At 59.9% G+C, this 57,278-nt stretch carries 53 protein-coding genes and 2 pseudogenes (1 of these 55 running past the window's edge); 48 read left to right on the top strand and 7 right to left on the bottom strand.

The window, feature by feature from the left end:
* Nucleotides 1-53, bottom strand: partial view of a glycoside hydrolase family 57 protein gene (locus tag KBY65_RS08150; protein ID WP_255001206.1) — the 5' portion only. It extends 1,519 nt beyond the left edge of the window; the window shows 53 of its 1,572 coding nt (coding positions 1-53); the start codon lies at nt 51-53; the stop codon falls past the left edge of the window.
* 107 nt (nt 54-160) lie between these two features.
* Here KBY65_RS08150 and KBY65_RS08145 point away from each other — a divergent pair, with 107 nt between their 5' ends.
* Nucleotides 161-1,804 carry a 2-isopropylmalate synthase gene (locus tag KBY65_RS08145; RefSeq protein WP_255001205.1) on the top strand — a complete coding sequence of 548 codons (1,644 nt, stop codon included), beginning with the start codon at nt 161-163 and terminating at the stop codon, nt 1,802-1,804.
* A 163-nt stretch (nt 1,805-1,967) separates the two neighbouring features.
* Nucleotides 1,968-2,816 (top strand): carbohydrate ABC transporter permease, encoded by an 849-nt coding sequence (locus KBY65_RS08140; protein ID WP_255001204.1) that lies wholly within the window; start codon nt 1,968-1,970, stop codon nt 2,814-2,816.
* Between the two features lie 8 nt (nt 2,817-2,824).
* Here KBY65_RS08140 and KBY65_RS08135 read toward each other — a convergent pair whose 3' ends face one another.
* Complete coding sequence (locus KBY65_RS08135) at nt 2,825-3,265, bottom strand: hypothetical protein (protein WP_255001202.1); 441 nt, start codon at nt 3,263-3,265, stop codon at nt 2,825-2,827.
* A 157-nt stretch (nt 3,266-3,422) separates the two neighbouring features.
* Here KBY65_RS08135 and KBY65_RS08130 point away from each other — a divergent pair, with 157 nt between their 5' ends.
* The 4 genes from KBY65_RS08130 (at nt 3,423) to KBY65_RS08115 (ending at nt 14,475) form a co-directional block, all read left to right on the top strand.
* A complete protein-coding gene (locus KBY65_RS08130; protein ID WP_255001200.1) occupies nt 3,423-4,682 on the top strand; it encodes an MFS transporter in 1,260 nt (419 codons plus the stop codon).
* A gap of 2 nt (nt 4,683-4,684) precedes the next feature.
* A complete protein-coding gene (locus KBY65_RS08125) occupies nt 4,685-5,809 on the top strand; it encodes an MGDG synthase family glycosyltransferase (RefSeq protein ID WP_255001199.1) in 1,125 nt (374 codons plus the stop codon).
* A 72-nt stretch (nt 5,810-5,881) separates the two neighbouring features.
* Nucleotides 5,882-13,249, top strand: coding sequence for a type I polyketide synthase (locus KBY65_RS08120; RefSeq protein ID WP_255001198.1), 7,368 nt, complete (start codon nt 5,882-5,884; stop codon nt 13,247-13,249).
* Entirely contained in the window at nt 13,246-14,475 is a 1,230-nt protein-coding gene (locus KBY65_RS08115) for a glycosyltransferase (protein WP_255001196.1), read from the top strand. Before KBY65_RS08120 ends, KBY65_RS08115 begins: the two co-directional genes overlap by 4 nt.
* Here the strand turns inward: KBY65_RS08115 and KBY65_RS08110 are convergent.
* A complete protein-coding gene (locus KBY65_RS08110) occupies nt 14,465-15,076 on the bottom strand; it encodes an SRPBCC family protein (protein WP_158217031.1) in 612 nt (203 codons plus the stop codon). The two genes, KBY65_RS08115 and KBY65_RS08110, sit on opposite strands and share 11 nt — an antisense overlap.
* Here KBY65_RS08110 and KBY65_RS08105 point away from each other — a divergent pair.
* Both KBY65_RS08105 and KBY65_RS08100 read left to right on the top strand, forming a co-directional pair.
* The gene (locus KBY65_RS08105) at nt 15,053-16,234 is read left to right on the top strand and encodes a hypothetical protein (RefSeq protein ID WP_255001195.1); all 1,182 of its coding nucleotides are present in this window, start codon (nt 15,053-15,055) and stop codon (nt 16,232-16,234) included. The two genes, KBY65_RS08110 and KBY65_RS08105, sit on opposite strands and share 24 nt — an antisense overlap.
* Entirely contained in the window at nt 16,231-17,664 is a 1,434-nt protein-coding gene (locus KBY65_RS08100) for a cytochrome P450 (protein WP_255001193.1), read from the top strand. Before KBY65_RS08105 ends, KBY65_RS08100 begins: the two co-directional genes overlap by 4 nt.
* Before the next feature lie 6 nt (nt 17,665-17,670).
* Here KBY65_RS08100 and KBY65_RS08095 read toward each other — a convergent pair whose 3' ends face one another.
* Genes KBY65_RS08095 through KBY65_RS08085 form a run of 3 tightly spaced genes read right to left on the bottom strand, consistent with a single transcriptional unit; the run spans nt 17,671 to nt 22,440 of the window.
* A complete protein-coding gene (locus tag KBY65_RS08095) occupies nt 17,671-19,617 on the bottom strand; it encodes a hypothetical protein (protein WP_255001191.1) in 1,947 nt (648 codons plus the stop codon).
* Nucleotides 19,607-21,334: a GumC family protein gene (locus KBY65_RS08090; protein WP_255001190.1), complete on the bottom strand. Its 1,728-nt coding sequence runs from the start codon at nt 21,332-21,334 to the stop codon at nt 19,607-19,609. The genes KBY65_RS08095 and KBY65_RS08090 overlap by 11 nt, the downstream gene beginning before the upstream one ends.
* Complete coding sequence (locus KBY65_RS08085) at nt 21,334-22,440, bottom strand: polysaccharide biosynthesis/export family protein (RefSeq protein WP_255001189.1); 1,107 nt, start codon at nt 22,438-22,440, stop codon at nt 21,334-21,336. Before KBY65_RS08085 ends, KBY65_RS08090 begins: the two co-directional genes overlap by 1 nt.
* Nucleotides 22,441-22,824: 384 nt before the next feature.
* Here KBY65_RS08085 and KBY65_RS14065 point away from each other — a divergent pair, with 384 nt between their 5' ends.
* From KBY65_RS14065 to KBY65_RS07990, 19 genes and pseudogenes are all read left to right on the top strand, one after another.
* Nucleotides 22,825-23,271 carry a plasmid mobilization protein gene (locus tag KBY65_RS14065; protein WP_409996638.1) on the top strand — a complete coding sequence of 149 codons (447 nt, stop codon included), beginning with the start codon at nt 22,825-22,827 and terminating at the stop codon, nt 23,269-23,271.
* Nucleotides 23,272-23,298: 27 nt separating this feature from the next.
* A complete protein-coding gene (locus tag KBY65_RS08075) occupies nt 23,299-23,499 on the top strand; it encodes a hypothetical protein (RefSeq protein ID WP_255001186.1) in 201 nt (66 codons plus the stop codon).
* Between the two features lie 240 nt (nt 23,500-23,739).
* Nucleotides 23,740-24,882, top strand: coding sequence for a GDP-mannose 4,6-dehydratase (gmd, locus tag KBY65_RS08070; protein ID WP_255001185.1), 1,143 nt, complete (start codon nt 23,740-23,742; stop codon nt 24,880-24,882).
* Nucleotides 24,882-25,295, top strand: coding sequence for a nucleotidyltransferase substrate binding protein (locus KBY65_RS08065; protein ID WP_255001184.1), 414 nt, complete (start codon nt 24,882-24,884; stop codon nt 25,293-25,295). Before gmd (KBY65_RS08070) ends, KBY65_RS08065 begins: the two co-directional genes overlap by 1 nt.
* On the top strand, nt 25,292-25,588 hold the full coding sequence (locus tag KBY65_RS08060) for a nucleotidyltransferase family protein (protein ID WP_255001182.1): 297 nt from the start codon (nt 25,292-25,294) through the stop codon (nt 25,586-25,588). The genes KBY65_RS08065 and KBY65_RS08060 overlap by 4 nt, the downstream gene beginning before the upstream one ends.
* Nucleotides 25,589-25,640: 52 nt before the next feature.
* Nucleotides 25,641-25,889: a type II toxin-antitoxin system Phd/YefM family antitoxin gene (locus tag KBY65_RS08055; protein ID WP_255001303.1), complete on the top strand. Its 249-nt coding sequence runs from the start codon at nt 25,641-25,643 to the stop codon at nt 25,887-25,889.
* Nucleotides 25,889-26,263: a type II toxin-antitoxin system VapC family toxin gene (locus KBY65_RS08050; RefSeq protein WP_094559790.1), complete on the top strand. Its 375-nt coding sequence runs from the start codon at nt 25,889-25,891 to the stop codon at nt 26,261-26,263. Before KBY65_RS08055 ends, KBY65_RS08050 begins: the two co-directional genes overlap by 1 nt.
* 160 nt (nt 26,264-26,423) lie before the next feature.
* Complete coding sequence (locus KBY65_RS08045) at nt 26,424-26,558, top strand: type II toxin-antitoxin system VapC family toxin (RefSeq protein WP_143592846.1); 135 nt, start codon at nt 26,424-26,426, stop codon at nt 26,556-26,558.
* Nucleotides 26,559-27,049: 491 nt separating this feature from the next.
* Nucleotides 27,050-27,934 carry a DUF2887 domain-containing protein gene (locus KBY65_RS13940; RefSeq protein WP_094559792.1) on the top strand — a complete coding sequence of 295 codons (885 nt, stop codon included), beginning with the start codon at nt 27,050-27,052 and terminating at the stop codon, nt 27,932-27,934.
* A 332-nt stretch (nt 27,935-28,266) separates the two neighbouring features.
* Complete coding sequence (locus KBY65_RS08035; protein WP_255001179.1) at nt 28,267-29,238, top strand: GDP-L-fucose synthase family protein; 972 nt, start codon at nt 28,267-28,269, stop codon at nt 29,236-29,238.
* Nucleotides 29,239-29,318: 80 nt separating this feature from the next.
* Nucleotides 29,319-29,522: a hypothetical protein gene (locus KBY65_RS13935; RefSeq protein ID WP_409996637.1), complete on the top strand. Its 204-nt coding sequence runs from the start codon at nt 29,319-29,321 to the stop codon at nt 29,520-29,522.
* Entirely contained in the window at nt 29,512-29,952 is a 441-nt protein-coding gene (locus KBY65_RS08025; RefSeq protein WP_094559794.1) for a type II toxin-antitoxin system VapC family toxin, read from the top strand. The genes KBY65_RS13935 and KBY65_RS08025 overlap by 11 nt, the downstream gene beginning before the upstream one ends.
* 58 nt (nt 29,953-30,010) lie before the next feature.
* A complete protein-coding gene (locus KBY65_RS08020; RefSeq protein ID WP_255001301.1) occupies nt 30,011-30,892 on the top strand; it encodes a DUF2887 domain-containing protein in 882 nt (293 codons plus the stop codon).
* Nucleotides 30,893-31,107: 215 nt separating this feature from the next.
* The gene (locus KBY65_RS08015; protein ID WP_094559796.1) at nt 31,108-31,725 is read left to right on the top strand and encodes a Uma2 family endonuclease; all 618 of its coding nucleotides are present in this window, start codon (nt 31,108-31,110) and stop codon (nt 31,723-31,725) included.
* Nucleotides 31,726-31,953: 228 nt separating this feature from the next.
* The gene (locus tag KBY65_RS08010; RefSeq protein WP_094559797.1) at nt 31,954-32,157 is read left to right on the top strand and encodes a type II toxin-antitoxin system HicB family antitoxin; all 204 of its coding nucleotides are present in this window, start codon (nt 31,954-31,956) and stop codon (nt 32,155-32,157) included.
* A gap of 6 nt (nt 32,158-32,163) precedes the next feature.
* On the top strand, nt 32,164-32,427 hold the full coding sequence (locus tag KBY65_RS08005; protein WP_094559798.1) for a DUF4258 domain-containing protein: 264 nt from the start codon (nt 32,164-32,166) through the stop codon (nt 32,425-32,427).
* Nucleotides 32,406-32,663 (top strand): hypothetical protein, encoded by a 258-nt coding sequence (locus KBY65_RS08000; protein WP_158217033.1) that lies wholly within the window; start codon nt 32,406-32,408, stop codon nt 32,661-32,663. Before KBY65_RS08005 ends, KBY65_RS08000 begins: the two co-directional genes overlap by 22 nt.
* 236 nt (nt 32,664-32,899) lie before the next feature.
* Nucleotides 32,900-33,212: pseudogene (locus KBY65_RS07995) on the top strand (DUF2887 domain-containing protein); the annotation flags it as partial.
* Between the two features lie 153 nt (nt 33,213-33,365).
* The gene (locus KBY65_RS07990) at nt 33,366-33,698 is read left to right on the top strand and encodes a DUF4351 domain-containing protein (protein ID WP_315860063.1); all 333 of its coding nucleotides are present in this window, start codon (nt 33,366-33,368) and stop codon (nt 33,696-33,698) included.
* 475 nt (nt 33,699-34,173) lie between these two features.
* Here KBY65_RS07990 and KBY65_RS07985 read toward each other — a convergent pair whose 3' ends face one another.
* Entirely contained in the window at nt 34,174-34,329 is a 156-nt protein-coding gene (locus KBY65_RS07985; protein WP_255001178.1) for a type II toxin-antitoxin system Phd/YefM family antitoxin, read from the bottom strand.
* Nucleotides 34,330-34,392: 63 nt separating this feature from the next.
* Here KBY65_RS07985 and KBY65_RS07980 point away from each other — a divergent pair.
* From KBY65_RS07980 to KBY65_RS07875, 21 genes and pseudogenes are all read left to right on the top strand, one after another.
* Nucleotides 34,393-35,331 (top strand): annotated as a pseudogene (locus KBY65_RS07980) (GDP-L-fucose synthase family protein).
* Between the two features lie 25 nt (nt 35,332-35,356).
* The gene (locus KBY65_RS07975) at nt 35,357-35,584 is read left to right on the top strand and encodes a type II toxin-antitoxin system Phd/YefM family antitoxin (RefSeq protein ID WP_255001177.1); all 228 of its coding nucleotides are present in this window, start codon (nt 35,357-35,359) and stop codon (nt 35,582-35,584) included.
* Nucleotides 35,574-36,014 carry a type II toxin-antitoxin system VapC family toxin gene (locus KBY65_RS07970; protein WP_255001176.1) on the top strand — a complete coding sequence of 147 codons (441 nt, stop codon included), beginning with the start codon at nt 35,574-35,576 and terminating at the stop codon, nt 36,012-36,014. The genes KBY65_RS07975 and KBY65_RS07970 overlap by 11 nt, the downstream gene beginning before the upstream one ends.
* A gap of 570 nt (nt 36,015-36,584) precedes the next feature.
* A complete protein-coding gene (gmd, locus tag KBY65_RS07965; RefSeq protein ID WP_409996636.1) occupies nt 36,585-37,484 on the top strand; it encodes a GDP-mannose 4,6-dehydratase in 900 nt (299 codons plus the stop codon).
* A 680-nt stretch (nt 37,485-38,164) separates the two neighbouring features.
* Nucleotides 38,165-39,136 carry a GDP-L-fucose synthase family protein gene (locus KBY65_RS07955; RefSeq protein ID WP_255001174.1) on the top strand — a complete coding sequence of 324 codons (972 nt, stop codon included), beginning with the start codon at nt 38,165-38,167 and terminating at the stop codon, nt 39,134-39,136.
* A gap of 146 nt (nt 39,137-39,282) precedes the next feature.
* On the top strand, nt 39,283-40,914 hold the full coding sequence (locus KBY65_RS07950) for an ABC transporter ATP-binding protein (protein ID WP_255001173.1): 1,632 nt from the start codon (nt 39,283-39,285) through the stop codon (nt 40,912-40,914).
* On the top strand, nt 40,883-41,263 hold the full coding sequence (locus KBY65_RS07945) for a hypothetical protein (RefSeq protein WP_255001172.1): 381 nt from the start codon (nt 40,883-40,885) through the stop codon (nt 41,261-41,263). The genes KBY65_RS07950 and KBY65_RS07945 overlap by 32 nt, the downstream gene beginning before the upstream one ends.
* Nucleotides 41,260-42,282 (top strand): NAD-dependent epimerase, encoded by a 1,023-nt coding sequence (locus tag KBY65_RS07940; RefSeq protein WP_255001171.1) that lies wholly within the window; start codon nt 41,260-41,262, stop codon nt 42,280-42,282. Before KBY65_RS07945 ends, KBY65_RS07940 begins: the two co-directional genes overlap by 4 nt.
* Nucleotides 42,283-42,333: 51 nt before the next feature.
* On the top strand, nt 42,334-43,674 hold the full coding sequence (locus tag KBY65_RS07935; protein ID WP_255001170.1) for a nucleotide sugar dehydrogenase: 1,341 nt from the start codon (nt 42,334-42,336) through the stop codon (nt 43,672-43,674).
* 799 nt (nt 43,675-44,473) lie between these two features.
* Nucleotides 44,474-46,447 carry a B12-binding domain-containing radical SAM protein gene (locus KBY65_RS07930; RefSeq protein WP_255001164.1) on the top strand — a complete coding sequence of 658 codons (1,974 nt, stop codon included), beginning with the start codon at nt 44,474-44,476 and terminating at the stop codon, nt 46,445-46,447.
* Between the two features lie 3 nt (nt 46,448-46,450).
* A complete protein-coding gene (locus KBY65_RS07925) occupies nt 46,451-47,320 on the top strand; it encodes an aldo/keto reductase (RefSeq protein WP_255001163.1) in 870 nt (289 codons plus the stop codon).
* A 65-nt stretch (nt 47,321-47,385) separates the two neighbouring features.
* Nucleotides 47,386-48,342 carry an NAD-dependent epimerase/dehydratase family protein gene (locus KBY65_RS07920; RefSeq protein ID WP_255001162.1) on the top strand — a complete coding sequence of 319 codons (957 nt, stop codon included), beginning with the start codon at nt 47,386-47,388 and terminating at the stop codon, nt 48,340-48,342.
* Between the two features lie 59 nt (nt 48,343-48,401).
* A complete protein-coding gene (locus KBY65_RS07915) occupies nt 48,402-48,953 on the top strand; it encodes an SIS domain-containing protein (protein ID WP_255001160.1) in 552 nt (183 codons plus the stop codon).
* 32 nt (nt 48,954-48,985) lie between these two features.
* Nucleotides 48,986-49,894, top strand: coding sequence for a thiamine pyrophosphate-dependent enzyme (locus KBY65_RS07910; protein WP_255001159.1), 909 nt, complete (start codon nt 48,986-48,988; stop codon nt 49,892-49,894).
* A gap of 1 nt (nt 49,895) precedes the next feature.
* A complete protein-coding gene (locus KBY65_RS07905) occupies nt 49,896-50,936 on the top strand; it encodes an alpha-ketoacid dehydrogenase subunit beta (protein ID WP_255001158.1) in 1,041 nt (346 codons plus the stop codon).
* Between the two features lie 23 nt (nt 50,937-50,959).
* A complete protein-coding gene (locus KBY65_RS07900; protein ID WP_255001157.1) occupies nt 50,960-52,231 on the top strand; it encodes a DegT/DnrJ/EryC1/StrS family aminotransferase in 1,272 nt (423 codons plus the stop codon).
* Complete coding sequence (locus KBY65_RS07895; protein WP_255001156.1) at nt 52,228-53,244, top strand: GDP-mannose 4,6-dehydratase; 1,017 nt, start codon at nt 52,228-52,230, stop codon at nt 53,242-53,244. The genes KBY65_RS07900 and KBY65_RS07895 overlap by 4 nt, the downstream gene beginning before the upstream one ends.
* Complete coding sequence (locus KBY65_RS07890) at nt 53,241-53,933, top strand: NTP transferase domain-containing protein (RefSeq protein WP_255001155.1); 693 nt, start codon at nt 53,241-53,243, stop codon at nt 53,931-53,933. The genes KBY65_RS07895 and KBY65_RS07890 overlap by 4 nt, the downstream gene beginning before the upstream one ends.
* Nucleotides 53,920-54,900, top strand: coding sequence for a hypothetical protein (locus KBY65_RS07885; RefSeq protein WP_255001154.1), 981 nt, complete (start codon nt 53,920-53,922; stop codon nt 54,898-54,900). The genes KBY65_RS07890 and KBY65_RS07885 overlap by 14 nt, the downstream gene beginning before the upstream one ends.
* A complete protein-coding gene (locus KBY65_RS07880) occupies nt 54,901-55,515 on the top strand; it encodes an HAD-IIIA family hydrolase (protein ID WP_255001153.1) in 615 nt (204 codons plus the stop codon). It begins immediately after the preceding gene.
* Between the two features lie 3 nt (nt 55,516-55,518).
* Complete coding sequence (locus KBY65_RS07875; protein ID WP_255001152.1) at nt 55,519-56,232, top strand: SDR family oxidoreductase; 714 nt, start codon at nt 55,519-55,521, stop codon at nt 56,230-56,232.
* Nucleotides 56,233-57,278: the final 1,046 nt, after the last annotated feature.

Below are 57,278 nucleotides of genomic sequence, written 5' to 3'. Positions count from 1 at the left end.
CGCACGTAGGGCAGATGCGCGTGGAGGACGAGGGCCAGATCGCCTGCGGCCATGACCTTCCCGCGGTAGTTGCACTGTAGGCGCAACGTTCGGGCGCCCCCTACAATGGGGCTAACTCATAGCCAGTCCGCTTAAGGGCTGGTTCGCCCCAGGAGCCCCGATGGCCCGCGATCCCGGCCGCGTTCTGATTTTCGACACCACGTTGCGCGACGGCGAGCAGTCGCCCGGCGCCAGCCTCAACCTGGAAGAGAAGCTGGCGATCGCCCAGCAGCTGGCGCGCCTGGGGGTGGACATCATCGAGGCCGGCTTCCCCTTCGCCAGCCCCGGCGATTTCAACGCCGTGCAGCGCATCGCCGAAAGCGTCGGCACCCCGGATGGCCCCACCATCTGCGGCCTGGCCCGGGCGGCAGCCGGCGACATCAAGGCCTGTGCCGATGCGGTGGCGCCGGCCGCCCACAAGCGCATCCACACCTTCATCGCCACCAGCGACATCCACCTCGAGCACAAGCTGCGCAAGAGCCGCGCCGAAGTGCTGGCAATCACCGCCGAAATGGTGGCCTACGCCCGCTCGCTGGTCGATGACGTCGAGTTTTCCTGCGAAGACGCCGGGCGCAGCGATCCCGAGTTCATGCATCAGGTGATCGAGGCAGCGATCAACGCCGGTGCCACCACGATTAACATTCCCGACACGGTGGGCTACGCCACGCCCGCGGAATTCGGCGCCCTGATCGCCGGCATCAACGCCAGCGTGCCCAACATCGACCAGGCCGTGATCTCGGTGCACGGCCACAACGACCTGGGCCTGGCGGTGGCCAACTTCCTTGAGGCCGTCAAGAACGGGGCCCGCCAGCTGGAGTGCACGATCAACGGCATCGGCGAGCGGGCTGGCAACGCCTCGCTCGAGGAGCTGGTGATGGCGCTGCACGTGCGCCGCAGCTACTTCAATCCGTTCCTGGGCCGGCCGGCCGACTCCACTGAGCCGCTCACCGGCGTGCGCACTGAGGAGATCACCAAAACCTCGCGGCTGGTGAGCAACCTCACCGGCATGGCGGTGCAGCCCAACAAGGCGATCGTGGGCGCCAATGCCTTTGCCCATGAATCGGGCATCCACCAGGACGGCGTGCTCAAAAACCGCCTCACCTACGAAATCATCGACGCCCGCACCGTCGGTCTGGCCGACAACCGCATCTCCCTGGGCAAGCTGAGCGGCCGCAGCGCCTTCCGGGCCCGGCTCGAGGAGCTCGGCTACACCCTCGAGCGCGAAGATCTCAACGATGCCTTTGCCCGCTTCAAGGAGCTGGCCGACCGCAAGCGCGAGATCAGCGATCGGGATCTCGAAGCGATCGTCAGCGAGCAGGTGCAGCAGCAGGACGACGGCAGCTTCACGCTCAAGAGCGTGCAGGTGAGCTGTGGCACGGGCCTGCAGCCCACCGCCACCGTCACCCTGGTGACGGCCGATGGCGCCGAACTCACCGAGGCGGCGATCGGCACGGGGCCCGTGGATGCGGTGTGCCAAGCGCTCAACCGCCTGGCCAACGTGCCCAATGAGCTGGTGGAATTCTCGGTGAAATCGGTAACGGAAGGCATCGACGCCATGGGCGACGTGACGATCCGCCTACGCCACCAGGGCGTGCTCTACTCGGGCCACTCCGCCGACACCGACATCGTGGTGGCCGCCGCCCAGGCCTTCGTGAACGCCCTTAATCGGCTGCTGGCCGGGGGGCGTCATCAGCCGCTGCATCCCCAGAAGGCGCCCCTGCCCGCCCTGGGCGAACTGCCCTTGGCCGACCGGCCGCGGGTCTAGGCAGGTGGGTGGGAATGGCGCTTCAGTTTGGGATCACGCCCTGAGCTAGATGCTGTTTTTATTGATTAGCTAAGCCAAGACTAAGCTAAGCGCCAAAACATGACATCCCCCCTAGCCAGTCCCCTCCCCCTGAGTCATCTGATTCCTTCTAGCTCCCCCCGCCATGAGCCTGCCCCTCTCCGGACCGCGCCGCTCACGGCTCAGTGCCGCCGCTCAGCTGATTTTGCTGTTGCTGGTGGCCCTGGCGATGCTGGTGCCGCTGCTGTGGCTGGTGAGCACCTCGCTCAAGGGTCCGGCGGAGAACATTTTCACCAGCCCGCCAGCCCTCTGGCCCAGTCAGCCCAGCTTTGAGGCCTACAGGCGCCTTTTTACCGACAATCCAATCGGCACCTACCTGCTCAACAGCACGATTGTGAGTGGCCTGGCGGTGCTGGCCAACGTGCTCTTCTGCTCGCTGGCGGCCTATCCGCTGGCCCGCATGAATTTTCGCGGCCGGGGCTTGGTGTTGGCCCTAGTGGTAGCAACGATTTTGATCCCTTTTCAGGTGGTGATGATTCCGCTCTACCTGCTGATGGTGCAGATCGGCCTGCGCAATACCCTTTGGGCCCTGATCATTCCTCAGGCGGCCACCGCCTTTGGCATTTTCCTGCTGCGGCAGAGCTTCCTGGGGGTGCCAGTGGAGCTGGAGGATGCGGCCCGTTGCGATGGCTGCACGCCGCTGGGGGAGTGGTGGAACGTGATGATTCCAGCGGCCCGGGCCGACTTGATCACCCTGGCGATGTTCGTATTTATCGGCACCTGGAGCGATTTTCTCTGGCCCCTGGTGATCCTCGATGAACCCGAGCTCTACACCCTGCCGCTTGGGCTGCAGCAGCTGGCCAGCAGCTTTTCGCTCGACTGGCGCCTGGTGGCGGCAGGAGCGGTGATTTCGATCCTGCCGGTGCTGGTGGTGTTTATCGGCCTGCAGCGCTACATTCTGCCCAGCGCCGCCGGCGATGCAGTCAAAGGTTGAAAACCTGATCAGTTGGCAGCTGCAGGGGGGCGCACAGGCGGCAGGGGCGGCACTCCCAAAGGCAGCTCATCGGTTTTCGGGTCAGTCGCTTCGCTGGGGCGGGCTGCGCGCAACTTGCTGAGCTCGGCCCGCAGGTTGGCGGTTTCGCGGCTCAGCCCATCGATGCGGGTGCTGTTGCGCTCCACCGCCTGCAGCCGCTCCACGGTGGTGCGCAGCTGCTGTTCCAGGCCAGTGGTGCGATCAAGGGCCCGGCTGTTCTCCAACCCCTGCACCCGCTCCTGCAGCTGGCGGATCGTGTCGTTCTGCTGGCGGGATTTGCCTACGATCACCAAAAAAAGCACCACCAGCATTGCCGTGACGCCGGCCTGCAGCCAGGGCACCCAGGCGAGGGAAGCGCCGTTGGGGCTGGCATCGGTGCTGATCGCGGCTTGGTCAGGGGCTGGGGTCATCAAGGCCGGCTGCCAGTTCTGCTTCGATCCTGCCTGCCTGCCGGGCGTTTGTCAGGGGTGTGAACTCCTGTGAGAAGGTGAATGTATTGGAAAAGGAGAGCCGACTGTGCCGGTGGCTGGCCCAAAACTTAGGTCGCTGCCAAGGCCATTTCTGGTCATGTGGGCGGGCCAGCTCCTTTCAAACCTCGGCACTCAGGTGAGTCTTTACGCCTTGGGGCTGTGGCTGTTCCAGCAGCATGACCAGCTGAGTGCCTTTGCTGCGGTGGCGGTGGTGGTGCAGTTGGCCAGGTTGGCATCCCTTTCGCTAATTGGCCGTCAACTAGATCGTTGGCCCCCGCGACGGGTGATGCTTGCCGCTAACGGCCTCGGCAGCACCTGCACTTTGGGCCTGGCCTTCACCTTGATGATGCGTCCAGCCACCCTGCCACCGGTGTTGCTTTGCATTGGGCTGGCAGCAGCAGCAGAGGCGGCTCTGGTGGTGACTTGGTCCAGCCAGCTGGCCAGGTTTGTTTCTACAGAGCAGCTGGGTGCAGCCAGCGGGCTCTTCGCTGGGTCGGATGGCGCTGTGGTGATGGCAGCCCCTCTACTCGGCGCTGTGCTGGCGGCGACGGCCGGGTTGCCGGGTGTACTCGTCACTGACAGCCTTACGTCACTTATTGCTGCGGCCTGCACGCTTCTGGTGGCCTGGCCGCAGCCTCCGCCAGCCCCGCTCACTACATCTGCTGGTCATGGGGATTCCCCTCAGGGAGGGGTGCGCCATGCCTTGAGCATGTTGTGGAGCAATCGGCGCTGGCGCCCCCTGTTGTTGATCAACAGCGTGGTGGTAGGCGTGTTTGCTGCCGTGGAGATCGCTCTTCCTGCCTGGGTGGTGGCGGCAAGCGGCTCCAAGCGCCTGATCCTGGCTTTGGCCCTGGCTGGATTGGGCTATGCCGGTGGGCTCTGGCTATGGGCCCGGGTGCCTCGCTGCCATTGGCTGGGTTGGCTGCGCGTCGTGTTGATGCTCCAGGCTGTGCTGCTTACCGGGGCTGGGCTGGTGTGCTTTCAGCACTGGCAGGGGGTGTGGTTTTTGGCCGTGGCCCTATTTGCTGCTGCGGTTCCGGTTGCTCTTGGCGCCCTCCAGAGTCTTTGGTTGTGCTGGGTGCCGTTGGCTTTACAGCCGCGGCTGTTTGTCGGCCGTTATGGCCTGGAGTGGATCTCCCGTCTAGTAGCTCTGCTGGGGATGAGCTTGCTGGCCGATGGGGTGATACCCCCGCTGATCCGGGGGAGCTTCTGGCCCGCTTGGCTGCTGGACGCCCTTGGCCGGGGCCCGGGGCGCCCGACGGCGATGGCGATCGGCCTGCTTGGCTGGGTTTTGCTGATTCCTCTTTGGCGGCTCTGGCGTCCGCTGGGGCGCCTTCAACTGGATGAAAATAGATAGTGATGAAAGTTCTGATTTATACATCCAGTGGCGGCACTGCTCACGACTCGGCCGCCGAGGCAATTCGGCATTGGTTGGAGCGTGAGCGGCCGAATATCGAAGTGCGTGTCGATCAGGTATTGGAGCGCTCGAGTAGCACCTACCGCGGCGGCGTCGAGCTCTACAACTGGATCCAACGTCGTCGCCCCTGGCTGCACCAGCTGTATTGGCGCGCCATGGAGCTGGAAGACCTGATCAAGCCGGGCACCGTGCTGTTTGGGCGCCGCTATCTGATCCGGCAGCTGCGGGCATTTCAACCCGACGTGCTGATCTCCACCCATCCCCACACCAACCGGGGGCACTTCGATCTGGCCAAGCGAGTGCTGGGTCCCCAGCTGCGCTGCATCACCTGCTGCACCGAGCTCGAGGGGGGCTTCGGGTTCAGCCGCAACTGGCTCAGTCGCCGCACCGACCTGTTTTGGGCCCTCACCGCTGAGGTGGTCCAGGAGGTGCAGCGTCGCCGCCCCGGCTTGCCGGTGGAGTGCCTGGGGCCCCTGCTCTACCCGCCGTATCACCAGGCTGGCCCGGCGGCCTCTGCCCTGGACGGTCTGCCCTTGCTAGTGCTGGGCACAGGATCGAACGGGGCCAACAACCACCTGCCGCTGTTGGAGCAGCTGCTGCCCTTTGCCGGTCAGCTGGCGGTGGTGGCCCTGTGCGGTCGGCGCCCTGCGGTGCAGCAGCAGGTGCAGGCCTGGGCAGCTCACAATCCGGCCCTGGCGGTGGAGGCCCTCGGCTATCAGGGGCCAGCGGCGATGGCCGACCTCTACCGGCGGGCCTGGGCGCTTGTCAGCCGGCCGGGGGCCCGCACGGCCACGGAGGCCCTGTTCATGGCCTGTCCGCTGGTGTTCAATCACTACGGCACCACCATGCCCCAGGAATTACTGGCTCCCCGCTATTTTCAAGCCCGTGGATTAGAGGTCTCGATCCGCAGGCCCGAGGAGCTGGCCACCCTGGTGGGCCGGTGGCTTGCCGATCCCGCCGGTTATGGGGCCCTGCGCCAGCGCTTTCAGCAGCAGCGTTTGATGGCTGATCCTGCTCAAATTGTTGGTCGCCTGGTTCAGTCTTCGCTGGAGTTTTGGACCACTTGATTCAGCCATTTGCTGACAAGTTGTCCTTGGGTTAAGCCCTTGGGTGAGAATGGAGCGAATTCGCACCATCCCATGCCTGAACCAATTGCCATCGTGGGAATTGGCTGTCGGCTCCCGGGTGGGATCGATTCTCCGGAACGCTTCTGGGAGTTTCTGAGGGATGGCCGTGAGGCGATCGGCGAGGTGCCGCCGGAACGCTGGGATCTCGACCTGCACTACAACCCTGATCCCGCCCATCCGCTCACCCAGCACGTGCGCCAGGGGGGCTTTGTTCACGACATCGACCGCTTTGATGCCGCCTTCTTTGGCATCACTCCGCGGGAAGCGGTGTGCATGGATCCCCAGCAGCGCCTGTTGCTGGAGGTCGCGTGGCGAACTCTCGAGGATGCGGGCCTACCCCTCGAGCAGGTGCGCGGCACCGGGGTCGGGGTGTTCATGGGCATCTCCAGTGCCGATTACAGCTCCCTGCTCTGGGCGTCGCGCGAGCGCTACACCACCCCCGACAACGAACCCTTTGTGCTGCCGGGCAACACCGGCTGCATCGCCGCCAACCGGCTCTCCTATTTCTTCGACTTCAAGGGCCCCAGCTTCACCGTTGATACGGCCTGCTCCTCCTCCCTGGTGGCGGTGCATCTGGCCTGCGAAAGCATCTGGCGGGGGGAATCGGAGGCGGCCCTGGCGGGGGGCGTGCAGGCCCTGATCCACCCTGGGATCCAGATGAGTTTCTGCAAGGCCGGCCTGCTGGCGTCCGATGGCCGCTGCAAAAGCTTTGATGCCAGTGCCGATGGCTATGTGCGCTCGGAGGGGGCTGGAGCCGTGTTGCTCAAGCCGCTGGCGGCAGCCCAGGCCGCCGGCGATCCCATCTATGCGGTGATTCACGGTTCGGCCGTCAACTCCGATGGCCGCAGCAACGGCATGGTGGCGCCCAACGCCCGGGCCCAGATCGCCTGTGTGCGCGCCGCCTTTGCCCGTGCCGGCATCGATCCCGCCGCTACCCAGTATGTGGAGGCCCACGGCACGGGCACCCGTCAGGGCGACCCGATCGAGCTGCGGGCCTTGGGCACGGTGCTTGGAGAGGGGCGACCGGAGGGGGAGACCTGCCGGGTGGGCTCGATCAAGACCAACCTGGGGCACTCCGAAACCGCCGCCGGCATCACCGGCTTGATCAAGGCGGCCCTGTGTGTGGCCAAACGGCAGTTACCCCCCAGCCTCCATTGCCGCCGGCCCAATCCGTCGATTGATTTCGCAGGCCTGAAGCTGCAGGTGCAGACCAGCCTGGAGCCCTTCCCTTATCCAGAGCGGGCCACGGTGGTGGGGGTGAGTTCCTTTGGCTTCGGCGGCACCAATGCCCATGTGGTGCTCGCTGATGCCCCCCAGCAGCGCCCGCCGATGCGTTTTGGCGCACGCATGCCGCTGCAGTTGCTCAGCCTGTCGGCCCGCACCCCCGAGGCCCTGGCACAGGTGGCACGGGATCTGGCCGGGCAGCTGCAGGCCCAGCCCACCTTGAAACTGGCTGACCTGGCCGCCTCCGCCAACCTGGGCCGCACCGGATTCCGCCAGCGGGCGGTCTGCCTGGCGCGCGACAACGCCCAGCTGCTCGCCCAGCTCCAGGCCCTAGCGGCCGACCAGCGCCCCCTGCCGGAGGGGCTGGCCCGCGCCACAGCCTCGCGGCGGCCCGGCAAGCTGGCCTGGCTGTTCACCGGTCAAGGGTCCCAGGCCCTGGCGATGGGCCAGGAGCTGCTTGAGCACCCCTCCTTCCGGGAGGCCTTTGAGCGGGTGGCGGCCCTGCTGGATCCCCAGCTGGACCAGCCGTTGCGCGATTTGCTGAAGCCCCGCAGTGGCGATGAGGCCCAGGCGGCGGCCCGGCTGAACCAAACTGGCGCCACCCAGCCAGCCCTGTTTGTGCTGGGTTACGCCCTCAGCCAGCTGTGGCGTAGCTGGGGGGTGCGGCCGGATCTGTTAATGGGCCACAGCATCGGCGAGGTGCTGGCGGCCCACCTGGCCGGGGTTTTCTCCCTGGAGGACGCCTGCCGGCTGGTGGCTGCCCGCGGCCGGCTGATGCAGGCCCTGCCGGCAGCCGGTGGCATGGCGGCGCTGCTGGCCCCCCACGACCGGGTACGGGCCCTGCTTGCCCGCCATTGCGAGGTGAGCGTGGCGGCCTACAACGGCCCCTTGAACACGGTGGTGGCCGGGCCCACGGCGGCGCTGCGGCGGCTGCTGGCCGATGCCGAAACCACCGGTCTGCAGGCCCGCCAGCTGGCGGTGTCCCACGCCTTCCACACCCAGGCGATGGCACCGATGCTGGAGGCCTTCGAGCGGGAGCTGCGCCAGCTCAGCTTCTCGCCGCCCAACCGCTCCTTGGTGAGCACGCTCACCGGCCAGTTGGCTGGTGCCGAAATGGCCCAGCCGGATTACTGGTGCGACCAGGTGCTCAGTCCGGTGCGATTCGCCGAGGGGGTGGACACCCTGGTGTCCCAGGGAGCCCAGGTGTTCCTGGAAATTGGCGCCCGCCCCACATTGATTGGCATGGCGCGCCAGTGCAGCGACGATCCGGCGCTCAGCTACTGGCCCTCCTTGGTGCCCGGTCAGTCGGATTGGGACGCGATCTTCACCAGCCTTGGGGGGCTCTGGCGCAGTGGCTTCACGGTCGACTGGCAGGGCTTCCACCGCCCCTTCCCCTACCGGCGGGTCACCCTGCCGGGCTATCCCTTCGAGAAGCAGCGCTACTGGTGGAGTCGCCAGGGCGAGGCCGCTGCCCCCGCCAGCTTCTGGCTCGACCACCTGGGCATCACGGCCCCCGTGACTGCCGCTTTAACTGCCTCCGCCAGCCCGGCACCCACGCCCACGTCCCCCCAATCCGAGCCCATGGTGCGGCTCGACCTTCCCGGGGATGGGGCCGTGTATCAGGCCCTGTTGCGCACGTTGGGCAGCGACCTGGGTGATCACCGCATCCGCGGCCAGGCCGTGTTTCCGGCGGCGGGCTTCATCACGGCGGCACTGGGCCTGCTGAAGCAGGCGGGTGAGCCGTTGGCGCTCGGGCCCTTGCAGCTCGACCAACCGCTGAAGTTGGTTGGCGAGCCGGCTGATCAGCGCCTGCAGTGCCACTGGCGAGCCAGCAGCATCAGCTTCCACAGCCGCCCCGACAGCCCGGCGGTGGCCCCCTGGCTGGGCCATGGCGAGGTGGCGGTGGGGGGTGCATCCGCCGCGGACGCGCCCCTGGATGTGGCGCCCTCGCCAGCAACGGCCACGCCGGTGGATCTGGCTGGCCTCTACGACTCCCTGGCCGCGGCGGGCTTGGCCTATGGCCCCAGCTACCGGGGCCTGAGCCAGCTGCAGGTGGCTGAGGACCAGGCCTGGGCTGTGCTGGAGCGGCCGGTCGGCGGCCTCGACCGGGGCCTGATCGACAGCTGTTTCCAGGCGGTGGCGGTGCTGCTCGATCCCGCGGTGCGGCAGGGGCAGCTGTTGTTGCCGGTGGGGCTGGACGCCCTGTGGCTGGCGGCCTTGCCCCTGCCCGATCGGCTGCACTGCCAGGTGCGGCTCCAGCCCAGTGAGGAACCCGCCTTTGTGCGGGCCGATCTGCTGCTGCACGATGGCGCTGCGCCCCTGGGTTGGATCCGCGGGTTCCGCCTGCGGCGGTTGCCGCGCCAGGCGCTGGAGTGGTTGTTCCCGCTGCCGGCCGAGGATCTCGAGGCGGGTCCCCAGGATTGGCTGCTGGCCAGCCACTGGCAGGAGGCGCCACCGCTGGAGGCGCCACTTTTGGAGTTGTCGCCGGATGCCGGCCCCGAACCGCTGCTGCTTTGGCCCGACCTCGGCCAGGACGGCGTCAGCTTGGAGGCACTGGCAGCCGAGTTGCTGCTGCAGGCCCAGCAGCTGGCCGCAGCTGCGGCCCGGCCGGTGTGGCTGGTGCTCGAGGGCGGTGGTGCTTTGGCCTCGGGCCTGGCAGGCTTCGCCCGCTCGGCGGCCCTGGAGCAGCCAGCCCTGGGCTGGACGGTGTTGCATCTCGCCGATGGGGACCCGCCGGCTCCGGCCGATTGGCCCGCCCTGCTGGGCCTGGGCGAGCGGGAGCCCCTGCTGGCCTGGCGTGACGGCCGGGCCTGGGTGCAGCGGCTGCAACCCCTGGCGGATCGGCCATTCCGGCTGGAGAGCGGCTCCCTGGGCAGCCTGGAAACCTTGCGGCCGCTGCCCCTTAGGCGCCAGCCCCCCGGTGCGGGGGAACTGGAGCTGGCGGTGGAGGCCACGGGCCTCAACTTCCGCGATGTCTTGAATGCCCTGGGGTTGCTGGCGGGCTACAGCCGTCAGCTGGGCATGGATGCCGGCGCCCGCATGCCCTATGGCGGCGAATGTGTGGGCCGGGTGGTGGCGGTGGGTGCTGGTGTGGATCCGGCCCTGGTGGGTCAGCGGTTGCTGGCGGCCCTGGCGGTGGGCAGCCTGGCCAGCCACGTGGTCTGCCGCGCTGCACTGTGCGTGCCGCTGCCAGCGACCCTTGATCCGGCCCTCGGGGCGAGCGTCAGCACCGCCTTCCTCACCGCCATCTACGGCCTGCAGAACCTGGCCCAGCTGCGCCCGGGGGAAACCGTGCTGATCCACGCGGCCGCGGGCGGCGTGGGCCAGGCGGCCCTGCAGGTGGCCCTACGCTGTGGTGCTCGGGTGTTGGCCACCGCCAGTGCGGCCAAGCAGGCTGGCTTGCTGGCCCAGGGGGTGGAGGCGGTGTTCGATTCCCGCAGCCTCGACTTCCGCGATCAGGTGCTGGATGCCACCGGCGGCCGCGGCGTGGATGTGGTGCTCAACAGCCTCAAGGGCGACTGGGTAGACGCGAGTTTTGATGCCCTGGTCGAAGGCGGTCGCTTTGTGGAGCTCGGCAAGATCGAGATCTGGAGCCGCCAGGAGGCGGTTCAGCGCCGCCCTGATGCCCGCTACCTGCCCTTCGACCTGCTGGAGGTGGCGGCGGCGGATCCGGCCCTGGTGCGGGGCTTGCTGCTGGACTTGCTGGCCGACCTCGAAGCCGGCCACTACGCGCCGATCCCGATGCAGACCTTCCCGATCGAACGCAGCGTTGAGGCCTTCCGGCTGATGGCCCAGGCCCGCCACGTGGGCAAGGTGGTGATCAGCCAGGGCGAGCGGCCGGCTCCCTGGCTGATTGGCCCGGAAGCCACCTACCTGGTGACCGGTGCCTTTGGCGGCATCGGCCAGCAGCTCTGCCGCTGGCTGGCGGCCCGCGGCGCCCGCTCCCTGGTGCTGGTGGGCCGGCGGCCCGATTCCCAGCTGGTGGTGCAGCTGCGCAGCCAGGGCGTTACCTGCGTGGCGGTGGCTTTCGACCTGGCGGCTGATTCGCCGGAGCAGCTGGCTGAGGTGTTGCGGGGCCAGCCGCTGGCGGGCCTGTTCCATGCGGCCGGCCAACTCGACGACGGTCTGCTGGAGGGGCAGAGCCCCGCGCGGCAGGCGGCGGTGATCGGCCCGAAATGGGGCGGGTGGCAACGGTTGGAGCAGGCCTGCCAGCTGGCGGGCTGTCGGCCGGCGTTTGGCGTGGCTTTCTCCTCGATGGCGGCCCTGCTGGGTTCGCCCGGGCAAACCAGCTACGCCATCGCCAATGGGGCCCTCGATGGCCTGGCCGCCGCCGGACCCCAGGTTTCTGGGCAGGCTGGCTTCCCGCTGCTGTCGGTGCAGTGGGGCCCCTGGGCCGGCGCCGGCATGGCCGAGGGCCTGGAGCGGCGCTTCCAGGCCCTCGGGGTGGGCCTGCTGCCGCCCCAGCAGGCCTTTGAGGCCCTGGGTTTGCTGCTCGAGCGGGGCCGGCCCGGCTGCGTGGCGGTGCTCCACAACGACTGGCCCCGGCTGGCCGGCCAACTGGGCAGTCGTCAGGCGGCGGTGCTGCAACCTCTCTTGGATGCCGGCGCCACCGGCCAGGAGGGAGGGGAGGGAGCGGCCCTGAGCCGCCAGCTGGCCGCGGCCGACGACGAGCAACGTTCCAGCCTGGTGGTGGAGCTGCTGCAACAGCGCCTGGCCACGGTGATGGGCCTGGAGGACCCCTCCAGCCTCGATCCGGGCGATTCGCTGTTTCATATCGGCCTCGATTCGCTGATGGCCGTGGAACTGGCAGCCGGCATCCAGCGCGACCTGGGCGTCAAGCTTGAGCTCGAATCGCTGGCGGGGGATCCCACGATCGAGGCCCTGGCGGCGGTGCTGCTGGAAACCTTGGTGGACCCCGCCGGCAGTGCCGATCGGGTGCTCGATCTGGGCCAGGAGGCCCAGCTGCCCGCCAGCTGGAGCCTGCCCGCCACCCCATCTGCCACCCCAGCTCCCACCAGCTCAGCGGCGTCAACGCCCCCCGGCGAGGCGATCCTGCTCACCGGCGCCTCGGGCTTTCTGGGGGCCTACCTGCTGGCGGGCCAGCTGCAGCGTTGGGATGGGCTGCAAGTGCGCTGCCTGGTGCGCGCCGCTGATGCCGCCAGCGGTGTGGCGCGGGTGCGCGCCAACCTCGAGCACTACGGCCTCTGGCAGCAGAGCTGGGGCGAGAGGTTGGTGGCGGTGCCCGGTGATCTGGCCCAACCCCGCTTTGGCTTGTCGTACCAGGTTTTTGCCGAACTGGCCGCGGGCATTGGTGGAATCCTGCACAACGGCGCCCAGCTCAGCCAGATGGCGCCCTACAGCCAGCTGGAGACCGCCAATGTGGGCGGCACCCAAACCGTGCTCGACCTGGCGGTGCATCCGGCGGCCGCCGGGCCCCTGCCGGTGCAGCTGATCTCCAGCGTGGCGGCCTTTGAGGCGGCCGCCTATCGCAACCGGGCGGTACTGGAAAGCGACGACGTGGCCGAGTGGCGTGGCATCCACGTGGGCTACTCCCAAACCAAGTGGGTGAGTGAGCGGCGGGTTCTGGCCGCTGGGGCTGCCGGGTTGCCGGTCACGGTGTATCGCCCGCCCCTAATTGGGGGTCATTCCCAGACAGGCGCTTGGCACCAGGACGACCTGCTGCACCGGCTGCTGCGGGGTTGCCTAGCTCTGGGCATGGCGCCCGATCTGCCCTGGGAGCTGGATCTGGTGCCGGTGGACTACGTGGCCGATGCGGTTACGGCTCTGGCTTGGACGCCGGAAGCGGTGGGCCGCAACGTGCACTTGCAACACCCCCAGCCGATGCTGCTGGCCGATCTGCTTGGCAACCTGATCGAGCGGGGGGCGCCGCTGGAGCTGGTGTCGATGGAGCGCTGGCTCGAAGCGATCGATGCTGATCCGGCCAACCCCCTGCACGGCATTCGCGCCTTCTTCGTGCGGCGCTGGGGCGACGAGCAGCTCACCTACCCCGAGCTCAATAAGGCCGGGGTGCGGGCGCGGCCCAGCTGCCTGGCCACCGTGGCGTCCCTGGCGGCCCATGGCGTGCGCTGCCCGGGCTTCGAGGAACTGATCGGCCCCTACGCCCGCAGCCTGATCACCGGCGTCGCCTCGCTTTGATCGCCTCTCTTCTAGCCGGCGCCCTGCTGGCCACCCTCGGCTTGCAGCTGCTGCTCACGCTCGCCTTCGCGCTGGTGGTGCGGCGGCGGTTGCGGCGGCCCCCCGGCCTGGCCCAGCCAGCGCCGGCGGCCGAGGTGGTGTTGTGCCTGCGGGGCGCCGACCCCAGCCTGCCCGCGGCCCTGGCGGCCCTGGCGGAGCAGACCTACCCGGGCCCCTGGCGCCTGCTGGTGGTGGTGGATTCCCGCCAGGATCCGGCCTGGCCCCTGGCCGAGCACACGATCGCCCGGCTGGAGGCTGAGGGCCACGCTCGCTGGCAGGCGGCCCGGCTCACCCCCCTGGCGGCCCGGCAGGCCCAGGGTTCGCTCAAGAGCGCCTCGTTGCGCCAGGCCTTCGGCGAGCTGGATGCGGCCACCGAGCTGGTGGCCCTGGTGGATGCCGATGCGGTGGTGGCGCCCGGTTGGCTGGCGGCCCTGGCGGCGGGCTGCGGCCAGAACGGCGTCGGGGCGGTGTCGGGCAACCGTTGGTATGCGCCGGAGCAGGGCAGCGGCCCTGGGCTGGTGCGGGCGATCTGGAACAGCGGCGCCCTGGTGATGATGACCCTGTTGGTCATCCCCTGGGGGGGCTCGTTGGCGGTGCGCCGCAGCCTGATCGAGCCGAGCGGCTGGCGGGCGGTGCTCGCCACCAGCCTCTGCGAGGACACGGCCCTGCCGGCCCCGCTGGCCCGCTGCGGCTGGCGCTACGAATTCCGGCCGGAGTTGATCGCCCTCGACCGCGACGACGGCATCGCCCTGCGGTCGTTGCGGCGTTGGATCAGCCGCCAACTGCTCACCGCCCGCCTGCACCACCCGGCCTGGCCCCTGGTGGCCCTGCATGGCCTAGGCAGCGCCCTGCTGGTGCTGGTGGCGTTGCTGGTGGCGCTGGCGGCGCTGCTGCTGGGCCGGCTGGCCGATGGGGGCCTGCTGCTGGCGGCGCTGCTGGGTTACGAGCTTGGCTGTGTGGCGCTGCTGCTGCTGATCGAAGCGGTGGCGGCCCGGGCCCTGCAGCCCCTGGGTGGCCGCCTGCCCCGGCCGGATCTCGCCCATGCCTGGCGGCTGCTGCGCTGGTTGCCGCTCACCCAGTGGGTGTATGGGCTGGCCACCCTGCGGGCGGCCCTGGCCCGGCGGGTGGAGTGGCGCGGCGTCCACTACCGGGTGCAGGGCCGCGGCGTGGCGCGGCTTAGCCCTTGAGCATGAGCTTGGCGAGGATCTGCATCGACTGGCGCAGGTTGGTTTCGGTGAGGTCGTAGTAGGTGCCGATCAGGAAGCCGGGGATCTCGGGCACCACCTCGATCTGGTGTTTCACGATCACGCCACCCTTGACCGGGGTGATCGTCCAGGTGCCCTGCAGCTCCTTGATGCGGTCGCCGCTGATCAGCTGATAGCTCATCTGGCTGGGGGCCGTTTCCTGCACCCGCAGGCGCGCCTTGATGCGCTGGCCGAAGGTGTAAGGGGCTTGGTAGGTCTGGGCCAGCTCCAGGCTGCGGCCGGAGCGGCTAACCACCTTGGCCTGCTGGATGTCCGGCATGACACCGGCCATCGACTCGTAGTTGGTGAGCACGCTCCAGGCCTTCTGGGCCGACACCGGCACCTGCACTGAGGCGGTGTAGCGCCCCTGCTTGCCCTGCAGGCTCACCCGGCCTGGGGCGGGGCTGGCGGCGGCCAGCTGCACGGGTGCTGGAGGCGGTGCTGCGACAGCGGCTAGGCCCGCCCCTGGCAGTGCCTGTAAGGTGATCGCGAACGCCAGCATGCCGGGGAGATTGCGTCGTTGCAGCAGGCGGAAGACCAGCACGGCGTACAGGCGGATCTCGTCATTGTTGACCAGGACCAACCGCGGCGGCGGATCTACTTCCTCAGCGGTTTTGATCCCCGCGGCGCCAGCTTTTACTACCGCCTGTTCAGCGAGCAGGTGCGCCAACTCAAGCGGCGCAGCGGCCGGCGGCTGCAGGTGGGCCACCGTCGCGGCCAGCAGGTTGACCGGTTGCTGAGCCGCTGGCAGGTGCGCGAGCACGGCGCCCTGGGCCTCGATTTCTGCTTCCTCCACTGGGACGACATCGCCCGGGCCCATTGGCCCAAGAGCCCGCTGGTGTTGCTGTGGGATGGGATCGGGATTTACGCCTGGTATCTGCTGGGGGGCGGTTATTGGAAGATGCGGCGTTGGTCGCAACGGGTGGCGTTGTGCGGCCTGTATCCCACCTTGTTTGTTGGGATGGTGGCTGTGGTGTTGACCCTGGGCTGCGCCCTGCTCGCCGTGGTGGCTGCGGCGTGGCAGTTACCCGCACTGGTTCTGCATGGCCTGCAGCTGGCTCTGGTGGTCCTTGGTTGCTGGCAGGCCTGGCGTCTGGCCGAGGCCCTGGGTGTGGTGTGGCTGTTCCGTTCGATCCGCTTCACCCACCGGCTCGGCCAGGCCCGCGATGGCGATCTGCGGGGGCGGGTGGCCGAGCTGGCCGAGCGGATCCTCAGCCTCGAGCAGCAGGACCCGGCGGCCCAGGTGTGGCTGGCGGGCCACAGCAGCGGCTCGTTTGTGATGGCGATGCTGGCGGCCGAGCTGCGGCGCCAGGGTGCCGACCAGCAGCTGGCGGGGCGGCTGCGGTTGCTCAGCCTGGGCCAGAACCTGGCCAACCTGGCGGTGCACGGCAAGGCCCGCGGCTTCCATGCCGACCTGGCCCTGCTGGCCCAGGAGCCGCGGCTGCCGTGGCTGGATGTCACCTCCCGCGACGACTACCTCTGCTTTGCGGCGGTGGACCCTTACCAGAGCTGTGGCGTGCCCCGTCCGGGGACAGGGGCCTACCCGGAGCTGCGGCTGATTCCCCTGGCCCAGCGTCAGGGGCTCACCAGCCTGGGGGCGCTGCTCAGCCACCAATTTGATCTGCACTTCGAATACCTGCGCACGGCGGCGCCGGAGCGCAGCGGCGGCTTCGACCTGATCGAGGAGCTGCTGGCCCCATGACCCGCGAGCCCGTTTATCCGCCGCCGGAGCCCTACACCCCGAATTTTCTGCGCCGCATCCGTCGCGGCCTCTACTCCTGGTTTGGCCTGCTGAATGAATGGGACTTCCGCATCCCTGTGGGGGCGCTGCGGTTTATGGGGTTGAACCTGCTGCTGGTGAACGACCCAGCGGCGGTGCGCCAGGTGATGGTGAGCGCGGTGGAGGCCTTCCCCAAGCACCCCTACACCCTGTGGATCCTGGAGCCGCTGATCGGCCGGGCGATCTTCTCGGTGAACGGTGAGGAGTGGGCCCAGCAGCGGCGCCTGGTGGACCAGGCCTTCCAGGTGGCCCAGCTGCAGCGGGTGTTGCCCCAGATGGAGGGGGCCATGGAGGCCCTGATGGCGCGGCTGGAGGCCCAGGTGGATGGCGGCACTGGTGATGGCGGCTCCATTGATGCCGACGCCGAGATGACGCTGGTGACGGCCGACGTGATCGTGCGCACGATCCTGTCGCGGCCTCTGGAGGGGGCCGAGGCCGAGGCGATCTTTGCTGCGTTTGCCCGCTACCAGAAACGGGCCGGCCGGGCGCTGATGCTGCGCTTTCTGCGGTTGCCGCGCCGCCGGCTGCAGGGCTACCTGGCCACCCATGCCGCCCCGATCCGCGCCTGGATTGCCGCCGCCATCGAGGCCCGACTCGACACTGGTGACCACAGCTCAGAGCGCTCCAGCCCCCAGGATTTGCTGCAGGCCCTGATCGAGGCCCGCGATCCCCAGAGCGGCGCCCGCTTCAGCCGCGATGGGCTGGTGGATCAGGTGTGCTTCCTGTTTCTGGCGGGCCATGAAACCTCCGCCAGTGCCCTGGGGATGGCTGTGTATCTGCTGAGCTGTTTCCCCGAGGTACAGCAGCGCCTGCGCGCTGAGGTGCTGCAGGTGCTGGGCTCCCGGGCCGGCGCGCCGGATCGGCCGCTGGGCTTTGAGGATCTGCGCCAGCTCAGCTATGGGGCCGCCATCTTCAATGAAACGCTGCGGCTTTATCCGCCGGTGAGCTTCTTCATCCGCGAGGCCCAGGTCGACACGGAGCTGGCGGGCAGCCGCTGCCCGCTGCGCTCCCTGGTGACCCTCTCCCCCTGGGTGATCCAGCGCCATGAGCAGCACTGGAGCGAACCCAATGCCTTTCGCCCTGAGCGCTTCCTGACGGACACCGCTACGGCTGATGAGGCCACCAGTGCTGAAGACCGCCGCTGGGCCAGGGATGCGTTTTTGCCCTACGGCCTGGGGCCGCGCAAGTGTCCGGGGGCGGCATTTGCTCAGCAGGAGGCGCTGCTGGTGCTGGCCGAGCTGGTGCGGCGCTTTGCGGTGCTGCCCGATCCAGAGCACGAGCCGGAGTTGGTGGCGCGGCTCACGCTGCGCTCTCGCAATGGCATCCGGGTGCGCTTGCAGCGCCTGCCCTGACCCTTCTCAGAAGCTGAAGCCCAGCCGAGCGCCGACGCGCAGCTGGTCGTTGCCGAGCAGCTGGCCGAGATCGAGCAGGCCGGCGGCATTGGAGACGTAGAGATCCACGGTGGTGCTGCTCGAGGCCAGCCAGCGCAGGGCGATGGAGCCGTTGGTGCCGTTGGTGCCACCGAGGTCGGTGGCCACCAGATTCACTTCCGGGATCAGCTGAAAGCGTGGCCCGAGCTGCAGGTTGGCGGCCAGGCCGACGCCCCAGCTGGTGCCGCTGCCACTCCAGGCCACTTTGGGGTTGAGGTGAAAGGCCAGCGTTGGGGTGGCCTCCCAGGTGTTCATGGTTTCAAAGAAGAGGTAGCCCTGCTTGCTGCTTTCGTCTTCATTGCGGCCGAGGGAGATGCGGCCAGCGGCCCAGAGCGGCAGGCCTTTGGAGGGCCGAAACACCATCGCTTTGCCGCCAAAGCGCAGGTTGAGGCCACCGTCGCCGGCGTAGTTGTTCACGAAGGAATTGCGGGGCTCGATGCCGTTGAACACGCCGGCCGCCAGCTGGAACTGGAAGTCATTCGACACCGAGTAGCCGCTGCCGGCAAAGAGGTTGCCGCGGCTGTCGCCGTTCAGCCAGATCTGGGTGGTGCCGTTGGCGGGGGTGAGGGCGGTGTTGACGAACAGGCCACCGAGGGCGAGGGAGGCCTGGCGGGGGGTGTAGCGGGGGCTGGGGGAATCGAGCGCACCGGGATTCCAGGAAAAGCGAGCGCTGAGCATGGGCTCAGAGGGCGCGCTGGGCAGGGCGAGGATGGCGGTGGCGGGGCTGAGGCCAAAGCCGTTGGTGATGCTGGCCTCGAGGCCGATGCGGGGGTTGACGGCGATGTTGGCGCCGGCCGAGAGGATCGGCACCCGCGAATACACCAGATCGCCATCGAAGGCGTTGTTGCCGGGGCCGAGGGGCAGCATGGCGGAGCCGAAGAGCTGCACCTGGTTGCCGAGGCGGTAGCTGGCGCCCACCCCCAGGCTGATGTTGGTGCCGTAGAAGTCGCCGGCGCCGCCCTGGTCGGCCCCCTGGGAATCGGGCAGGAAGGAGACCGCCGGCACGAAGGAGAGCTGGAGGTTGCGGTTGGCCTGCCAGGAGAGGGGGAAGGAGAGGGCGCCGATCCAGTTGCGGGTGAAGACGGACTGGCCGGAGTTGTTGAAAATGTTGGGCGTGCCGGCGTCATCGCAGCTCACGGTGCCGCCGCAGCCGCTGCCCACGGTGAAGAGCTCGAGGGCGCCTTCGGCGGCGAGCTGCCAGCTGCCGGCGCCCTCGCCCTGGCCCGCCAGCCGGGCCCGCAGGCTGCCGCCGTAGACGGTCCAGAGGTTGGCGGGCTGGGAGGGCCGGCTGGGGATCGGCGCGAAGAGGGGGTCGTCGGCGTAGGTGTAGGTGGCGCTGAACAGCAGGTTGGGGCTGATCACCAGATCGAGCCGGGCGGCGTAGTTTTGGTTGCCGGAGCCGCCGGCGGCGCCGCCATCGCCGGGGCTCACCTGCTGGAAGCTGATCTGATCGCCGCCGGTGTCGGGCAGCACGGCAGTGGGCAGCTGGCCGAGGCGCAGCAGGAGCAGGTAATCGCTCCAGGTGGGCATCAGGTTGGCGAGGCGCTCTTCCGCTTCCGCAAAGCTCGTGGGCGCAGCGGATTGGGGGCTCGGCGTGGGGCTGGCCCCATCGAGCGGGATCGCCCCTTCCGGTAACGCTTCCCAGCTGGGCGGGGCGAGCGGGGCCTGGAGGCTGTCGACGGGAGTCCAGCTGGGGGACGCGTTTTTGCCTTCAGGCCCGGGCGGCACTGGCTCAAAGGGCACGGTGGTGGAGCTTGGCGCAGTGGGGCCTGGGAGGGGCTGCCACTGCACCGGTTCGGCGGCCACGCCGGCCAGGGGCAGCAGGCTCAGGGCGCCGAAGCCGGCGAGGGTGGCCGCGCGCCGCTCAGGCCGCATTGGTGGACGTGGCCGTGAGCAGCAGCCAGCCGGTGAGGGGGCGGCCTTGGAGCTCGAGCTGCTGGCGCAGCTGGGCCAGCTGGGGGCGGGTGGCGGCGCCGGGGGCTGTCACCACCAGCTGGTGATCGCAGCGGCCGGCGGCGAGCAGATCGGTGCCGCAGTGCAGCTCGGCGCCAGGCAACTGCTGGCTGAGGATCGCCTGCAGCTGCTGCAGCTTTGGCTCATGGGGCGGAAGGCCCAGGGGGATCAGGGCCAGCTGCTTGCTGCCGGCCAGCACCCCCTGGCTGAGCAGGGCCAGATCGGCCTGGAGGGTTTCGCTGCTGGAGCCATCGAGACGGGCCAGCAGGGGGCCGGGGATCAGGCCCTGCAGTTCGTCGTCGGCATACACGCGGCCGCTGCGGCGATCCACCACCAAGGCAGCGCCGCTGCCGGCCACCAGTCCCGCCAGCAGACCCAAGGCCATGATTCGGGCCTTGCGGGGCGCCACGGGCCGATCCAGGAGGGTGGGGGTGGAGATCAGCTCCCAGGGTTCGGTTTGCTTGGCTTGCTCGAGCTGGGCGATCTGCAGCTGGTTTTCCAGCTCCATCAGGGTTTTTTCATCGCGTAGGGCTTGACGCACCAGCTCGCGGTGCTTGAGCACCACCTCCTTGGGGCGGCTGGAGGCCTGCAGCGCGGCCTCGGCGGTGGCGAGTTCGCCTTGAAGCAAGCCCACGGTCTGACGGTTGAGGGTGGCGATCAGGCTCTGGCGCTGGCGCTGCAGATTGCGCACGAGCTCGTCGTTGTCGCGCAGGCGGCTGCGCAAATCACTCAAGCGCACTTCGCTGGCCTGGTACTGCTTGTAAAGCTCAGCATTGGCCTCCAGTTGGGGTGCCTGAAACAGCACGTTGTTGCCTGCGGAGCGGGCATCGCTGAGCTGCTGGCGCAGCAGCAGCACCTTGGCCTGGGCCAGCTGGCGGTTGGCTTCCACCGAGCCAGCCAACCCTCCCCCGGCCCTTTGGCCCCCAGGGTCTGTGCCGGCGGCCGGCATGCCGTCGCTGAGCCCCAGACCATTGCTGAGGGCGAAAGCCTGGGCCCGCTGCATCGAGGCTTCGGCTTTGGGACTGAGCTGGGCGATGCTCTTTTTGAGGTAATCGACGGCCTGGGCGATGTCGCGGCGGCGGTCGCGACCGGAATAATCTTGATATTCCTTAGAAATGCGCTGAATCACCGGCAGGATCAAGTCCTGATCGGTGTCGGTGTAAGTGATGTTGAGCACCGAGGTGCCCTTTTCGAGTTTGATCTCCACGTTGCCGTCGCGCCAGTCGCTGAAGCGCAGGCGGGAAATATCTTTGCCGGCACGTTCCTTGCTGCTGCGCACCAGCTCAAACACGGGCATCAGGACCGAGGGGCTTTCCAGCACCTTCACTTCGGTTTCCAGGGAATCTTTGCTGCCGCTACCGCCCATGCCTGCCAGGTTGGCCCGCATCGGATTGGCGGCCGCCAGCTGGGCCAGGAGGCCGCCACCACCACCACCGCCACTGGCCAGCACGATTTGGAATTCCCCTTCCCACACCTTCGGGGAGAGGAAGGCATAGAGGGCGGAGACCAACAAGGCGCCGCCCGCCACTTTGGCGATCAGGGGCCAGCGGCGGCGCAGGGCTGCGGCGAGTTGGGCGAGGTCGATCTCGTCGTCGCTGGTGGGGCTGGGTGCGGCCAGCGGGGAGGGGGAGCTGGTCATCAGCGGAATAGGCCGTACACGGAGTAAATCCCCACAAAGGGCCCGGTGAGCTCGTTGAACACCCCGATGCTGGCGGAGAGGGCGGAATCCTGAACCCGGATGATGTCGCCGGTCATCAGGATCGGATTGCTAGGGGCATCGCTGGGGGCGTTGGGGTTGTAAGCAAATTGACGGCGGTCCATATCTCCGTTGCGCGCGAAACGGACAAATTCGACCTTGCCACGGAGCAGCTGCACGCCCCCTGCAGCCACCAGGGCCTGGTTGAGGCTGGATCCCTGGGGCATTACCAAGGGGCCAGGTGATTTCACACGGCCGCTCACGAACACCTCGAACTGGTAAGGAGAGAGGTTGGTTTCAGCGGCCCGCAAGAACTGATCACGGAGAACCACAGTGGATTTAGGCACCACAACCGTGTCGCCATCGAGCAGGCGGATGTTCTGGGATTCATCGCCCTGGGTGATCAGGGAGAGGAAATCGAGGTTGGCCCGCACCTTGCTGCCGCCGCTGCTGAGTGGCTGGCGCCGGGTCACAGTGACCTCAACCAGGTTTGAGTAGGGGGTGACACCGCCCGCGGCGCGCAGGGCATCAAAAACGGTGGGCAGCTGCAGCGGTCGACTGCTCAACTGGGGTGCCACGAGCGGATTGATTTCGACCACCTCAGTGGGCTTCTGCCTCTGGGTATATCCGCTGGCTGATTCAGGAAGGACCTGCTCGCCGGTGAGCGTGTAATAACCAGGACGTGCCACTTCGCCGCCGACGTACACGCGGATTGGCCGGTACACCACTGGATTGACGAACACCTGGGGTTCGCGCACGAAGCTGCGGAACTGCTCTGCAAGAAACCAGCTCAGTTCTGGCACGGAGAGCCCTTCCACGTAGAGGGAGCGCAGCCTGGGCAGATACAGGGTGCCGTCGGGCCCGATCGTGAACACGCCGCTGAGCTCGGGGATGTCGAGAAGCTCGATCTGCAGGCTGTCGCCGGGGCCGAGGATGTAGGCGTTGTAGGTGACGCGGGCCCTGGCGGAGCTGGACGTTGCTGGGGATGAACCCTGGGTGGGACCAGCCCATGCCAATGGGGCCTGGAGGGCGGCCAGGGCCAGGGTCAATCCGATGCTGCAGAGAGATGGGCGGTGCAAAAGAACAGCAGCTTGAGCTCAGGGCGACCATAAGCCAGGGCACCGGATGCAGCCAGGGAGATCCCTGTTCTGAGATTTATGCGGAATGTGCATATTTTTTTTTGGGGGGGGGTGGGCGGCACTTCTGCCCTTGATGTGGTTGGATTAGGCGCTTCGAGATGGTTGAGCGCCGCTCCCGTCCGAGCTCCGTACATGGGCATTGCTGTGTTCAAAGCCCTTCCGGTCATTCGTGTTTCTCGCCTTTGCTTCCCCAACGCTGAAGGCATTTAGGAACTTTCATGGCTAAACCAGGTGAGCGAGTCACTGGCTTGAATTGCACCTTGGAGCGCTAGTGGTCTCCCTGGCCCAGCCTCGATGAAGACCTGCGCGTGGGCGCACTCCTGCGCGGAGCGCCCGCTCCTCTGCAAGCAGTGCTCTCCCGCGAACGCCTTACCATGTGCTGATCATGCACAGGTGTTCATGGCGGCTCGAAACGATCCAGGGCTCTCTCGAGATCGAGTCACAGAGCGGGCCACAGAGCGAGTAGCCGTGTTGATGACACCCACAGAAAAAGCTGCCTACACCAATCGGGCCCATAGCCTTGGACTCTCGCTCGGCCAGTTTTTCCGTGAGGCAGGAGCGGCCTACGCCCATCGCAATGCCACCCAACGCAACGCCGAGGCCGATACCCGTGCTCTCGCTGAAGCGGAAGCACTCGAAGCTGCCCTGAATCAGCTCCAACTCAGTACGAGCCGAGCAGAACAGACCCTGGATGCGGCATTGGCCGAGGTGCGCACTGCCTTGATGAAGCCCCAGCCTTAATGAAGCCCCAGCCTTGAGCGCCCAGCCATGAGCGTCACAGATCGGATTCTCTCGGCTCTCACCACCGTGATCCGAATGAACGACAAGGTGGAAGAGATGGCAGGGCTGATGAAGGAGCAGCAACGCCGGCTCGACGACCTGAACGGCCGGGTGATCCGGCTGGAAACGGTGCTGGAGATCGCCCTGCACCGCCCAGGCGGCGGATCCCCACGCCTTAGCGGGCAGTGATGAGCCCCGCATCACGGCAGCAGCTTCCTGGTAGGGGTATGAGGTGGACCTTCTTCAGCGCCACCGCCCACAACGCCTGCGGGCATCAACGCCTGAGCAGGGGCCTGATTCCCATCGGTTGGCCCTGTTGGATTCCGTACAAGCTGTACAGAATCAAGACGAAGGTAACCGTCGTCCTTCACGTGCGCCGCTCGGTGCCGCCGCCCCTCAGCGCCGCCCTAAGCCCCTGCCCTCACCCCGATGACCTCCAGCCCCACCGCAGCCAAAACCGCCCTGATCACGGGGATCACCGGCCAAGACGGCAGCTACCTGGCCGAGCTGCTGCTGGAGAAGGGCTACGCGGTGCACGGCATCAAGCGGCGGGCCAGCAGCTTCAACACCAGCCGGATCGATCACCTGTACCAGGACCCTCACGAGAGCGACCCGCGCCTGGTGCTGCACTACGGGGATCTGACGGACAGCACCAACCTGATCCGGATCATCCAGCAGGTGCAGCCCGATGAGATCTACAACCTCGGCGCCCAGAGCCATGTGGCGGTGAGCTTCGAGGCACCGGAGTACACCGCAAATAGCGATGCCCTCGGCACCCTGCGGATCCTCGAGGCTGTGCGGATGCTGGGCCTCACGGCCAAAACCCGCATCTATCAGGCCAGCACCTCCGAGCTCTACGGCCTGGTGCAGGAGATCCCCCAGAAGGAAACCACCCCCTTCTATCCGCGCAGTCCCTACGGGGTGGCCAAGCTCTACGCCTACTGGATCACGGTGAACTACCGCGAGGCGTATGGGATGTATGCCTGCAACGGGATTCTGTTTAACCACGAATCCCCGCGGCGCGGTGAAACGTTTGTGACCCGCAAGATCACCCGCGGCCTGGCCCGCATCAATGAGGGATTGGAGGAGTGCCTGTTCATGGGCAACCTCGATTCGCTGCGCGACTGGGGCCACGCCCGCGACTATGTGGAAATGCAATGGCGGATGTTGCAGCAACCCGGCACACCGGAAGACTTCGTGATCGCCACCGGGCGGCAGGAATCGGTCCGGCGCTTCATTGAGCTGGCGGCCGGTGAGCTGGGTTGGGGAGCCATGCGCTGGGAAGGCAGCGGCGTCGCTGAAATCGGCCGCCGAGCCGACACAGGAGCAGTAGTGGTGCGCATCGACCCGCGCTACTTCCGCCCGGCCGAGGTGGAAACCCTGCTCGGTGATCCCAGCAAGGCACACGAAAAACTGGGCTGGACGCCCACCACAACGCTTGAGGAACTGGTGGCCGAGATGGTTGCCACCGATAAAGAAGAGGCTGCCAAGGAGGCCCTTTTGCGCCGCAAGGGCTTCGCGGTGGTGGGCTCCATGGAAAACCCACCCACCAACGCAGCTGGCGTGGGCTGATGGTGGATGACATCCGCTGGCAGCAGCGCTTCAGCAATTACTGCAAGGCTCTGGATCGCCTGGAGGATTTCCTGGAGCCTCCGGCGTTGAATGAACGCGAGCAGCAGGGGCTGATCAAAGCCTTTGAATACACCTACGAGCTCGCCTGGAACACCCTGCGTGATCTGCTGCGCAGCCAGGGCGATACCTCCCTGCTGGGATCGCGTGACACCCTGCGCGAAGCCTTCCGTCTGGGCCTGATCGAGCACGGCGAAGCCTGGATGCTGATGCTTCAAGACCGCAATCTCACCAGCCATACCTACAACCGCGCCACGGCGGATGCCATTGGGGCCCAGATCATCGATTGCTATTTGCCCTGTTTTCAGCAGTTGCGCAGCCGGCTGGAGCAACGTGTTCAGGAGGAAGCGCCATGAACATCCCGGCACAGGCGCAAGAGCGGCTCCTGGCCGTGCTCACAGCACAGCCGCAGGTAGAGCGCATCTGGCTGTTTGGCTCGCGGGCGATGGGGCGTGAGCAGCCAGGCTCTGATCTTGATCTCTGCCTGGAGGCCCCGCAGCTGAGCCACAGCGATCGACTGCGGCTGCTGAACGCCGTGGATGATCTGTGCCTTCCCTGGCAGGTGGATCTAGTGCTGCGCCACGAGCTGCCCGCCGATCTGGAGGCTCATGTGCAGCGGGTGGGCCGCTGTCTCTGGACCCAGCCATGACGACCGGATGCCCATTTCTGGCTAAGCTAGCTAACAAAAGAGGTTGTTGATCGTGCAGGTCAACATGCTCGATGCCAAGAGCCAGCTCTCGCGCTTGGTGAAAGCAGCCCTGGCTGGGGAGGAGGTGATTATTGCCAGCCATGGCAAGGCTCAAGTGAAGTTAGTGCCCTGCACTGTGGTTACCGGCTTGAAGCGGCCTGGAGCTCTGGCTGCTGCCTCGCCCGCTCTCGTGCCAGCCCATGTGGATGCCGGTTTCAGTGAGGCTGTGGATCAGCAGGTTGCACGGCTGTTTGGCAGCTGATGCGCCTGCTGATCGACACCCAGGTAATGCTCTGGTGGCTGCTCGACGATCCCCGGTTGAGCGCCGAAACCCGTGATCTGATGGCAGCGAGCCCTTGCGTGGTGTCCGTCGCCAGCATCTGGGAGGTGGCTATCAAGCATCGCCTGGGCAAGCTGCCTGTGGCACCCGCTGCCTTTCGTGATCAGAGCCTCGCTGCTGTTGCGTTGCTTTTGCCTGTGCTGGATGGTCATGCGATTCAAACTGCCCAGCTCCCTCTGGTGCACCACGATCCTTTCGACCGCCTGTTGATTGCCCAGGCCCAAGTGGAGGGTCTGATGGCGTTGTCATTGGACGCCCATTGGCCTGCTTACGACGTGTCGCTGCATCGCGTCTGAGGGTGTTTCCCGGCGAGCTGGCGGCCAGCTGTCAGCAGATCTTGGCCAGCCGCCCTGATCTGGACAAGTTTGTGCTGCCTATGCAGATGCAAATACTTCCCCATGCTGCTCAAACTGCTGGACGCATGAGAGTCACAGCCGATCTGCCGGATCTAAATCTGTGACTGGCACTGGCCTGCCCCTCATTCCGCACCGGGGTGGTGAGAGTGCTGGCGTGACCTTTCTGCTCGACACCAACGTGTTGTCTGAACCGATGCGGGAGCGGCCGGATGCCGTGGTGCTGGCCGAGCTGTGATTGATGAGCTGAGCTAGGGCATCCAGCGCTTGGCCAACGGCCGCAGAAAACAGCGGTTCCGCAGTTATCTGCAGAACCTGCTCTCAAGCGGCCTGCCTGTGCTGCCTTACGACAGTGCTGCGGCGCTCTGGCATGGCGAACAGCGCGCTCGCCTTGAGGCACCGGGATTGCGGCCTGGCTTTGCTGATGGACAGATCGCCGCGATTGCTGCAACCCAGGGCGCGGTCACCTTCCGCCAACTCAACCACCGCAGCGGCACCCTCACAGGCGCCCCCTCTGATTTGCAGCTGTGCTGGAGTCTGTACAGCTGTACAGATTCACAGAGGCGCCCAAATGGTGATGGCGGTTGACTCCCCCCTGAGCCGCCAGGCGTCCCAGCCCGAACAAACCACTCAGCCTCCTGCTGCCAGCAACACCCGGCGCCACCAGGTCCCGCACGGGCTGCAGCCCTAACCCGCGGCTACCTTTTCGCCAGCAAGCGCCCGCAGCCAGTGAATACCGACCGCTGGTACTACCGGGTTTTCCAGAGCGCCCCCGACCTGATCCGCGCCCTCCTGCCCGGCTCAGCCGCCGCCGACAACCCGCTGGGCCTCGACCCCGGCGCCCCCGGCGATCGGCTCTATCGCTTTGAGGCGCTCGAGATCAAAGAGCTCAGCCACCGCCTCGATGGTGTTTTGTGGCCGCGCCAAAGCACTGGCTGCGCCGAAACCGGCAGCCCCGAGTTTCCCGTGGTGCTGCTGGAGGTGCAGATGCATCCGGATCTAGGCTTCCACCACCGCCTGGCGGCGCAGACCTATCGCTTCCTGCAGCAGCAGCCCCAGGTGGAGCACTGGGCCGTGCTGGTGATCACGCCCCACAACCGCCTCAAGCTCGGCCCCACCAAGGCGCTGCAGGTGTTTTTGGAACAACAGGTGGTGTGGCTCAGCCTTGAGGAGCTGAGCCAGCAGCCCAATCTCGACCCCTTGCTCAACCTGCTCACCCTGCCGGTGCGGCCCGAGAGCGAACTGGCAGCTTGCAGTCAGCAGATCCTGGCCAGTCGCCCTGATTTAAAAACAGTTGTACTGCCTATGCTGGTACAAAGATTTCCTGAACTCACCGAGGATCAAATCATGGTGATAGCCGGCATCCCCCGAGAAGAGATCCGCCATACCAGGGCGGTACAGGATTGGCTGGCAGAAGGCCGCCAGGAAGGCGAAGCCCGCGGCGAAGCCAAGGTGACCCTCCGCCTCCTCAACCGCCGCTGCGGCCCACTTACTGGCGCCACCACCACCCAGATCCAGGCCCTACCGCTGGAGCAGCTGGAAGTCCTTGCCGATGCCCTCCTCGACTTCCAGGGCCCGGCCGACCTGGCCGCCTGGCTGGCCGCCAACGCCTGAAACGGGGTCTTGATTCGGCTGTTCGGGATTCTGTACAGCTTGTACGGAATCGTTCACGTCACTACTTCAGTGCTGCTCAAACTGCTGGACGCATGAGAGTCACAGCCGATCTGCCAGATCTAGATCTGTGACTGGCACTGGCCAGCCCCTCAATGGTGATGGCAGAACTTGAGCAGAGTGGTCACAGCCTGCAGACAGCCAGCAAGGTGATTCATGACCTGAGCTAGGGCATCCAGCGCTTGGCCAACGGCTGCAGAAAACAGCGCTTCCGTAGTTATCAGCAGAACCTGCGGCCCCAGGATCACGCTCCCACTGAAATGGTTCTTTTCGCCATGCCCTCCCTGATCACCCCTGCCGACCGCATCTTCGTGGCCGGCCACCGCGGTATGGCGGGCAGCGCTATCTGCCGGGCGCTGCAGCGGGCGGGCTTCCCCAACCTGCTCACGGCCAGCCACGCCGAGCTGGATCTGGAAGACGGCCACGCTGTGCAGCGCTGGTTTGCCGAGCACCAGCCCTCGGTGGTGGTGCTTGCGGCCGCCAAGGTGGGCGGCATCCAGGCCAACAGCAGCTTCCCGGCAGACTTTCTGCTGGAGAACCTCAAGATCCAGACCCATGTGATCGAAACGGCCTGGCGCAGCGGTGTTAGGCGGCTGCTGTTTCTGGGCAGCAGCTGCATCTACCCGAAGTTCGCCGAGCAGCCGATCCGCGAGGAGGCGCTGCTCACCGGTGCGCTGGAGCCCACGAATGAGTGGTATGCCATCGCCAAGATCACCGGCATCAAGCTGTGCGCTGCGCTGCGCTGCCAGCACGGCTTTGATGCGATCAGCCTGATGCCCACCAATCTGTACGGCCCTGGCGACAATTACCACCCCACCAACAGCCACGTGCTGCCGGTCTTGATCCGCCGCTTCCATGAGGCCGCGGAGACCAACGCCCCGAGCGTGACCTGCTGGGGCACTGGCACACCGCTGCGGGAGTTCCTGCATGTGGATGACCTCGGCGAGGCCTGCGTGTTTGCTCTGGAGCAGTGGCAGCCGGGGCCTGAGGACCAGCAGTTCCTGAACGTGGGCACCGGCGTGGACCTGAGCATCCGCGAGCTGGCGGAGACGGTGGCCACCGCCACGGGCTACCAAGGCGCAATCGAATGGAACAGCAGCAAGCCCGATGGCACCCCGAAGAAGCAGCTGGATGTGAGCCGGCTGGCGGCATTGGGCTGGCGGGCCCGGATCCCACTGGCGGAAGGCCTGGCGAGCACGGTGGCGCTGTTTCGCGAGGAGCTGGCGCAGCAGCTGGTGCGGCTCTGACAACAGGCGATGCATGTGCTGCAGTCGCTAAAGTTGCAGCACATGGAGTCCCAGTCGTGAAGGAGCTCAACATCCGAGAGATGCGAGCCAGCCTCGGTCAGCTGGCTGAGCTGGTTGCTGCAGAGGGTGAGTTGCTGATCAGCCGGCGAGGAGAGCCAATCGCACGGGTGCTGCCGATGGTTCCGCAACGCCGGCGTCCCGACCATGCCGAGCTGCGCGAGCGGATGCCGCTGCTTCGATCCAGCGCCGCTGATCTGATCCGCGCTGAGCGCGATGAGCGTTGAGCAACGCGCCTATCTCGACACCAGCGCGCTGGCGAAGTGGTACCTCAACGAAGTTGGGTCTGAGTCGTTTGTTGAGTTTCTGCAGGGACTCGGGTCGGCCGTGATCAGCACCCTCACGGTGACGGAGATGCGCTCGTTGCTGAGCCGCCGGCGCCGCATGGGCGATCTTTCGGTTGAGCTGGAGTCGTTGCTGTTTGCAGCACTCCTCAGCGACATCGATCGTGGCTGGCTGCTGCAGGCCTCGGTGAGTGATGCGCGTTTTGCCGAAGCAACGAACTTGATCGCGCGTTATCCAGATCATCCGCTGCGCACTCTTGATGCGCTTCATCTCACAGTGGCTGCCGATCAGGGTGTGTCTGTTCTGGCCACGGCCGATAAGGTGATGGCTGACGCTGCCGCGAGCATGGGCTTTCAAGTGGCGCGCTTTTAATCCCCCATAAACGAACCCCGAAGAAACTCACCTTGCCGCCAGCCAGCGCTCGCATCCTCTGAACACTGATCGCTGGTACTACCGCGTCTTTCAGAGCGCCCCGGACCTGATCCGTGCACTCCTGCCCGGTGCGGAGCCCACCTCAGAAGCTCTGAGCCTCGACCCATCAGCACCCGGTGACCGCCTTTATCGCTATGAAGCCCCTGAAATCAAAGAGCTGAGCCATCGCCTCGATGGCGTGCTTTGGCCCAGGGAGAGCACCGGCTGCGGGGAAACCGGCAGCCCCGCGTTTCCGGTGGTGCTCCTGGAGGTGCAGATGCACCCAGATCCTGGCTTCCACCACCGCCTGGCGGCACAGACCTACCGCTTTCTGCAGCAACACCCCCAGGTGGAGCACTGGGCGGTGGTGGTGATCACGCCCCACAGCCGGCTCAGCCTGGGCCCCACCCAGGCGCTGCAGCTGTTCCTGCGCCAGGTGGCGTGGATCAACCTCGAAGAGCTGAGCCGCAGGATTCCGCTGGATCCCCTGCTCAACTTGCTCACCCTGCCGATCCGGCCCGAAAGTGAACTGGCGGCCAGCAGTCAGCAGATTCTGGCCAGCCGCCCTGATCTCGAGCAGGTCGTGCTGCCTATGCTGATGCAGCGGTATCCAGAGCTCAGCAGGGAGGAAATCATGGTGATTGCTGGTATCCCCCACGAAGAATTGCGCCACACCCGCGCTGCTCAGGAGTGGCTGGCAGAGGGCCGCCAGGAGGGCCGCCAAGATGAGGCCGCAGCGATGACCCTCCGCCTCCTCAACCGCCGCTGCGGCCCCCTCTCAGAAGCCACCACCGCCCAGATCCAGGCCCTGCCGCTGGAGCAGCTGGAAGCCCTGGCCGATGCCCTGCTCGATTTCCAGGGCCCGGCAAACCTGGCCACCTGGCTGACCGCCAACAGCTGAATCGGCCGATCGCGGGGCCTGACGCTGATCGCAAGGGCCCGAAGCTTCAGCTCCAATCTGCAGCCCCAATCGCCGATCACCACCCTCCAGGATTCCGTACAGCCTGTACAGAACCCGCAACCCTGTTCAGAACCCGCGACAGCGCTGGTTGCACCGCTGCCGACGTTGCGCGTCGCGCTTTCCAGCTAGCGTAGGGGAGGTGTAGGCCATCAACGATGACGCTCACCCCCAGCGCGACTCCGGATGTGCTGCCGCTGAAGTTTCCTTCAGGGCTGCGTCTCACGCCTGAGCAATTCGAGCTTGTCTGCGCTGAGAACCGTGAGGCGGTGCTTGAGTTGGCCGCGGATGGTCGTGTCATCGCGATGACGCCCACGGGCAGTGAAACCAGCGGACGCAACAGTGAGTTGCTGTTTCAGCTCCAGCAGTACGCCAAAGCAAGCGGCGACTGGAAAGTGTTTGAGAGCTCAGGCGGATTTCGGCTGCCCGACGGTTCGGTGGTGAGCCCCGATGCCTCGTTGGTTCGCCTGGATCGCTGGCGGGCCCTCAGCGCCGATGAGCGTCGACGCTTCGCCCCCCTCTGCCCAGACCTGGTGGTGGAACTGGCCAGCCCCAGCGATCAGGGGCCACGAGGTGTGCACGCGTTGCGCCAGAAGATGGCGGCCTATCAGCGCAACGGTGCCCGCCTCGGCTGGCTGTTTCTGCCTGAGGAGCGCTCGGTTGAGGTGTGGCATCCGGCTCGTGATCCGCAGCGCCTTGAACATCCAGCGGTTCTCACCGCTTCCCCCGAATTCCCCGGCTTGACGCTGCAACTGGCTGAGATCTGGGCGGCCTGAAGGGATCGATCAGATCTGATAGACGATTATCGGCTGATCCGCGACATCCAGGATGCTGAACTCGTTGCTCTGATGCCGTCATAGGGCTTCTTGGAGGTGCTTCCCCCCGAGCCGCCAGGAGCCCCAGCCCGAACGAAACGCTCGGCCTGCTGCCGCCAACGAGGCTCCACCCGCGCCAGCCCCTGCACGGCCTGCAGCCCTAACCTGAAACCATCGCCAGCACGGGTCATGACGCGTCAATTCAATGTGGTGGTGGAGCGCGACGCCGAAGGTTTTTTCGTGGCCACGCTGCCGAGCCTGCCGGGCTGCCACACCCAGGCACGATCCCTCGACGAGCTGATGGAGCGTGTGCGTGAGGTGATCGAGTTAACCCTGGAGGCAACAGGGAAGACAGCCTGCAACCAAATTCTTGGAAGGATGCCGACTGGCTGATCTCCCATGCAGTTCAGCCAACACGCCCTCGATAAATGCGCGCTCTATGGCGTCAACCCCGAGCTTGTGCAAGACGCCCTTGCAAGCGGTGAGACCTTTCTCGATCTCAACCGGGGCGGCAGCCGGGCACGGGTGTTCGAATTTCTGGATCGTCCCTGGGTGGCCGTGCTCACTCCGGATGACGCCAGGGTGATTACGGTGTATCCAACCGATCAACGCACCGTGGAGGCCCGCCGGGCCGGAGGCCGATGGCTGTTTCTGAACCGTTGACCCTGCCGGATCAGCTGCGGAGCATGCGCCAGTCGGTGGATGCAGACACCGGCGCGATCCTGTTTCGCCATCCAACCCTCCAGGGCATCCCCGATCTGGTGGTGGAGGGAGACGGTTACACCATGGAATTCATCGGTCCTACCTTGCTCTGCCTCGACATCATCGATCCAGGAGCCCTGGGCCGCCTGCTGGCAGAACCGATCAAGCAGCAACTTCCTGTGGGCCTTGGCCACTGACCATCCCGGGCCCAGCCGACCTGGCCACCTGGCTAGCCGCCAACGCCTGAGGCCCCAGCTCCTCAATCCGTAAGCCTCTTGGAGGGGCTTCCCCTTGAGCCGCCAGGATCCCTCGCCCGAACGAACTGCTCAGCCGCCACCCGCCAACGAGGCTCCACACGCAACAAGCCCCCTCACGGGCTGCAGCCCCACCCCCCAAGCCGCGGCTAACTTTTCGCCAGCCAGCGCTCGCAACCTTGAATACCGACCGCTGGTATTACCGCGTCTTCCAGAGCGCCCCCGACCTGATCCGCGCGCTGCTGCCGGGCTCGGCCGGCGCCGCCAACACGCTGAGCCTCGATCCCTCAGCTCCCGGCGACAGCCTCTACCGATTTAAGGCCCTTGAGCTCAAGGAGCTGAGCCACCGCCTCGACGGCGTGCTTTGGCCCAGTAGTGCTGCTGGAGGTGCAAATGCACCCCGATCCAGGCTTTAACCACCGCCTGGCGGCGCAGACCTACCGCTTTCTGCAGCAGCACCCCCGGGTGGAGCACTGGGCCGTGCTGGTGATCACGCCGCACAACCGTCTCAAGCTCGGCCCCACCCAGGCCCTTCAGGTTTTCCTGAACCAGCTCACGCTGCCAATCCGCCCAGAAAGCGAGCTGCCGAACAGCAGCAGGGAGATCCTTGCCAGCCGGCCTGATCTTGACAAGGTTGTGCTGGCTATGCTGATGCAACGGCTTCCCCAACTCAGTAACGAGGAGATCATGGTGATCGCGGGCATTCCCATGGAAGAGCTGCGCCACACCAGGGCGGCGCAGGACTGGCTGGCCGAGGGCCGCCAGGAGGGCCTGCAGGAGGGCCTGCAGGAGGGAAAGGCCAGTGAAGCCGCCAAAATGACCCTCCGCCTCCTCAAGCGCCGCTGCGGCCCCCTCTCAGAAGCCACCACCGCCCAGATCCAGGCGCTGCCGCTGGAGCAGCTGGAATCATTGGCCGACGCCCTTCTCGATTTCCAGGGCCCGACCGACCTATCCGCCTGGCTGGCCGCCAACGGCTGAAGCAGAACCTCTAAGGCTGTTTTTGAGCGCTCTAGCGACGCCAATGCCACCACCAATCCATCGGCCGTGGCCGCCGCTGGAGACAAGGGCTGATGCCGCTACCAGAGAAGCCTGCAGGGGAACGCCTGAAGCGCTGGGCGGCCAGCAAACGATCAAAGGGTGCACGTGAAGGGCAACAGCTGAAACCCTTGGGCTGCAAGCAACCCGGGCAGATCATCGAGCAATTCTCTGGCCGCTGGCAGCTTGGCCAGGCGCACCTTGGTGGCGATCTCCCAACCGGAGGCGGCGCTCACACATACCGAATTGGCGGGATCGCTGATGGCGGCGTGGGCGGCAGGCGAGAGACGATCCGGCTCAGCCAGCTACCACAGGAGAGCATGGGTGTCGAGCAACAGCGGCGTCATCACGGGCAAGGTCAGAGGAGAGGCTGCTCCAAGGCAGCAAGCTCCTCCTCCGGGAGAGGTGCCAGCAGCAGCTACTGGCGGCGCGGGGGAGGCTGCTCGAGAGGCACCAAGCGCGCCCAGGGCTTGCCTCCTTTGGCCACAAGGATCGTTTCGCCGGCGTGGGCGGCATCGATTAGGCGGGAAAAGTGGGTTTTGGCCTCATGCACATTCACAACACGTTTGGCCATGGGGCGCGGATCCATCGGAAACCAACTTAGTCCACTTGTGGACCAAGCGGGAGGCATCAGCTGATGGATTGCCTAATCACCCCCGCCGACCGCATCTTCGTGGCAGGCCACCGCGGCATGGCCGGCAGCGCCATCTGCCGCGCCCTCGAGCGCGCCGGCTATCACCAACTCCTCACCGCCAGCCGCTCTGAGCTCGATCTGCTTGATGGCCCCGCGGTGGAAGCCTGGTTTGCCAAATACCAACCCACGGTGGTGGTGCTCGCCGCCGCCAAGGTGGGCGGTATCCAGGCCAACAGCAGCTACCCGGCAGACTTTCTGCTGGAGAACCTCAAGATCCAGGCCCATGTAATCGAAACGGCCTGGCGCTCGGGGGTGCGGCGGCTGTTGTTTCTGGGCAGCAGCTGCATCTATCCGAAATTCGCCGAGCAGCCGATCCGGGAGGAGGCGCTGCTCACGGGAGCGCTGGAGCCCACGAATGAGTGGTATGCGATCGCCAAGATCGCCGGGATCAAGCTCTGCGAAGCGCTGCGCATCCAGCACGGCTTTGATGCAATCAGCCTGATGCCAACCAATCTCTATGGGCCGGGCGATAACTACCACCCCACCAACAGCCACGTGCTGCCGGCGCTGATCCGCCGCTTCCATGAGGCAGCTGCAGCGAAGGCCCCGAGCGTGACCTGCTGGGGCACGGGCACGCCGCTGCGGGAATTCCTGCATGTGGACGATCTGGGGGAAGCCTGCGTGTTCGCTCTGGAGCAGTGGCAGCCGGCGCCGCAGGACCTCCAGTTCCTCAACGTGGGAACCGGAGTGGACCTCACGATCCGCGAGCTGGCGGAAGCGGTGGCCACCGCCACGGGCTACCAAGGCGCAATCGAATGAGATAGCAGCAAACCCGATGGCACCCCGAAGAAACAACTGGACGTGAGCCGCCTGGCCACCCTGGGCTTGCGCAGCAGCTGGTGCGGCTTTAACGACAGGCGATGCATGTGCTGCAGTCGCTAAAGTTGCAGCACATGGAGGTGCAGGCGTGAAGGAGCTCAACATCCGAGAGATGCGAGCCAGCCTCGGACAGTTAGCGGAGCTGGTTGCTGCGGAGGGTGAATTGCTGATCAGCCGGCGAGGCGAGCCGATCGCGCGGGTGTTGCCGATGGTCCCGCAACGCCGGCGTCCCGACCATACCGAGCTGCGCGAGCGGATGCCGTTGCTTGGATGCAGCTCAGCTGATCTGATCCGCGCTGAGCGCGATGAGCGTTGAGCAACGCGCCTATCTCGACACCAGCGCGCTGGCGAAGTGGTACCTCAACGAAGTTGGATCTGAGGCGTTTGTCGATTTTCTGCAGGGGCTCGGATCGGCTGTCATCAGCAGCCTTACGGTCACAGAGATGCGCTCCTTGCTGAGCCGCCGTCGCCGCATGGGCGATCTTTCGGCTGAGCTTGAGTCGTTGCTGTTTGCAGCCCTCCTCGGCGACATCGATCGTGGCTGGCTGCTGCGGACTGCGGTGGGTGATGCGCGTTTTGCCGAAGCAACGAACCTGATCGCGCGTTATCCGGAACATCCGCTGCGCACCCTGGATGCACTGCATCTCACGGTGGCTGCGGATCTGGGTGTGTCGGTTCTCGCCACTGCCGATGGGGTGATGGCTGATGCCGCCGCCAGCATGGGCTTTCAGGTGGCGCGGTTTTGATGGATCTCTCCAAGAACCGCATGGCAGGCTGAGCTCGGATGAGCATTGGGATGGGCGCTGGGCAGTGCTGGTGATTACCCCGTACTTCCGCTTCCAGAGCCCGGCCGACCTGGCTGCCTGGCTGGCCACCAACGCCTGAGCTGGGGCCCGATTCCCATCGGCTGGCCCTCTTTGATTTCGTACAGGCTGTAGAACCAAGATGGGGTTGCAGATCGATGACACCCTCTGGGTCGCCCTGCAGGGTGTTGGGGATCGAGCTGGAATTCGACGGTTCCACTAAAGGCTGCTTTCAACCAGGAGAGCCGCTGGCGCCACGCCGGGATGGGGAAGGAGCCCAAGCATGGCCGATCTGGGCAAAGGGTGACCTCTTCAACAGTTCCCCCTCCCTGAGCCATCAGCTGCAGGGGCCACCGAGTCTGTGGCGCTTGCGGCTGATGGGGGAACAGGATCATCAGCCTGCCCCACCCGTTCCCCCCGCCGGAACAGCTCCCGGTGCCGCCGCTCCTCAGCGCCGCCCTGAGCCGCTGAACTCCGCACGATCTGCAGCCCAGAAGACCTTTCCCTCACCCCATGCCCCCCACCCCCTCCAAAACCGCCCTGATCACCGGCATCACCGGGCAAGACGGCAGCTACCTGGCGGAGCTCCTCCTGGAGAAGGGCTACGCGGTGCACGGCATCAAACGGCGCTCGAGCAGCTTCAACACCACCCGGATCGATCACCTCTATCAAGACCCGCACGAGAGCGACCCGCGCCTGGTGCTGCACTACGGCGACCTCACCGACAGCACCAACCTGATCCGGATCATCCAGCAGGTGCAGCCCGATGAGATCTACAACCTCGGCGCCCAGAGCCATGTGGCCGTGAGCTTCGAGGCGCCGGAATACACCGCCAATTCCGACGCGCTCGGCACCCTGCGCATCCTGGAGGCGGTGCGGATGCTTGGGCTCACCCAGAAAACCAGCATCTACCAGGCCAGCACCAGCGAGCTCTACGGCCTGGTGCAGGAGGTGCCGCAGAAGGAGTCCACCCCCTTCTATCCGCGTAGCCCCTACGGCGTGGCCAAGCTCTACGCCTACTGGATCACGGTGAACTACCGCGAGGCCTACGGGATGTATGCCTGCAACGGCATCCTGTTCAACCATGAGAGCCCGCGCCGCGGCGAAACGTCTGTGACCCGCAAGATCACCCGCGGCCTGGCGCGCACCCATGAGGGCCTCGATGCCTGCCTCTACATGGGCAACCTTGATTCTCTGCGCGAATGGGGTCACGCCCGCGACTACGTGGAGATGCAGTGGCGCATGCTCCAGCTGGAGCAGCCGGAAGACACCGACGCTGCGGCCCCCCTGAGCGAAGCCACCACCACCCAAATCCAGTCGCTGCCGCTGGAGCAACTGGAAGCCCTCTCCGACGCCTTGCTCGACTTTCGGGCCCAGGCCGACCTGACCACCTGGCTGGCCGCCAACACCTGACGCTCCACGCAAAGCGGACCGACTGCCACTGGCTCGCCGCCATAGCCAAGTTTCAGAACCGCGCCGGAACCAGAGGATGACGGGCTTGGCCTCCTGCTGAGCCCAAGTGATCCAGCCGGAACGCTGCCTTGAGCCACTGATGGCCGATAGCGGTTCTGCTCCGACAGCGACCGCAAGGGTTTCAGCCCAGATCAGTGCCCCTCTGGTCCAACACCCCATGTTCGGCACCGCTGAGCTGCCTGCGGGTGGAAGGGAAGCTGGTGAACCTCACCCAACCTCTGGGTCAGGCGGGATTCACTCGCACGATTTTGCCCCTGGAAGACGGTTAAGTGGCGCTCTCACCCCGAGCCGGCTGATCGAGCACAAGGCCGAATCGCAAGTGATGGTGGGACGTCACAGGCGGCTGCGACTTCACGACGTGCGGCAACTGAGTGAGTAGCGCCGATCAGTTCCTCTGCAATCTGCTGGACCTCGCCCCCGGTGCGATTCACTTTTGTCTGGAGGCCATCGCTGCGCGGCAGGGTAAGCCGGCCCTACAGCGCAGGCACTGCTGCAGATCCGCTTGAACTCAATGGACGTGCCTCAGACCCGTAACCTCTTGCTTCTTTGTTGGTCGGTTGCTTGTGCGACGTGTCGCTGCACAGCGCTTGATCGGTTTTTCGATGGATGAGACCTGTGCAATGCCCCCGCTGCTTACCCCCGCCGACCGCATCTTTGTGGCCGGCCACCGCGGCATGGCTGGCAGCGCCATCTGCCGCGCCCTCGAGCGCGCCGGCTACTACCAGCTGCTCACCGCCAGCCGCTCTGAGCTCAACCTGCTCGAAGGCCCCGCCGTGGATGCCTGGTTTACCAAGCACCAACCAACAGTTGTAGTGCTTGCGGCTGCGAAAGTCGGGGGGATTCAGGCTAACAGCAGCTACCCGGCAGACTTTCTGCTCGAGAACCTCAAGATCCAGACCCATGTGATCGAAACAGCCTGGCGCTCTGGGGTGCGGCGTCTGGTGTTTCTGGGCAGCAGCTGCATGTACCCGAAGTTCGCCGAGCAGCCGATCCGGGAAGAGGCGCTGCTTACTGGAGCACTGGAGCCCACGAACGAGTGGTACGGGATTGCCAAGATCGCCGGCATCAAGCTTTGCGAGGCACTGCGCATCCAGCACGGCTTTGATGCAATTAGCTTGATGCCCACCAATCTCTATGGGCCGGGCGATAACTATCACTCCACCAACAGCCATGTGCTGCCGGCACTGATCCGCCGCTTCCACGCGGCTACCGAGGCCAACGCCCCGAGCGTGACCTGCTGGGGTACGGGCTCACCCCTGCGCGAGTTTCTGCATGTGGACGACCTCGGAGAGGCCTGCTTGTTTGCTCTGGAACACTGGAGCCCGGACCCGGGTGGGCTCACTTACCTGAATGTGGGTACGGGCGTGGACATCAGCATCCGCGATCTGGCGGAGGCGGTGGTCACTGCTACGGGCTACCAAGGTGCGATCGAATGGGATAGCAGCAAGCCTGATGGCACCCCGAAAAAGCAACTGGATGTCAGCCGCCTGGCGGCGTTGGGTTGGCGGGCCCGCATCCCGCTGGCGGATGGTTTGGCGAGCACCGTGGCGTTTTATCGCCAGGCCCTTACCGATCATTTCGTTCGCCTCTGATGGTTGCTGATCCACCACCCTCCACCCTTAGTCTGCTGCACAGGATTTGGAGCTACCTCAGCCGCCGCCGCCGCCTTCAACTGGCTGGGTTACTTCTGGTGATGTTGGCTAGTGGCCTATCGGAGCTTGTGTCTCTCGGGGCTGTGATGCCGTTCCTGGCTGTGTTGAGCAACCCTCAGCAGCTGTGGCAGCAGCCGTTGATTCAGGCACTGGCCCTCCGGGTGGGCTACAACCAGCCACAGCAGCTGGTGTTGCCGGCCACCGCTGCCTTTGCCCTGGCGGCAGTGGTGGCGGCGCTGATCCGGTTGCTGAACCTGTGGCTGAACGGCCGGCTGGCGGCGGGTGTGGGATCTGATCTGAGCTGTGAGGTCTACCGACGCACCCTGTATCAGCCCTACCAGGTGCATGTGCAGCGCAACAGCAGCACGTTGATCACAGCGCTCACCGGCCATATCGTGAACACGCTGCAGGCTCTGAATGTGGTGCTGCAGATCATATCGTCCTTGGTTGTGGCAGCTGGCTTGCTGATCGGGTTGCTGCTGATCGATTGGCTGGTGGCGGTGTCAACCGCGGGGCTGTTTGGCATTGCCTATGGCCTGGTGGCGGCCACGTCGCGGCGCCGGCTGCAGCAGAACGGTGCGCGAATAGCAGAGGCATCCAATCAGCGGGTGAAGGCCCTGCAGGAAGCCCTGGGTGCGATCCGTGATGTGTTGCTTGATGGTAGTCAGGCCTCCTATCTGGAGCTCTATCGTCGTGCCGATCGCACGCAACGTCAGCTCGAGAGCAAGAACGTCTTTCTCTCCACGTTTACGCGCTATGCCCTTGAGGCTCTGGGGCTGGTGGCGATTGCGGCGCTGGGAGGGCTGCTGGTGCTCCAGCGGGGCAGTGGTTCCTCCGTGATCCCCCTTCTCGGTGCCTTGGCCTTGGGAGCCCAGCGACTGCTGCCCGCTTTGCAACAGATCTATGCCGGTTGGGCCAATTTGAAGAGCTGGACAGCCAGCATGGCTGCGGTGATCGAGCTCCTTGAGCAACCCCTGCCCCAACAACAGGACGTTGCCGAACCCCTTATCCTGCAACATAGCGTGCGTCTTCAGGCTGTGCGCTTTCGCTACGCCCCTGAGCTGCCCGAGGTGCTGCAGGGCCTGGATCTAGAGATCCGCCGCGGTGAGCGCATTGGCCTGATCGGCAGCACCGGCAGCGGCAAGAGCACCTTGGTGGATGTGCTGATGGGCCTGCTGGTGCCCAGCGGTGGCCGGCTGCTGGTGGATGGGTTGGATCTGCACGATTCAACCCATGCCGAGCGCCTGGCTGGCTGGCGGGTGGCTGTGGCCCATGTGCCCCAGAGTATCTATCTAGCCGATAGCTCGATTGCCGAAAACATTGCCTTCGGTGTGCCACAGCATGCGATAAATTTTGAAAGGGTGAAGCTGTCCGCCGATCAAGCTCAGATCGCTAGTTTCATCGAAAGCCGCCCCGAGGGCTACGCCTCTTTTGTGGGGGAACGGGGCATCCGGCTCAGCGGGGGGCAGCGCCAGCGCATCGGCATAGCCCGGGCTCTTTACAAGCAGGCTAGTGTGATCGTGCTGGATGAGGCTACGAGTGCTCTAGATACCATCACAGAGGAGGCCGTGATGGAGGCAGTTGATGGGCTGAGAAAGGATTTAACGATCGTGATTATTGCTCACCGCCTCAGCACGGTGAAAAATTGCGATCGCGTGATTCGGCTTAACCAGGGTGTAATGTCAGTTGAAGGGCCTCCTCATCCTGTTTTGGGTTGATTATACATTTGCCTTGAGGAGCATGCTGAAAATGGTCTTGAAAAGTTTCTCGGTGCCGCAGAAGGGCAAAAGCTGTTTCAGTTTTTGCATATTTGTGCAATTAGTAGTTAGATCCAGTTGTCTGCTTCAGCCGACCTTCGTCTATGCGCATCTTGCCGGACGAAGAGGTTTTTTGATGTCTCCTATTGATGAAGTGCTGCTGGGGGCGTATGAGGCTTATCCCGCGGAGGACGAGCCATCACATCGCAGGCCTGCAGCGGTTGGACGCATATTAGCCATGCAACTTGGCGAAGAGCCTCAAGGTCGGGTGATGTCACGCTACCTTTACTATTTCCCGGTGCATAAATGACTACTCTAGTCACGGGCGCCGCCGGCTTCATTGGTTATCATTTGAGCACACGGCTCCTTGAGCGGGGTACGCCGGTGGTGGGATTCGATAACCTGAACCCCTACTACGACCCCTCCTTGAAGCGGGCCCGGATCGACCAGCTGCAGGCCACAGCAGAGCGCACCAGCACCCACTTTCAGCTGATAGAGGCCGACCTAGAAGACCGTCAAGCGGTGGAAGCGGCCTTTGAAACCCACAAGCCTCATAGGGTAGTGAATCTGGCGGCCCAGGCTGGAGTGCGCCATTCGATCGAGAACCCCGCGGCTTATATCCAGAGCAACCTCGATGGCTTTGGAAACGTGCTTGAGGGCTGCCGCCATCAGGGCGTCGAGCACCTGGTTTATGCCTCCAGCAGCTCTGTTTATGGAGGCAACACCAACCTGCCGTTTACAGAGCATCAGGGGGTAGATCACCCGGTTAGCCTCTACGCAGCCAGCAAAAAGGCCAACGAGCTGATGGCCCACTCCTACAGTCATCTCTATGGGCTACCGGCCACTGGCCTGCGCTTCTTCACGGTGTACGGACCATGGGGCCGGCCAGACATGGCTCTCTTCCTCTTCACAAAGGCTATTCTCGCGGGGGAGCCTATTCAGGTGTTCAATGACGGCAAGATGATGCGAGATTTCACCTATGTAGACGACATCATCGAAAGCCTTGTGCGGGTACTCGATAAACCGGCCGAACCTGATCCCACATTCAACCCGGAAGCGCCAGATCCATCAAGCAGCTGGGCTCCACACCGAGTGTTCAACATAGGCAATTCTAACCCCACGTCGCTGATCGACTACATCAAGGCAGTGGAGAGCGCTCTGGGTATCACAGCCACCAAAACGTTGCTACCGATGCAGCCAGGCGATGTCATTGCCACAGCCGCCGACACTTCCGCGCTCGAGGCCTGGGTAGGCTTCAAGCCCAACACACCGATAAAATACGGCGTGTCTCGGTTTGTGCGCTGGTATCGCGAATTCTACGGCGTCTGAGCTCCTCTTCCTCTACAGCAACCTCTGTCAGCACCAACTGCGAGCGCTTTGATGGCGACAACTCTTCCACCTCTCGATACCTGCACCGTCGCCATTGTCGGCTTGGGCTATGTGGGCCTCCCGCTTGCTGTTGAGTTTGCGAAGCCCCAGCTTTGCCGACTCACGGGTGCGTCACTGCAGCGCCGGGTGATCGGTTTTGACATCAACTCGAAGCGGCTCGAGGAGCTGCACCGTGGTATCGACCGTACCAACGAAACCTGTGCTGAGGAGCTGCAAGCTGCTCAGTTGTTGGAATTCACGAGCGATCCCGCTCAGCTAGCAGAAGCCGACGTGTTCGTAGTGACGGTGCCTACACCAATCGATTCGGCCAAGCGACCGGACTTGACTCCGCTGGTAGAGGCTAGTGCCTCGGTGGGCCATGCACTGAAGCTGCGCCGATCAGCCAGTACACCCGTAGTGATCTACGAAAGTACGGTGTATCCAGGAGCCACGGAAGAGATTTGTGTTCCGATTCTGGAGCGCGAGTCTGGCTTCGCTTTCAATGAGGGCTTTTGCTGCTGCTACAGCCCCGAGCGCATCAATCCGGGCGACAACGAGCACAAGCTCACCACGATCACCAAGGTGACCAGCGGGAGCACGGCGCAGGCGGCAGCCTGGGTGGATTTCTTTTATGGCTCAATCATCGAAGCCGGCACCCATCTAGCCCCGACTATCAAGGTGGCGGAGGCCGCTAAGGTGATTGAGAACACCCAACGCGATCTGAACATCGCCTTGGTGAACGAGCTGGCGATGATTTTCCGCCAGATGGGGATCGATACACGGGATGTACTCGAGGCTGCGGGCACCAAGTGGAACTTCCTGCCGTTCCGGCCCGGGCTGGTGGGCGGGCACTGTATCGGCGTCGATCCCTACTACCTAACCCACAAGGCTGAGCAACTGGGTTATCATCCCCAGTTGGTGCTCGCGGGAAGGCGGATTAACGACGGCATGGGCCGCTGGGTCGTGGAGCAGCTTGTGCTGGAGATGGCGCGGCGCGGTCAGGTCATCTCTGGTGCCAAGGTGTTGGTTCTGGGTCTAACTTTCAAGGAAAACTGTCCGGACCTTCGCAACACGCGGGTGGTGGATGTAATCCTGGCCCTGCAGTGCTATGGCATCGAGCCGGTGTTGGTGGATCCATGGGTGGATGCGGAAGAGGCTCTAAGCAGATATGGCCTTACTGTGCATGAAATGGTTCCTGGAGGGAACCTCTATGGCGCTGTGATTGCCGCTGTGGCCCACAAGGAGTTTTCCGCTATGTCGGAGGACTGCTGGCGAGAGCTGCTGCCTGGTGAAGGGGTGTTGCTTGATCTCCAAGGCGTGATCCCACGAGCTCTGCAGCCCTGGCGACTATGAACCATTCCAATTTAAACAGATCGTATCCGAGCTCATCGCAAAGCGCTCACGTCTAGCATTGACAAGACGATCATCGAAATATACCCATCCCCATCAAACTCAACTATTTCACCTGGCAAATGAAGCCAAATCTGCCGCCGCATTGATTTAGGCAGTCTATGAGTAGTGACGCTGGCCTGATTCAAGGCTGTTGTCCTTTTGCTACGGAATATATCTGGATGGATAGCTAGATAGTCGCATTTGAAGTGTTACATAAGTAGATCGACCTATACAGCTATAGACAGTCGCCATGAATCCGATACACTTGAGAGAGTGTTGGGTGAGATAAGAAACAATATGGGTCACAAATGTCAAAAGTGAAATTTGTGTTACTCGGTAAGAAACCTTATGTTTCGAGAAGAAACGCTTAGGCGAGTGCTCAGGAATAGCTACAATGTCATGCCAATGATAGACCCCACGAAAATGAGTAGGGCTTTTAATCAATCGCTACTGCAGACTTTGTCGCGCTTCTAGTACTGTCTCTCATCGCAATGACTGGCAAAAATGTCATTTATAACTTAGACGAGTAAGAGCAGAGAAGGAGAAAATAAATGTTATCCACTCTAAAAATATCCACGCTGAACGTAGTGCGGGAGAGCGATCTATTAGCATTCGCTGATCCGAGCTTCCCTAGGTGATTCCAGTGCGAGGAAAGGATTGTTAAAGCGTGTGAACAGCAGACTGGGATGATGGATGGAAGCCATTAACCAGAGCCAATCGAGCTTGTGTATGCTAACATAATAGCAGCGACTCGGTCGGCATGAAAGTAGCAATGCTGCAGATAAACAGCTCTTTTGCTGGTCAAAATTATTTGCCGTACTCTGCGGCACTACTTGAAGCCTATTTTAAGAGCGCTTCAAGCGCTGCAGATGGTTTCAGTTTTCTGCCTATAATCTATAAGCGAGAAGGTGTAAATACAATATTGTCAGAAATTAGCAACGCAGACGTTTTAGGAATCAGCTTGTATGCATGGAATGTTAAGCTTTCACTGGCTGTAGCAAAAGCATTCAAGGAAAGAAACCAAAACTCTTTTGTTTTTGCTGGAGGGCCATCCGTTCCAGACAGCGCCGAAGAGTTCCTTAAGACAAATAGTTTTATAGATATTGCGATACACAATGAGGGTGAGGTAGCAGTCAGTAAGCTACTGGAAGCCATCCAATCTCAACAAGGCCTAGACACAGTGCCATCGAGCTCGTACCTGGTGGATGATGAGGTTGTAAAGAACAGCAACCTTGAGAGGATTAGTGATTTGTCCCTTATAGCGTCACCATTCTTGTCTGGTGTTCTAGAACGCACAATGAGATATAACAGTACTGAGAAGTGGATAGGTTTATGGGAGACAAATAGAGGGTGCCCATTCACATGTACCTATTGCGACTGGGGATCCGCTACGGCATCCAAGAAAATTGGCATGTTTGATTATGGTAGACTTGAGGAAGAGATGAATTGGTTCAGTAGTAATAAGATCGAATATATCTTCTGCTGTGATGCAAATTTTGGGATGTTTCCACGTGATCCCGAAATTGCTAAGATGGTAGGTGAAGTCAAGAAAAGGACAGGTTACCCACATGCACTTTCTGTGCAAAACACAAAGAATAGTACAGAAAGGTCTTATCTCACTCAAAAAATACTGTGTGATTACGGGCTAAACAAGGGCGTAACGTTGTCAATGCAAACCCTTAGCAACGATGCACTGAAGAATATAAAACGCTCGAATATTAAGCTCGAATCCTATTTTGAACTGCAAAAGAGATTTATAGCAGACAAAGTTCCCACATATTCTGATCTAATTTTAGCACTTCCAGGAGAAACTAGAGAAACTTATATCGATGGTCTATGCAAGCTAATAGAGAGTGGGCAACATTCAAGAATACAATTCAATAATCTTAGCATTTTGCCAAATGCAGAGATGGCATCTACGCAATACAGAAAGAGGTATGGATTAAAGACAGTTACAACAAAGATTGTTAACATGCACGGTTCCCTAAATGAAGAAGAATCTGCAGTTCAGGAAGAGCAAGAATTGGTAATAGAGACATCGAGCTTACCTGCAAATGAGTGGTGCGAAATTCGGGCAATTTCTTGGATGGTTGGATTCCTCTACTTTGATAAGATTGCCCAAATACCAATAGCTGTTGTTAATGGTGGCATGGGCCTGCCATTTAAGACTATAATATCCGGTCTCGAGATACTCAACTTAAAAGATTACCCTGTACTTTCAGGCGTTTATAGTCGCATGATCGAAGAGGCTAAGAATATCCAGAATGGTAGTGCAGAGTACGTATACAGCAAAGAATGGCTGGGAATATATTGGCCAATAGATGAACTTATTTTTATAGAGCTATGCGAATATGGTGGGCTAACAGAATTATACGAAGAGATTAAGACGTACCTCGCATGCTTGGTGAAAGACAGTATACCAGAGATTGTTGAATTCTATGGAGCACAAGAGGTCGAGGAAATAATTTCGGAGGCTGTAGCGCTCAACAAGTGGATGGTAAACGACAATAAGAAGATTAACATAGAAGACAGTGAATTCAATTACAGGTGGAATACGCATGAGGTATTTACATCTAGAATTGAGGGTAAATATTCAGATCTAAAGAGATCTGATGGGACATTGGTATACACAAAGGCTACAGACAAGGCGATGCGACTGGAAGAGTGGCTCCAAGAGGTAGTTTGGTATGGAAATAAACGCGGGGATTACCTGCGCATAGTTCAAGAGAAATAATAAATGAAAACGTTAGAACTAGGCATGTATGGCCTATCTAGATTAAGTGAAGATACAGCAGGCTATGATGTAATCTCCAAAGCAAGTGCCTGTGAAGTGCTTAAAACAGCATGGAATAGTGGTATAAGACTTGTTGATACAGCTCCAGGGTACGGAAATGGTGTGGCTGACGAATTGATCAAGGATATTAGAACAGAAGGTCTTGCATTTAAGGTATGCAGCAAGATAGGCCTAGACATTCAACGAAATGAGTTTAAAAGCAGTCTGCAGGATATTTATTCTGATGTTGACAAGATAGCGGAAATACATGATGGGTATATATCTAGAGTTTTGATCCATAGTCCCCCAAGTGAATTGATTCGCGATCAATCTTCTTGCATAAAGATAATTAGCTACATTCGTAGAGTTCTTGGAGAAGACGTAACAGTAGGTATTGCCTTAAGATCGCCTAATGATTTGGCTGATTGTAAGTGGGGCAAAAAAGAGAGAGACTTTGTCTATCAAGGAAACTTTAGCTGGTTAGACACTAGGATAAGGAAGATCGCTTTAGATGCTGATTTAAGAATAATAGCACGGTCGATATACGGTTCCGGAATACTGGCTTTATTGTACGATGCCATCCACTGTAGAGAGCCTAGAATAAATTTCAATCATGCGGATATAAGGTATTCGTGGCATATACAAGGTATACTCGAAAAGGCCAGTTCTGAAGTAACAGAATTCAGGCAAGAGTGTATTAAAAACAAAAGGGCAAGCCTTGATGAGCTGGTCGCAAGCCTAATATTAGGAGAGAACATTATAAGTGGTGCAATACTTGGGCCTACTACAGTCGCGGAACTGAGATCAACGCTGCAAGCCTTCGTGTCGTGCTAATGGTGAAGGCCGATATTGGCAGTTGAAAGTCGTCTATGCTTATGCTTAACGGAGCTTTAAACCCTATGACGTCGAAGACCCTGGTATGTGGAGCAACCGGATTTATCGGTAGAAACATACTCGAAGCGCTGAGCAAAACAAATCCCCAAGTTGTAGTTGCGCATTGGAATATTAAGGAGCCTTTTGAGATCAGCGGGATGAAGGATTCAATTGAGTGGAGGAGAGCAAATCTGCTAAAAAGAGAAGAGGTACGCAGCTTACTTGATGGTGTCGATACCATTATTCAGGCTGCTGCCGTGACTTCTGGCAGTAAAGACATCACTGAGAGACCACATATACATGTATGTGATAATGCAGTAATGAATAGTCTATTATTGGCTGAAGCATGCGCCCAAGGGGTTAAGAGGATTATTTTCATGAGTTGCTCTGTCATGTACGAGAGTAACGCAGGAGCACTAAAGGAAACTCAGGTAAATCTCAATAAAATTGACAAACGATATTTTGGTGCAGCACATACTAAGCTTTATATCGAGCGGATGCTAGAGTTCTATAGCATGACGTACGGAATTCAATGCATGGCGATTCGTCACTCCAACATTTATGGACCACACGACAAATTCGATGAAGCCAGGAGCCACTTCTTTGGAGCGACCGTAAGAAAGATATTTGATTGTAATGATGGTACCATAAGTGTCTGGGGTGATGGAACGGAGAAGAAAGACTTGCTTTACGTGAGTGATTTAGTGCGTTTTATACAGGCAGCGCTAAGACAAGGCTGGACGGGCTACGAAATAGTTAATTGTGGCAGCAGTTGTGCTTTGGCAATTTCCGAGATTGTGACAAGGATGGTTGATCTTTCAGGTCGCCAGCTTAGTATCAGGTATGATTTGGACAAGCCACATATCAATGCAACGATAGAAATGTGCTGCGACAGGATTAGGACACACTACGGGTGGCAAGCCACAACAACAATTGATGAAGGGATCCAAAAGACGTATCGCTGGTATCGCAATCCGCAATGAACCACCGCACGAACTCTAGGAACCTGTCTCGGGAGTATTCAGACTCAATAAAGCGTCAGATGAGGGAGTTAAGTCACCTAGTTGGTGAGCTTGAAAGAAACAATCAATTTGTCAGCGTCATAGGCAAAACTTGTGATGCTTTAGAAGAATGTATCAGGAGAGGGAATAAGATACTGATAGCTGGAAATGGAGGCAGTGCAGCAGACAGCCAACATTTTGCCGCCGAGCTTATGTCAAGGTACATGATAGAAAGAGATCCAATAAGAGCCATGGCACTAAGCACAGATACATCGATTCTTACAGCGGTTGCAAATGACTATGGGTTTGAAAACATTTTTATGCGTCAGCTGGAAGGACTTGGAGATTCAGGTGACGTGTTTGTAGCGTTAACTACCTCAGGTAGATCCAGAAATATAATAAACGGTATCATTCAAAGTAAGAAAATGGGCATTCTGACTGTTGCTCTCTGCGGCAACGCCGGCCTCGATCAGGGTCTTGAATGTGATATCATGATAAGAGTAACGTCCGACTCAGTGCCAAGGATACAGGAGCTGCACGGCCTAGCTATCCACTGTATTTGTCATGAACTAGAGCAGAGGTTGTATCAATGATATCTCAAAAATGGATACAGATTGTTCAAAGTGTGACGCTCATTAGAGAGTTCGAAAGAGTTGTTCAAGACTTGTATGACACTGATGTGATACAAAGTCCGGTTCATTTGAGTATTGGTCAAGAGCTACTCTCAGTATTAATTGCCGATGTTGTACAGCAGGGTGATAAGATTGTTGGTAATTACAGGTCTCATGCACTTGCTATTGCATTGTCAGACGAATTAGAGCCGTTAATACTTGAGCTACTTGCCAAGAAAGGAGGTGTATCAGGTGGAAAAGCTGGATCAATGCACTTATCAGTACCTAATAAGGGAATGTATTGGACGAGTGCGATCGTAGGGACAGGTGTGCCAGTTGCTTGTGGAATTGCCGATGCATTAAAAAGGGACGGTGATCAAAGAGTTGCACTAGTGATGTTTGGAGATGGCGCAATTGAGGAAGGCTGCGTTCTTGAGTCAATCAATATTGCTGCTACATTTGGCCTTCCTCTAATCTTTGTACTCGAAGACAATGGTCTAGCAATCAATACTCCAAAAGAAATCAGATCTGGGTTGAAGAGTTACACAGACCTTGCGAGATCTTTTGGGATAGAGTCGTGGGACTTAACGTACAAAGACCCAGTTTTATTAGATTCATCTCTGTCTAAAGCAGTTGCATATGTACGAGATAATTGTAGGCCCGCTTTTATCAGGGTCGAGTGCTACCGATGGACAGAACACGTCGGTACACATACAGATTGGCATCTCGGATACAGAAGTGAGTCGGACGCTATCCCATGGTACACTTGTGATATACTCAACCAATGCGAGAAGTTTGGGATAAGCAAAGCCGAACAGATTCTTTACGCCAAGAAAACTTATGATAGGATTAAGTCAATATTCACTATATGTTCCAATTCTCCTGACCCAGATATTAACGATCTTTCGAAGGAGGTTGTATAGAGTGAGCAACGCAACTATTGAACGTCAAACTATCACATATGCTGAAGCGATAAAATCCGCTCTCGAAGAACTGATGGAAGCAGATAAGAAGGTAGTCGTCTATGGACTAGGTGTGGACGATCCCAAGGCTATGTATGGGACATTGAAAGGGTTTCCCGATAGGTTTGGCAGGCATAGATGTTATGACACACCACTATCAGAGGATTCACTTACTGGGTACGGTATTGGCTTGGCAATTCAGGGCTATAAACCTATCCACGTTCATCAAAGAACAGACTTCTTACTACTTACGGCGAATCAACTAATAAATATGGGTGCAAAGATAAGCTATTTGTCCGAAGGGAAGACGAGATGTCCGTTTTTAGTGAGAGCCATTACAGGCAGGAGCTGGGGGCAAGGAGCACAACATAGCCAGAGCTTTCATTCAATGTTTGCAAATATACCAGGACTGAGGGTACTTGCCCCAAGTACTCCTGCCGACGCCTATAACGTCTATAGAAACGCTTTCAAGGATAGGGTTCCAACTATTGTTATAGAACACCGTATGCTCTACAAGTATGAAGGAGTGATTAGAGCAGAAGATAGTGTCCCTAATGTGAGTGTTGTTGATAGAGGCTCAGACATTACAGTCTGCTCAGTGAGCCACATGGGTCTGGAATCAAAAAGGGCTACTATGGCATTAGCTAAGCAAGGTTTATCCGTTGACCACTTCTCCATTGTTAATATCTCAAATCCAGATATTGACGTGATATACGAGTCTGTATCTAGAACTGGAAAATTGCTGTTTGTTGATCATGGTTGGTTGAATTGCTCGATAGCTAAATCAATCGTGTCCGATTTATTTCTGAAAGGATTTAGAGGAGATGTCATGGTTCTTGGTTATGCAGATAGTCCCTGCCCAACCGCAGGGTGTCTTGAGAAGCTATTCTACCCAGATTCCAACAGTATTGCTGCTGCGTTGATGAAGCTTAGTGGACGCCCGGGCCATGCTCCTATAATCGAACAGTCAAAAGAGATTAGCGAATTTCGGGGGCCCTTCTGATGAATTACTTAACACATGAAGAGGTGGGTCTGCTTACTGTTGTCAACTCACTTTCACAAATCTCTGATGTCCTAGATCAATTCTATCAGAACAAAGAAGAGAGCAGTAATACCGTTCGTCTGCATGAATCAACCCTAGGCAAAGATGAACTCATCGAATTTACGCGAGCATATTTAGAGGGTTCGATAACGCTTGGTAAATATAACAAGCGTTATGAAGAAATGGCGGCCAACAGATTCGCTGCTCAATATTGTGTTTCATCTAATTCTGGTTCCTCAGCAAACCTATTGGCTGTCTCAGCCTTGGTTCAGACTGGACGCTTGAATAAGGGTGACAAGGTCGCAGTTCCATCGCTAGCTTGGTCAACCACAGTTTTTCCACTAGTACAATACGGGCTAGTGCCCGTATTTGTAGATATTGATAAATATACCTTCAATATTGACCTTAATAAGCTAAGAGAGGCCATCAAGCCTTATGATGTTAAAGCGTTAATGCTGATTCATACATATGGGAACCCAGTGGATATGGATATAGTTGCTGATATATGTGAAGATTATAATTTGATTCTGATTGAAGATACATGTGAAAGCATGGGTGCTACATGGCGCGGAATGTGTGTTGGGTCCTTTGGTGAACTGTCAACATTTAGTTCATATTTCTCTCACCACATCTGTACATTGGAGGGCGGACTGACAACGACAAGCAACAAGGAACTATATCAGGTTATGTTGTCGATTAGGTCTCATGGCTGGACGAGGGGCATAGATTTTGACTTGTCTGACATTCAAGGACTAGATCAAATAGATCCTACATTCTTGTTTCTGTACCTTGGTTATAACCTCCGAATGTCAGATCCACAAGCAGCAATGGGATGTAGTCAGCTACCAAAACTTGACGACTACATTGCCTCCAGGAGAAGAACGGCGTCCCTATATATAGAGACTATATCTAATTCACCGATTTTGAATAAGCATATTCGCTATATGAATACCGACTCTAGAGGAATGTCAAGCTGGTTTGGATTCCCTATCTTTCTTAAGGATAAAAATTACCATGAACTGTCCAGCCTAAGACGGTATCTTCTTGAAAATAGAGTCGAGTCGAGACCATTTTTGGCTGGCAACTTTTGTTTACAACCAGTAAGCAAGAGGTTTAAGCATTTTGCCGATAATCTACAAGAGATCAAACTATTTCATGCCCAGTCATTTGCTCTACCCTGCCATCAAGGTATTACCGAGGACGATGTACGACTGACATGCAGTCTGATTGAATACTTCTTTAGGCAAAATCAATGACAAAGAAGATACTAATTACTGGGTTAACTGGTATGGTGGGATCCCACCTGCTTGACTTCCTTGTCGAAAATACCGATTGGGAATTACATGGTTTGATCCGATGGAGATCATCCCTAGACAATATTGAAAATCATATTAGTCTTATCAACGAATATAATCGTATCAGACTTCATTACGGTGATATAAGGGACATCTGTTCTCTAGAATCTGTTTTTAGCTCGATCAATTTTGATATTGTATTTCACTTAGCCGCTCAGAGTTATCCCAAGACGTCATTCGATTCCGCGGATGATACTTTTATTACCAACATAAATGGCACTAGAAACATTATGGAGTGCTGTAAAAAATATTGCCCTAACGCTACTATCCATAATTGTTCTTCATCTGAGGTCTTTGGCAGAGTCCCTAAAGAATACGTACCAATCAAGGAAGATACACCCTTTCACCCTGCATCACCTTATGCAATTTCGAAGTGTACAGCTGATTTGGTTGGCAGATATTATGCTGAAGCATTTGATATGAACGTGCTAACAACTCGTATGTTTACCCACACTGGACCTAGGAGAGGAGACGTTTTTATGGAATCGACTTTTGCCAAACAGATTGCTCTTGCAGAAAATGGTTACATAGAACCCGTTATCCTTACTGGAAATCTTGCTTCTGTTAGAACTATAGCAGATGTAAGAGATGCGGTTCGTGCCTACTATCTGCTCGTCACAACGGATGGAATTCTAAAGGGTTCTTGCTTTAATATTGGCGGTGATTTTACCGCCACTGTTGGCGAAATCCTTTCTTCTTTGATGAAGCTCTCAACACTCAAAGGCTTAACCAGTAGAGTAGCTCAAGATAGACTTCGACCTATTGACGCAGATCTTCAGATCCCTGACACATCTAAGTTTCGAAAGTTGACGGACTGGAAACCGATCATTAGTTTTGAAACTACAATGTCTAATTTGCTTGACTACTGGAGAGAGAGAGTTAGTAGATCTGGAAACGTATTTCTGCAACGATGATTAAAGAGATTCCCTGCGTTGCAATCTTTTCTGGTGGTGAAGGAAAGCGAATTAGAGATTCTGAGATTCTTCCGAAACCTTTTATTGATATAAACGGTAAACCCTTGGTGAGAAGAGTATCAGATCAGTTGTTGAAACTTAGTTCTTTCCCTAGGTTGGTATTGTTAACATGCTCATCAAATTACAACGCACTCCAATTTATTGGTGATAGTTTTAGTGGTGTTCATTTCAGTATTTGCGAAGAATCTAAGATGGCAGGCAAGCTTTCTGCAATGAAATTCTTCTTCGATAAATACCCAGATATAGACCTATGTCTCTTTGCAAATGCTGACACACTCTTTCTAGATCAGAATGCACTTTGCGCTGCTTTTAATAACATAAATCAAATTAGTGACAGCCCATGTGTCTTCTTGGCAAATCCAGATAAGACGAGGTCTGACTACAAAGAAGTTATCTTCGAGATCAATGGAAAGACATTTGCATTGCAGAACTCTGGTGTTTTCGTAGCAAGTCGGAACTGGACATATGAAAGCTATCACAATGCATACCGCTCCAAAGGGTTGGCACTAGATGACATCCTTTTTGATACTTCTAGTTCGGATTTTGTTTTTGTTGATTCAGACATACTAGATGTTGGCACTCCTCAAAGAGTAAAGATGGCCCGTGAGTTGATAGATGATAATTATTAGGGCACCGTTCCGTATTTCTCTATTTGGTGGTGGTACAGACTTTGAGTGGTATTACTCAGATAAACAAACGAGAGTTGTTAGTTTTTCCATTGATAAATATTGTTATGTCACGATACGTCGGCTTTTGCCATACTTCGGTTTCAAATATAGAGCATGCTGGTCATTAATCGAAGAAGCGATCGACATTGATTTGATCTCACATCCAAGTATTCGAGCATGCATACGTGAGAGTGGAGTGACAGACGGATTAGAGATACATACTGTCGGTGACTTACCGGCTAGATCTGGATTAGGCTCCTCGTCTGCCTTTACAGCAAGTATGATTAAGGGCCTTTGTGAATATGCCAATAGTGAGATCACGTCAACCGAGTTAATTCGAGAGACTATACGAATCGAACAAGAAGTCCTTCACGAAGAGGTTGGCATTCAAGATCAGATTGCTGTTTGTCAGGGCGGCTTTGGTGTCACCAGAATAAATCAGGATTCAAGCTTCTCTACCATTTATCTAGATAATAATGAACCTATAGTACATATGATAGATCAGCAGCTGATGCTCGTCTATAGTGGCATTTCTAGAACATCATCAGAGGTTCATTCAATGAAAATGCCAAAGAGTCGATATCTGGTGGATAGACTTGATCGGCTTCGTGAAATCGCCTACTTATTCTCTGATTCATTACTAAATGGAACTGCTACTCCTGATCTTCTCATTAATCTACTTACTTCCAGCTGGCAAGAAAAGAGAAAGACCTTAGAAGGCACAGCTCATCTTGAGAAGCTCGATGCAATATATGATCTTGCAAAAAGAAGTGGCGCATCTTGTGGAAAGTTACTCGGAGCAGGAGGAGGAGGTTTTTTTGCGTTCATCGTGCCTCTTGAAAAGCAAGAATACTTTACCGAGAATATGCAATCATATGTCTGTATAAAAGCCCATATATCTTATCGAGGGATCGAAAGGTTACGTTAGATGGCTGAATACGTATATACCTCGCTTGACAATGCAAGCGTCATTACTTCCAAATATATGGATATTGCGCGTTCTTCTATCCTATTTCTTGATCGTGATGGTATTATCATAAAAGATGTTGGACACATAAGCAAGATCGAAGATGTTGAGTTGGTACCCGGAATTGATAGGCTTATACTGAGATTAAAAGACGCTGGGATGCTAATTGTCGTAGTGACCAACCAAGCTTCAGTGCCACGAGGAATCATATCAGTTGATAAGTATATTGAACTTACAACTCATATGCTTTGTCTGCTAGGGGAATCAACGCCTGACATGATTCTTTCCAGCTTTTATCATCCGATCTTCTCCAAAACTAATTGCAACAGTTCCTGGCGAAAACCAGGTTCCGGAATGTTTAGGTACGCTTTAGACATTCTTGATGTCGATATTAACAAGTGCATAATGATTGGAGACAGGCCGTCTGATGTCCTTGCTGCAGAAGCAGTCGGTATATCAACTAACTACCTCTTGAAAACAGAGAGATATGCAGACGAGATATGCTTATATAAAGTTAATAATAAAATCAGAGGAAAGGGTTTTAAGCTAATTAATAGCCTCGATAATGTCGGCTGATCGATGAGTCAAGGTACTGCCTTAATCGTGGGAGCATCGAGTTCTCTTGGTCATGCTATTGCTAGATCTCTTAGCCTAGAGCATAGCAAAGTATATGCTACATATCTCTCTAGAGAGCCGAAGTCATTGACAGCGTTAAGCAATCTGGAGCTATGTAGGCTAGATATTAGAGACTGGGCTTCGATAGACTCTTTGTTCCAGTTCATTAGTCAAAGTGGCAGTCTGCTTAGGACAGTTGTTTACGCCGTGGCAAAAGAACCTTTTGACGAAGTAAATCGCCTTGGAGACAAATCTTATATTGATGAGGCCTTCGATGTTAACTTCAAAGGTGCCGTCAAGGTAATCCAGGCTTACCATTCCTACGTTTCTAGGATCCATAGAACCAGCGGCGAAAAGGCTATCACTATCATCGGTTCTGAGAGTGGAGAATATGGTGGGATCCAAATTCCAATCTATGCAGCGTCTAAAGGCGCATTGAATTCTTTTGTCAAGGGCTACTCGCGAGAACTTGCGGATTTGGGAATTAGACTTAACATTGTTAGCCCTGGTGTCATTAGTTCAGGCAAGAATCAATATCTAGATGATCAGCATCTTCAGCGACTACCATTTAAAAGGGCAGCTCGCTGTGATGAGGTCGCAGATGTAGTCAGTTGGCTTAGTTCAACTAAGGCAAGTTATGTTTCAGGCGCTATTCTTAAGGTCACTGGTGCGCGATAGGCAATGAAAACTTTCATGTCTGATGAATCAGGACCACCAAGCTTCTTGTTTGTAGGCTGGTTCATAAGAACTCCAAGTTCGGATTATTCACGGGTTTGCCCGAATCTTTAAGCGATCATCGAGTGTATGATTACCCTCCTGTACAGCCGAAACAATAATAGAGTCCTCTGAAGTGGGGATATGTATTATCGTATTTACCAGTTGGAGGCTCTGGATGATGCTCTCTAGACGACTCGTTTCATCTACTGAGATATGTCAAGCACTTGCTGGGTTTATTGAAAGTTGACAGAGACCTTTTCAGACAGTAGTACGTGTGCTCGAGGAGGAGATGGGGCTTGTTATAACACTCGATGAGGTAATTGACCTTGGATCCTTTTGGTCGGATCTTGGGCTAATAGCCTGTAATGTAGACCTCTCTTTTCTGATATTTAGTCTGATTGATCCAGAGTCTTGTTCGGGTGAGTATGGTACTGGATTATTTTTGGCCTGACTGTGGATGAATTGCGCAAACCCATTCTCAATTCATTTGATGTCGGCGGAGCTACTTTGTGTGTGCTATGAGTCAATAGTCTATGTATTGAGTACCTATAAAGGGCGTCTGCTAGGATCTGTATCTGTTTAGAAGTTCTGAGTAGAACTGCAGCCTAACCACCTGCCCCGGTGACTGCCAGGAAAGATGACGCCCCTGCTGCTGTTCATGCAGCCATCGACAACGTAACCGGCTCGCGTTCGATCTTTTCTGGTGGTGGATTGATCCAGACCACCTCCGGCTGACGCCAGCAACGCGTGGATCGTGACCAGCGTCGTGGATGACGCTGGCGTGCTTCCTCATAGACGACAGCGCGGTGACCGCAGATCTCCGTGGCTTGGCCGCTGTGACGCCAGGGCCGACTGAAAGTCCGGCACAAGGCGGCTGGTGCCCCCTCTGCCAGGAAAGTTGACGCCTCTCCATTCCGCTCACTTTTTCCACCAGGGGGCTTGATGGAGCAGAGCAATGCGTCGCTACAGCGAGGCCGTCAAAGCTGATGTGAGAAGGCGGATGACTC

This window comes from Cyanobium sp. Alchichica 3B3-8F6 (genome assembly GCF_024346435.1).
Classification (GTDB): domain Bacteria; phylum Cyanobacteriota; class Cyanobacteriia; order PCC-6307; family Cyanobiaceae; genus Cyanobium_A.
This window is presented reverse-complemented; position numbering and strand designations above follow the sequence as displayed.

What these genes read in the sequence shown, in the direction of transcription:
- KBY65_RS08140 (WP_255001204.1), top strand. Translation starts at nt 1,968, where the DNA reads ATGAGCCTGCCCCTCTCCGGACCGCGCCGCTCACGGCTCAGTGCCGCC.
- KBY65_RS07920 (WP_255001162.1), top strand. Translation starts at nt 47,386, where the DNA reads ATGACGTCGAAGACCCTGGTATGTGGAGCAACCGGATTTATCGGTAGA.
- KBY65_RS08130 (WP_255001200.1), top strand. Translation starts at nt 3,423, where the DNA reads ATGTGGGCGGGCCAGCTCCTTTCAAACCTCGGCACTCAGGTGAGTCTT.
- KBY65_RS08135 (WP_255001202.1), bottom strand. Translation starts at nt 3,265, where the DNA reads ATGACCCCAGCCCCTGACCAAGCCGCGATCAGCACCGATGCCAGCCCC.
- KBY65_RS07940 (WP_255001171.1), top strand. Translation starts at nt 41,260, where the DNA reads ATGACTACTCTAGTCACGGGCGCCGCCGGCTTCATTGGTTATCATTTG.
- KBY65_RS08005 (WP_094559798.1), top strand. Translation starts at nt 32,164, where the DNA reads ATGCAGTTCAGCCAACACGCCCTCGATAAATGCGCGCTCTATGGCGTC.
- KBY65_RS07925 (WP_255001163.1), top strand. Translation starts at nt 46,451, where the DNA reads ATGAAAACGTTAGAACTAGGCATGTATGGCCTATCTAGATTAAGTGAA.
- KBY65_RS07895 (WP_255001156.1), top strand. Translation starts at nt 52,228, where the DNA reads ATGACAAAGAAGATACTAATTACTGGGTTAACTGGTATGGTGGGATCC.
- KBY65_RS08010 (WP_094559797.1), top strand. Translation starts at nt 31,954, where the DNA reads ATGACGCGTCAATTCAATGTGGTGGTGGAGCGCGACGCCGAAGGTTTT.
- KBY65_RS08000 (WP_158217033.1), top strand. Translation starts at nt 32,406, where the DNA reads ATGGCTGTTTCTGAACCGTTGACCCTGCCGGATCAGCTGCGGAGCATG.
- KBY65_RS07915 (WP_255001160.1), top strand. Translation starts at nt 48,402, where the DNA reads ATGAGGGAGTTAAGTCACCTAGTTGGTGAGCTTGAAAGAAACAATCAA.
- KBY65_RS13935 (WP_409996637.1), top strand. Translation starts at nt 29,319, where the DNA reads ATGCGAGCCAGCCTCGGTCAGCTGGCTGAGCTGGTTGCTGCAGAGGGT.
- KBY65_RS07990 (WP_315860063.1), top strand. Translation starts at nt 33,366, where the DNA reads ATGCTGATGCAACGGCTTCCCCAACTCAGTAACGAGGAGATCATGGTG.
- KBY65_RS08035 (WP_255001179.1), top strand. Translation starts at nt 28,267, where the DNA reads ATGCCCTCCCTGATCACCCCTGCCGACCGCATCTTCGTGGCCGGCCAC.
- KBY65_RS08065 (WP_255001184.1), top strand. Translation starts at nt 24,882, where the DNA reads ATGGTGGATGACATCCGCTGGCAGCAGCGCTTCAGCAATTACTGCAAG.
- KBY65_RS08095 (WP_255001191.1), bottom strand. Translation starts at nt 19,617, where the DNA reads ATGCGGCCTGAGCGGCGCGCGGCCACCCTCGCCGGCTTCGGCGCCCTG.
- KBY65_RS08090 (WP_255001190.1), bottom strand. Translation starts at nt 21,334, where the DNA reads ATGACCAGCTCCCCCTCCCCGCTGGCCGCACCCAGCCCCACCAGCGAC.
- KBY65_RS07875 (WP_255001152.1), top strand. Translation starts at nt 55,519, where the DNA reads ATGAGTCAAGGTACTGCCTTAATCGTGGGAGCATCGAGTTCTCTTGGT.
- KBY65_RS07950 (WP_255001173.1), top strand. Translation starts at nt 39,283, where the DNA reads ATGCCGTTCCTGGCTGTGTTGAGCAACCCTCAGCAGCTGTGGCAGCAG.
- KBY65_RS08015 (WP_094559796.1), top strand. Translation starts at nt 31,108, where the DNA reads ATGACGCTCACCCCCAGCGCGACTCCGGATGTGCTGCCGCTGAAGTTT.
- KBY65_RS08120 (WP_255001198.1), top strand. Translation starts at nt 5,882, where the DNA reads ATGCCTGAACCAATTGCCATCGTGGGAATTGGCTGTCGGCTCCCGGGT.
- KBY65_RS08050 (WP_094559790.1), top strand. Translation starts at nt 25,889, where the DNA reads ATGCGCCTGCTGATCGACACCCAGGTAATGCTCTGGTGGCTGCTCGAC.
- KBY65_RS07970 (WP_255001176.1), top strand. Translation starts at nt 35,574, where the DNA reads ATGAGCGTTGAGCAACGCGCCTATCTCGACACCAGCGCGCTGGCGAAG.
- KBY65_RS08060 (WP_255001182.1), top strand. Translation starts at nt 25,292, where the DNA reads ATGAACATCCCGGCACAGGCGCAAGAGCGGCTCCTGGCCGTGCTCACA.
- KBY65_RS08125 (WP_255001199.1), top strand. Translation starts at nt 4,685, where the DNA reads ATGAAAGTTCTGATTTATACATCCAGTGGCGGCACTGCTCACGACTCG.
- KBY65_RS07880 (WP_255001153.1), top strand. Translation starts at nt 54,901, where the DNA reads ATGGCTGAATACGTATATACCTCGCTTGACAATGCAAGCGTCATTACT.
- KBY65_RS07985 (WP_255001178.1), bottom strand. Translation starts at nt 34,329, where the DNA reads ATGGCCAAACGTGTTGTGAATGTGCATGAGGCCAAAACCCACTTTTCC.
- KBY65_RS08075 (WP_255001186.1), top strand. Translation starts at nt 23,299, where the DNA reads ATGAGCGTCACAGATCGGATTCTCTCGGCTCTCACCACCGTGATCCGA.
- KBY65_RS08100 (WP_255001193.1), top strand. Translation starts at nt 16,231, where the DNA reads ATGACCCGCGAGCCCGTTTATCCGCCGCCGGAGCCCTACACCCCGAAT.
- KBY65_RS07930 (WP_255001164.1), top strand. Translation starts at nt 44,474, where the DNA reads ATGAAAGTAGCAATGCTGCAGATAAACAGCTCTTTTGCTGGTCAAAAT.
- gmd (WP_255001185.1), top strand. Translation starts at nt 23,740, where the DNA reads ATGACCTCCAGCCCCACCGCAGCCAAAACCGCCCTGATCACGGGGATC.
- KBY65_RS07935 (WP_255001170.1), top strand. Translation starts at nt 42,334, where the DNA reads ATGGCGACAACTCTTCCACCTCTCGATACCTGCACCGTCGCCATTGTC.
- KBY65_RS14065 (WP_409996638.1), top strand. Translation starts at nt 22,825, where the DNA reads ATGAAGACCTGCGCGTGGGCGCACTCCTGCGCGGAGCGCCCGCTCCTC.
- KBY65_RS08145 (WP_255001205.1), top strand. Translation starts at nt 161, where the DNA reads ATGGCCCGCGATCCCGGCCGCGTTCTGATTTTCGACACCACGTTGCGC.
- gmd (WP_409996636.1), top strand. Translation starts at nt 36,585, where the DNA reads ATGCCCCCCACCCCCTCCAAAACCGCCCTGATCACCGGCATCACCGGG.
- KBY65_RS07955 (WP_255001174.1), top strand. Translation starts at nt 38,165, where the DNA reads ATGCCCCCGCTGCTTACCCCCGCCGACCGCATCTTTGTGGCCGGCCAC.
- KBY65_RS08025 (WP_094559794.1), top strand. Translation starts at nt 29,512, where the DNA reads ATGAGCGTTGAGCAACGCGCCTATCTCGACACCAGCGCGCTGGCGAAG.
- KBY65_RS07890 (WP_255001155.1), top strand. Translation starts at nt 53,241, where the DNA reads ATGATTAAAGAGATTCCCTGCGTTGCAATCTTTTCTGGTGGTGAAGGA.
- KBY65_RS07885 (WP_255001154.1), top strand. Translation starts at nt 53,920, where the DNA reads ATGATAATTATTAGGGCACCGTTCCGTATTTCTCTATTTGGTGGTGGT.